Genomic DNA, 57,671 nt, shown 5'->3' with positions numbered 1-57,671 from the left:
GTCTTCATCTTTGGCTATTGAAAGTACTAGCGTAATAATGCCCTCCTGACGATGCTGGTTGAGCCAGGCGTTAAAATCGTCGGCTTTAACGAATTTATCCTGCACATCAGGATAGCTAAGACCATACCTGAGTTCGCCCGCGTGTCCGTAGAGCATAATATCGTCTCGTTTCAGACTCCAGGCCAGCCCGGCGGCGACGCCGACGTTGTCGGCAAGAATATAGCGGCTTGATGCCAAAGGCGCCTGGGTCATTTCGACAAAAAACTGTGGCTGTTTGGACTCCATCACCCTGTCGGGGATGGAAAAGCCGAACAGCAGCGCCAGTCCCAGCGGACAAAACGCGGGTAATAGGTATTTTGGGCTATGACAGAGGCTATACCAGCCCACAAACGCCCAAACAGTAAAGACGCCCCAGACGCAAAACACTTTATAGGTTTCGATATGCGTCCACACCGGCGATTTCAGCGGGCCCCATGAGGAGACGACAAACGCTGCGACGATCCCGACTAACCCGAACACCAGGTTGATCCCGCCGTTGACACGCAGCGCGGCGACGCCTTCTTTTATGTTATGCAGGACGAAGCGCGCCATGAGTATCGCTATCGGTGCGAAACAGGAAAGAACATAGGTGGGCAGTTTCCCTTTCGCAATGCTGAAAAAGAGAAGCGGCATGATCGTCCATCCGAGCAAATAGAATGCGCCGTTTCGCTCGCGCCAGCCCAGTTTAAGCGCGCCAGGCAGTAACCCCAGCCACGGTAAACTTCCCGCGAGCAGTACCGGCAGATAGTACCAGAAAGGGGCTTTATGCTGGGCATCGCTCATGGCGAATCGCTGGATATGCTCCACCCAGAAAAAGTAATGCCAGAAATCGGCTTCGCGTCGCGCAATGGCGATCGCCCAGGGAAGGACAACCACAAAGCAGCTCAAGACCGCCAGCCAGCCGTATAGCAAAAAGTCCTTCCAGCGTTTCTGAACAATAACCCACGGCAGCACGCTCACCACCGGTACGGCCAGGGCGAGGAACCCTTTAGTTAATACACCCAGACCGCAGGTTGCGCCCAGTAGCAAAAACATCCCAATCTTGCCCATTCGGGTCGTGGCCTGCATCCCCTGCCAGAAACAACACATCCCGGCCGTAAGCCAAAGCGCGATCATCGGGTCGAGTACCGCATACGTCCCGATACTGTAAACGGCAAAGAGGGAGAGAAAGATAACGGAGGCAAGCAACGCGGTACGTTTATCCCGCCATAAGCGGAACGTCAGCCACGCCACCAGCGCTGCGGCCAGCAATGTCGTTAAAATAGCGCCAGCCCGCACGCCAAAATTGGTAGCGCCAAAAAGCCACTGACCCAGACTGTTTATCCAGTAACCGGCTATCGGTTTTTCAAAATAACGTAATCCCAGAAAATGCGGCACGATCCAGTCGCCAGACGCCAGCATCTCCCGACTTATTTCGGCATAGCGCGTTTCATCCGGCTGCCAGAGCAGGCGGCTATTGACAGGAATAACATAGTAGAGCGCGATAAATGCGGCGAAAGCCAGATAATAGCGTATCGATTTCATCATGAGGCGCTCGCTGCCTGTTGGCACCCCAGCCAACCTTCACGGCCAGGGATGTGTCCACGTACAATTTGCCCCAACGGCAGAGACTCAGGCGATGTCGGCAGCAGTTCGCCCAGAGGACAAAAGGTGATCCCCGCGTCGCGTGCACGAACGAGCAAATCTTCAAACAGCGGCTGATGGACAATACCTTCGACTTCCGCATGGATGGTATATACCGGCGTGCCTTTGTCCTGCAACATACGGGAGATAATCCAGGTATTGAACGACTGCGCCTGAACGGCGGGGCCGATAACCTCATCCCATGTGGGTAAGGTGACGGGGATTTGCGGCGTCCCTGTCTGGCCCGGCATCAGTAGCGGACGGAATAAGGTGGTTCCACGGCAATCGCTGTTATACCGCAGGTTGAACGGCTCTTTCGCACGAACAACGCGCCCATCCGCTCGCCAGCCGGCCGCGGCTGAGCAGGTGACGGGTTTTCCGATAATGGCCTCAAGCGCCGTTATGCCGCGCGCGATATCTTCTTCAAGCTGGCGGATACTCCAGTGGCCGCTGTGAGTCTGCCACGCATGGTGATCCCAGGCATGTAGTCCCGTCTCATGGTATGTTGCCGTTTCACGAATAATCCCGGCATTGGCGTTGCCGATATTTTTTCCCGGCCAGGCGGTACCGGCCAGCAGGATATCCCAGCCGTAGAGCGAGGCGGCGTTTGAACGTAGCATTTTCCATAAAAATCGCGGTTTTATCAGACGCCAAAGATGGCGTCCCATATTGTCCGGCCCGACGCTGAAGAAAAAGCTGGCCTGAACGCCGTGGCGATGCAATGTCGCCAGCAGCCGGGGAACACCTTCACGCGTTCCTCGCAAGGTATCAACATCAATGCGTAAACCGACTTTCGTCATGATGCGCGTTCCGCGACATCTACGCTGCGCAGGAAGAAGTCCAGCGTTTCTTCAACCGTATCACGCATCGCAATAGACGGTTCCCAGCCCAGACAGCGCCTGGCATTGTCGATACTGGGTTTCCGGTGTGCGACATCCTGATAACCCTTGCCGTAATAACTACGGCTTTCGACGACCTGGAAACCGGCAAACGGTGGGAAATGGCAGCGCAGCGGATGCTTATCAAAACTGTCGAGCAACAGCGTCGCCAGTTCCTGAATACTGGCTTCGTTGTCAGGATTGCCGATATTAATGATTTTGCCATCGCACCGATCGCCATCATTCACAATAATGCGGAATAATGCTTCGATCCCATCGCGAATATCGGTGAAACAGCGCTTCTGCTGACCACCGTCGATAAGCTTGATCGGCGTCCCTTCTACCAGGTTCAGAATCAACTGCGTTATCGCGCGTGAACTGCCGATACGCGCCGCGTTCAGGCTATCCAGCCGCGGCCCCATCCAGTTAAAGGGACGGAAAAGCGTGAAGCGCAATCCCTCTTTTTCGCCATAAGCCCAAATCACCCGGTCGAGAAGCTGTTTGGAAACGGAATAAATCCAGCGCGGCTTATTCACCGGCCCGACGATCAGATTCGATTTGTCCTCGTCAAAAGAGGCGTCCGTACACATGCCGTACACTTCAGAGGTAGACGGAAAAACCACGCGTTTACGGTATTTTACGCAATAACGGATAATCCGCAGGTTTTCTTCAAAATCAAGTTCAAAGACGCGCAGCGGGTTGCGGGTGTATTCAATCGGGGTAGCAATTGCTACCAGCGGCAGTACGACATCGCATTTTTTGACATGATATTCGATCCATTCTGAGTGGATGCTGATATCTCCCTCCACGAAATGAAAGCGAGGGTGGAGCAGGAATCGGCTAATGGCGTTGCTGCCGATATCCATACCGTAGACCTCGTAATTCTCTTCATTCAGTAACCGTTCGGTCAAATGATTGCCGATAAAACCGTTGACGCCGAGGATGAGAACGCGAATGCGACGTTTACCGCTGGTCGCTGGTGGACGGTTCAAACGCGCGCCCGCCACCAGACCAAGCGTCTGTGCAAGCTGCGAGCCCTGTACAGTAATACCGTCTCCGGCCTGGCCGGTAATAATCTCCAGCGCGCCATCGGCGCAGGCGACCCGCAGCGGAGAGACCGAAATTACCGAGCCGGGAAGCGCGCCTTGCGCATCCGGACAAATTCGGGAAGACCAGATAGTGAATTTTTGCGAGCCGTTATAGCTGAACGCGCCGGGCCAGGGGGCGGCTACCGCCCGCACCAGGTTATGCACCGTGGAAACCGGTTTGTGCCAGTCGATAAGGCCATCTTCCGGCCTGCGGCGACCATAATATGTAGCGTCAGACTCACGCTGGGGAACAGAAGGTATATCGCCGCATTTCATGGTGGGCAGGATGCTATTAAGCAACTGGCGCGCGGCCTGACATAGCTTATGATGCAGGGTAAGCGCAACATCGTCCTGCGCAATAGCGACGCGTTGACTGGCGACAATCTCTCCGGCGTCGGCACGTTTGACCATACGATGCAGCGTTACGCCCGTTTCGCTTTCGCCGTTAACCAGAACCCAGTTTAGCGGCGCACGGCCACGATAGGCAGGCAATAGAGAACCGTGCAGATTGAACGCGCCAGCCGGGGCGAGGTGCAGAATTTCTTCGCTTAACAGGTTGCGGTAATAGAACGAAAAAATAATATCCGGCGCAAGCTCAGCGATGCGGTCGACCCAGATAGGATGGTTTACGTTATCCGGCGCATAAACCGGAATCCCTAATTCTGCCGCCAGCCGGGAGACGGAGCCAAAAAAGGTGTTTTCCGCAGGATTGTCGGCATGAGTGAAAATCGCGGCAATCTCATACCCGGCATCCAGTACGGCCTGCACGCCCTGACATCCCATATCGTGATAGGCAAAAATAACGGCTTTCATTGGTGACTTTCCTCAGTAAACGGCGTGCTTTCCGGGTAGATAACTTGTTGAACAAAATAGCGGGGGCGGGCGCGGACATCGTTATAAATGCGACCGATGTATTCGCCCAGCAGTCCCATACCGATGAATTGCGCGCCGATGAAGGTAAACAGGACGGCAAAGAGCATAAATACGCCTTCCGCCGCCCACTGCGGCCCCAGCGCCAGGCGAAGTACAATAAGCAATACCGACAGGCTAAACCCGCCGATGGCGATAACGCTGCCCAGCAGACTCAACAGGCGCAGCGGCGTCGTCGTCAGGCAGGTCACCAGGTCATACATCAGGTTAATGAGACGCATAAAACTGTATTTAGAGTCGCCAAATTCACGTTCAGCGTGATGCACCGGGATCTCGGTAGCCCGACGAGCGAAAATGTTGGCCAGAATAGGGATAAAGGTGCTGCGTTCATGGCAGCGCAACATGGTATCGATAATAGGGCGGCGATAGGCGCGTAACATGCAGCCGTAATCGCCCATCGCTTTGCCCGTTGTGCGCTGGATCAGTAGATTAATGATTTTTGACGCCGATTTGCGAAACAGGCTGTCCTGTCGGTTCTGGCGCACAGTGCCTACCACATCGAACCCTTCATCGGCTTTCGCCACCAGACGTGGGATCTCTTCCGGCGGGTTTTGCAGATCGGCATCCAGCGTAATGATAAGATCGCCGCTTACATGGCTAAACCCCGCCATAATTGCTGCATGTTGACCGTAGTTACGGTTGAGTAAAATAGAGATGATATGGCTATCGGCCTCCTGGGACGCCTTAACCATCAGCTCCGCCGAGCTATCGCTGCTACCATCATCTATCAATAAAATCTCCCACGCTTTGCCCAGACTCTCGCAGGCGGTGGTGGTGCGTCTTATCAATTCCGGCAGGCTTTCCTGTTCGTTATAGACAGGAATAACCACCGAGACTTTTTTTATGGGGGCGGCGTCAAACATGCTTATTGTCCTGCTATCTGATGAAGGGCGGTAATGACCCGATCAAAGTCACTCTCGGTCATGTCCGGGAAGAGCGGCAGTGAGCAGATCCGCTCGCTGTTCCACTCGGTGTCAGGCAGCGTGAGCGTTGGGAAACGTTCGCGATAATATTTTTGCGTATGCGCGGCGCGGAAATGCAGCCCTGTGCCGATGCCTTTCGTTTTCAGCGATGCCATCAGAGCATCCCGGGTAATACCGCAGCGGGCTTCATCGACCCGGATAATGAATAAATGCCAGGCGTGAATATGTTCCCACGACGGAAGGCTCAGAGGCTGAAAAGGCAGGTCTGCCATTGCCTGGTGGTACTGCGCTGCGATGGCGGCGCGGCGAGCGTTAAGCGCATCCAGTTTCTGTAACTGAGCAAGCGCGATAGCGGCGTTGAGGTCAGGCAAATTATATTTGTAGCCCGGCGCCAGGACTTCCGCTTGTGGCGCGCGTCCTCCGCTCTGTCGATCCCAGGCATCAACGCCAAGCCCGTGAAACTTGAGGCTGCGCAGTTTATCGGCGAATTGCGGGTTATCCGTGACGACGATACCGCCTTCAGCGCAGGTGATGTTCTTAATGGCGTGGAAGGAGAAAATCGCGGTGCCCCGGGCGCCAATGTGGCGACCTTTGTAGCTGGTTCCTGTCGCGTGCGCCGCGTCTTCAATCACCGGAATTCCATAACGCTCGCCAAGAGCGTAAATAGCGTCCAGATCGGCGGGCGCGCCAGCGTAGTGGACGGGGATAATTGCTTTGGTTTGTGGCGTAATCGCGGCTTCGATATGTTCAGGCGTGACCATCAGCGTATCGCGATCGACATCGACCATGACGGGGTTCGCGCCGAGTAAAACGATCATATTTAGCGTAGAAACCCACGTCATTGACGGTGTAATGACCTCGTCGCCTTCACCAATGCCCAGCGCCATCAACGCGATGTGCATACCGGCAGTGGCTGAACTGACGGCAACGGCATATTGATTGCCTGTTAGCCGACAAAACGCCGCTTCCAGTTCCTGATTTTTCGGGCCGGTTGTTATCCAACCTGAGTCCAGTACGGTCTTAACGGCAGCAAGCTCTTCCGCGCCCATCGCCGGACGGGAGAAAGGCAAAAAGTCCGACATCATTTTTCCTTCAGCCATTGAAAGCCGCTTTTCAAATATTTCGGCAATAGAAAAGGGCTTATTTTTTAACGCATTTAGCTGAACCCTACTGGATGAATATTAAATTAACATTAAGAAATTAAGGTGAAGTAAAAAGATAATTTTTAACGGAATTATGCTTTGCTTTCGCCGAAAGTTTAAGGCATTTTATGCATGCCCAAAAGCTGTTTTTATGTTTCTGGCCTGGTCTTCCGTTGCGGAATTTCATTTTAATCGTATTGCTATTAAGTTAGCTGCACTGTCTGCCTGAGAGGTTAATGTGCTGGCATTTACCCTACGCTTTATTAAAAACAAACGCTATCTCGCGACTCTGGCGGGGGCGTTGGTTATTATCGCCGGGTTGACCTCACAACATGCCTGGAGTGGTAACGGTCTACCGCAGATTAACGGTAAAGCGCTGGCGGCGCTGGCGAAGCAGCATCCGGTAGTCGTGTTATTCCGCCATGCCGAGCGGTGCGATCGTTCCGATAATACCTGCCTGTCAGACAGCACGGGGATTACGGTCAACGGTGCGCAAGATGCCAGAGCGCTGGGTAAAGCCTTTAGTGCCGATATACAAAATTACAATCTCTATTCCAGTAATACGGTGCGCACCATCCAGTCGGCAACCTGGTTTTCTGCGGGCAGGTCGCTTACGGTGGATAAAAAAATGATGGATTGCGGCAGCGGTATTTATGCTTCAATCAATACGTTACTGAAAAAGTCGCAGAATAAAAATATAGTCATTTTTACCCATAATCATTGTTTAACGTATATTGCAAAAAATAAGCGCGGCGTAAAGTTTGATCCGGACTATCTTAATGCGCTCGTTATGCATGCGGAAAACGGAAAACTCTTTTTAGATGGTGAATTTGTTCCCGGCTAGCCGCATGTTAAAAGCGTAAAGACAGCCTGAAGCGGCTGTCGTCATTATAATAACCCTTTCAATGCTAATGTGTGGCGTGTCGCTACATTCAAATCATACAGCGCCAGTTCTTCTGGCTTGACCCAGGCGTAGTCCTGAAATTCGTCGTTAATACATATATCGCGATTAGCGGAAACACAGTCGAAGATGAGATAAATCATATAAATCTCTTCTTGTCTGCCATCAGCGTAGGTTTTAACGCGGATATCGTCGCGGAAGGTCCACGGCGTAATATCGCTCAGAATCAGTTGTTCGCCGAGTTCTTCCCGAACCTCCCGACGCAGCGCCTCTTCAATGCGTTCGCCCGGCTCGACCCCGCCGCCCGACAGCGCCCACTGACCGGGAAAGACGCCGCGGTTGTCGGCCATTTTGCACAGCAGATAACAGCCATCATTTTGAATTAATGGGCAAACTATAGTTCGTTGACGCATAAGTCGCTTCCTTAAACCACCAGGTCGTCAGCTTAACAAATCATTCTGCGAAATTCTTTGTGAAAAATGGAAGCGATAACGCAGACTGCGTTTTTTGTTAATCCTGTTGATGCAGGCGTCACCATGTGATGGCGCAATGATGCGGCATGGCGAAAGTAGTATTTCGTTACAATATGTTTTTGGAATGGTTTCTTAGTGCATTGATTCCTCAGCGTCTGGCAGTACAATTCTGCCGTTTTGGGGAGTTTTTCTTTATGTGCTTGCTGGAAAGGGTAAAAATGAAAAAAAGCATATTATTAGGTTTTGCCGGAATGCTGTTCGTTTCTGCATCGGCGCAGGCCATCAGTATTAGCGGCCAGGCGGGCGAAGATTACACCAACATTGGCGTGGGTTTTGGTACGGAATCGACGGGACTGGCGCTAAGCGGCAACTGGATGCACAACGATGATGATGGCGATGCTGCGGGCGTGGGTCTGGGGCTGAACATTCCGGTGGGACCGCTGCTGGCGACGGTAGGCGGTAAAGGTATTTATACCAATCCGAAAGACAGCGATGAAGGCTATGCGGCGGCTGTCGGCGGTGGGCTACAATGGAAAATCGGCAACAGCTTCCGTCTGTTCGGCGAGTATTATTATTCACCAGATTCGCTGTCCAGCGGCATCGACAGTTATGAAGAAGCGAACGCAGGCGCGCGTTTCACCATTATGCGCCCGCTGAGCATTGAAGCCGGTTATCGTTACCTGAACCTGGCGGGTAAAGACGGCAACCGCGATAATGCGATTGCTGACGGCCCTTATGTTGGCGTAAACGCCAGCTTTTGATGCTAACGGCGCGGCAATCGTCGCGCCATATTCCTCCTTTTCCCGTCATTCTTCTTTCCACGTCCTATTCCTCTTTGCGTTATAGTGTTTTCATCATAAGAGCAGGAGAACACAATGCTAAATGTGGAAATGCTATCCACCGGGGATGAGGTGTTGCACGGACAAATCGTTGACACCAATGCCGCCTGGCTGGCTGATTTTTTCTTTCATCAGGGCGTTCCGTTATCACGGCGAAATACGGTAGGCGATAATCTGGACAGTCTGGTCGCTATCTTGCGTGAACGCAGTCAACATGCTGATGTTTTGATTGTTAATGGCGGGTTAGGGCCGACCAGCGATGATTTAAGCGCGCTCGCCGCGGCAACGGCAAAAGGCGAAGGATTAGTACTGCACCAGGCGTGGCTGACCGAAATGGAACGCTACTTTCAGCAGCGTGGTCGCGTGATGGCGCCGAGCAACCGTAAACAGGCGGAACTGCCTGCCAGCGCGGAGTTTATTAATAATCCGGTCGGCACTGCCTGTGGATTTGCGCTCCAGCTCAACCGCTGCCTGATGTTTTTCACCCCCGGCGTACCGTCGGAATTTAAGGTTATGGTGGAGAAGGAAATCTTACCGCGGTTACGCGCGCGTTTTTCACTGCCGGAGCCGCCGCTTTGCCTGCGGTTAACGACTTTTGGACGTTCAGAAAGCGACCTCGCGCAGCGTCTCGATTCACTGCCGTTGCCGCCCGGCGTGACGATGGGGTATCGCTCATCAATGCCGATCATTGAACTGAAGTTGACCGGCCCGGCGACGCAACGGGAGGCGATGCTGGCGTTATGGCCAGAGGTCAAACGGGTTGCCGGGCAGAACCTGATTTTTGAAGGTACGGAAAACCTGCCGGCGCAAATAGCCCGCCGCCTGCAGGAAAGGCAGTTGAGTCTGACGTTGAGCGAGCAATACACCAGCGGCTTACTGGCGCTACAGCTTTCTCGCGCCGGGGCGCCTGTTCTTGCCAGCGAAGTCGTTCCTTCTCAGGAAGAGACGCTGGCGCAAACGGCGCACTGGACGACAGAACGGCGCAGCAATCATTATGCCGGTCTGGCGCTGGCCGTGTCGGGGCTGGAAAACGAACATCTTAATTTCGCGCTGGCGACGCCGGATGGCACGTATGCCTTACGCGTGCGTTTTAGCGCCAATCGGTATAGTCTGGCAATACGTCAGGAGGTCTGCGCGATGATGGCGCTAAATATGCTGCGCCGTTGGCTTAATGGCGAGGACATTACCAGCGAGCATGGCTGGATAGACGTGGTTGAATCATTGACATCATAATCCCTTTCTCTTATCTGCGATGGGAACGACATCGTGAGCCGGATAAGGCCGCTATGCCATTATCCGGCAATATTATCTGCTTTTTTGTCCAGCCAATTGTACTGAATACAAAGTAATACGTGCGTTAATTCACATTTATATGGTTAACCCTTCCACTCCGTTGGAAGGCGGATAAGCTTTGACGCGCTTCACAATTTTTTCCCTGCTGACCTTTCACACTGATTCCAGTGTCTCAGACTGGAGTCCAATATGTTGGAATCAAGTAAAGTCCCGGCTCTTACTCGCGCAATCGACATCCTCAATTTGATCGCGCGTATTGGCCCATGCAGCGCGGCAATCATTATTGAAACGCTGCGTATTCCAAAAAGCACCGCGTACCTGCTGTTGAATGAATTAAAACGTCAGCGATTTATTAGCCTCGATCATCAGGAGAACTACTGCCTGTGGACTAAGCTCGTTGAATTGTCGGGTCATGCGCTCAGCAAGATGGATCTGCGGGAGCTGGCGCGTCCTCGTCTAACACAACTGATGGATGAAACCGGGCTGCTGTGTCACTTGGGGATCATCGACCACGAAAATGCGTATTACATACTGAAAGTGGAATCCTCATCCACTATCAGCGTGCGCTCGCATGAGGGGAAAAGCCTCTCTCTTTATCGTTCCGGCATCGGCAAATGCCTGCTGGCATGGCAGCCGGCCGCCGTACGCAAAGCCATTATTGAAAAAATGGTATGGGAGCGAGCCACGCTGACCACCATCACCGAGCCGCAACAATTGAATGATGAGCTGGAACGCATTCGCCAGCGTGGATGGAGCTTTGATAACGGGGAGGATTATCCGGATGTCCGCTGCGTTGCCGCACCGGTATTTAATGCCAGAAACGAACTGACCGCGGCAATTTCAGTGGTCGGCACACGCCTGCAAATCAACGAAGAGAATCTTGATTATTTGGCCGGTAAAGCTATTGCCTGTGCCAAAGATATTTCACGCCTGTTGGGATGGAAAAGTCCCTTCGACTCACTCGCATCTTAAAATGGAGAATATTATGACTCTTCCTAAAATTAAACACGTTCGAGCCTGGTTTATTGGGGGCGCTACCGCAGAGAAAGGGGCTGGCGGCGGGGATTATCACGACCAGGGAGGAAATCACTGGATTGATGACCATATCGCCACTCCCATGAGCAAATATCGCGACTATGAGCAGTCTCGTCAGTCTTTTGGGATCAACGTGTTAGGGACACTTATTGTCGAAGTAGAGGCGGAAAATGGACAGACGGGGTTCGCCGTTTCGACAGCAGGGGAGATGGGCTGTTTTATCGTAGAAAAACATCTTAACCGGTTTATTGAAGGCAAATGCGTAAGCGATATCAAACTTATTCACGATCAGATGCTCGGCGCGACCATGTACTACTCCGGTTCTGGCGGTCTGGTGATGAACACGATTTCCTGTGTGGATCTGGCGCTGTGGGATCTGTTTGGCAAGGTGGTTGGGCTGCCGGTTTATAAATTGCTGGGCGGAGCGGTGCGCGATGAAATTCAGTTTTACGCCACCGGCGCACGCCCGGATCTGGCTAAAGAAATGGGCTTTATCGGCGGTAAAATGCCGACTCACTGGGGACCGCACGATGGTGATGCGGGGATCCGTAAAGATGCCGCGATGGTGGCGGATATGCGTGAAAAGTGCGGGCCGGATTTCTGGCTGATGCTCGACTGCTGGATGAGTCAGGATGTGAACTATGCGACTAAACTGGCTCACGCCTGTGCGCCATTTAATCTCAAATGGATTGAAGAGTGTCTGCCGCCGCAGCAGTATGAAGGCTATCGCGAATTAAAACGCAACGCGCCTGCAGGGATGATGGTTACCAGCGGCGAACACCATGGTACGCTGCAATCCTTCCGCACTCTGGCAGAAACCGGCATTGATATTATGCAGCCGGATGTTGGCTGGTGCGGCGGATTAACCACGCTGGTTGAGATCGCCGCGCTTGCCAAATCGCGCGGGCAACTGGTGGTGCCGCACGGTTCGTCTGTCTATTCGCACCATGCAGTTATTACTTTCACTAATACCCCTTTCAGCGAGTTCCTGATGACCAGCCCGGACTGCTCCACCCTGCGTCCGCAATTTGACCCGATTCTCCTGGATGAGCCGGTGCCGGTGAATGGACGCATCCATAAATCAGTGCTGGATAAGCCGGGCTTCGGCGTCGAGCTTAACCGTGACTGTCACTTGAAACGCCCTTATAGCCACTAATAACTCGTGCGTTGCCTTTGTACGGCAACGCCCTCATCCTGTTGAGGATATTGCTATGAGCATCACTTTACTTGACGGCGTAGTGAAGAAAAACCGCGCACGTTTAATTCCTTTTATGTTGGCGCTGTATGTACTGGCGTTTCTGGATCGTTCAAATATTGGTTTTGCCAAAGAGACCTATCAGATAGATACCGGGCTAAGTAATGAAGCCTACGCGCTAGGGGCCGGTATTTTCTTTGTGGTTTACGCTTTCCTTGGCGTACCGGCTAACCTGCTGATGCGCAAATTTGGCGCAAGAACCTGGATCGGCACGACTACCCTGCTGTGGGGCTTTCTCTCTGCTGCGATGGCCTGGGCGGATAGTGAAGCAAAATTTCTGATAATCCGCACGCTATTGGGCGCGGCGGAGGCTGGATTTTTCCCCGGCATGATCTATCTAACTTCACAATGGTTCCCGCAGCGTAACCGTGCCAGCATTATGGGGCTATTTTATATGGGCGCGCCGCTGGCGTTAACGTTGGGTTCGCCGCTCTCCGGCGCTCTGCTGGAGATGCATGGTTTTATGGGGCACCCGGGATGGTTCTGGATGTTCGTTATCGAAGGCCTACTGGCGATTGGCGCAGGGATATTCACCTTTTTCTGGCTTGATGACACTCCGCAGCAGGCGCGTTTTCTTAGCCTGGAAGAAAAGAACGCGCTTATCAGGCAACTGGCGAGCGAAGAAGAGAAAAAGGTCACGTCAAGGCTTGCGGATGCGCTGCGTAATGGACGCGTCTGGCAACTGGCTATTATTTATCTGACGATTCAGGTGGCGGTATACGGACTCATCTTTTTCCTGCCGACCCAGGTTGCCGCGCTATTGGGCACTAAAGTGGGCTTTACCGCTTCGGTGGTAACAGCGGTTCCCTGGGTGGCGGCTTTGCTTGGCACATGGCTTATTCCTCGCTACTCCGACCGTACCGGCGATCGCCGTAACGTTGCGGCAGTGACGTTACTGGCTGCGGGTATTGGCATTGGCCTGTCAGGTCTGGTTTCTCCGGTGCTCGCTATTCTGGCGCTCTGTGTTGCAGCAGTAGGATTTATTGCCGTTCAGCCCGTATTCTGGACCATGCCGACGCAGCTACTTTCCGGTACGGCTCTGGCGACAGGAATTGGTTTCGTTAATCTGTTTGGCGCTGTGGGCGGTTTTATTGCCCCAATTCTGCGCGTAAAAGCGGAAACGTTGTTTGCCAGCGATGCGGCGGGCCTGCTGACGCTGGCCGGAGTCGCCATCATTGGCTCATTAATTATCTTCACGCTGAGCGTTAATCGTCCGGTGGCGCAATCCGGCGCTGCGCATCATTAATCTTATCTACGTTGTAAGGATCGCTATGAACGCATTGTTATCAAATCCTTTTAAAGAAGGATTACGTAAAGGGGATACGCAAATTGGTTTGTGGCTCAGTTCAACCACCTCTTATATGGCGGAGATTGCGGCGACGTCGGGTTATGACTGGTTGTTAATAGATGGCGAGCACGCGCCTAATACGGTGCAGGACTTGTATCATCAGTTACAGGCCATCGCCCCATACGCCAGCCAGCCGGTGATTCGCCCGATCGAGGGAAGTAAAGCGCTCATTAAACAGGTACTGGACATCGGGGCGCAAACGCTACTGATCCCGATGGTTGACACCGCAGAACAGGCGCGCCAGGTCGTTTCCGCTACCCGATACCCGCCGTTGGGGCAACGAGGCGTTGGCGCGAGTGTGGCGCGTGCGGCGCGCTGGGGGAGAATCGACAACTATATGGCACAGGCCAATGAGTCGCTCTGCCTGTTGGTGCAGGTTGAAAGCAAAATGGCGCTGGAAAACCTTGACGCGATTCTGGAGGTTGAAGGCATTGATGGCGTCTTTATCGGTCCGGCAGATCTCTCTGCTTCATTGGGTTACCCCGATAATGCCGGACACCCGGAAGTGCAGCGGATCATTGAAGCGTGTATTTATCGTATTCGCGCCGCCGGAAAAGCGGCGGGTTTTTTGGCGGTCGATCCGGCAATGGCGCAGAAATGTCTGGCGTGGGGCGCGAATTTTGTCGCGGTCGGGGTAGATACGATGCTCTACACCGAGGCGCTGGACAGCAGGTTGGCGATGTTTAAATCTGTTCAGTCAGTAAGCACGGCAAAACGTAGTTATTGAGAAAAATGCCGGATGGCACGTATGCCTTACGCATGCGTTTTAGCGCCTATCGGTATAGTCTGGCAATACGTCAGGAGGTCTGTGCGGTGATGGCGCTAAATATGCTGCGCCGTTGGCTTAATGGCGAGGACATTATCAGCGAGCATGGCTGGATAGACGTGGTTGAATCATTGACGGCATAGAACTTTTAGTGGGAAGGCCTGGCCTTCCCACCCTTATATACTTATAAATTCTTCGCAGAGCATCATTTCAGGATAAGAGCCTATCCCACCAGGCGTAATTGTTGAAGCCAGTTTGGGGCCGGCCAGCGCGCAGAAACCGGAGCGTACACGTAGTACGTGAGGATTTTGAGCACTGCCCGGTCCCAAAATGGCGAATAAAATAGCCTAATGGGATAGGCTCTAAGTACTCACCATTACTGGAGACTGTATTCATATATTTGTCGCCGGGTTTGGGTGTTAAATAGTGTTTGTTCCTCTACTGAAAGCGTTAAGAAATTTTCCGCAAATTCTCGTAGTGTGGTAGCAGGATCGTTTTGCCCGGCATTCAATAAGAGTTGAATTGTATGGTAACAAAATAGACCACAGCCGTTGGGTACATTATTCTGTAAATTAATTTCGATAAAATTAACCTCATCGCTTTCTGATATACCTGCAATCTTTGCTGCTTCTATAATCTCTTGCTTAGTATTTTCATTTAAATCATGATAACTGTTAAATATGAGACATTTTATTTTTTCTGCAAGTTTATAAAATAAACAGAGAAGCCAGTGATCTCCTGTATTTATCAGAAAGATTTCATTTTCACATAATCCTGATTGAGCAATCTTTTCAAGTAGCTGAGTGCTTAATATATTTTCTTTGGTGGTAGGATGAATAAGCCCAATGGGATAGTTTACCGAGAGAAAAGGTGATTCTTGAACCAGACCTTGCGTTGCAGCTGCCAGCTCATCTGACGACATCATTCGCACACCACACCAAAGATTTTCAACTCCAACCTGTTCTTTATCTGTCTGAGCGAACTGGTTGCCCATAATTTTATGTGCTATTTCTATTTTTTTAGAAAGGTCGGTTGTCGCGGAACCGGCCATATAAAGTAATCTGGAAGGGGCATGTAGCTTTTTCCACTCAGTATTATTTTTTGTTATATCGTTATTGGCAATTTGATGTAATACAAGGCAAGCCTGATTGATTTTTTTATCTATATCTGGTGAGCCCGATCTTTTTCCGCTAAAGAATTCAAAAAGAAATTTCTCAACTCTATGTCCCAGGTCATCGTTGCGTAACGCAAGATTGCATAACAGATCAATACAATTCTGATCACCGTTCTCTACTGAGCTAAGCAACAACGCAAGCGTCTCATCGCTCACCTCTCCTGCATATAGGCTGTGAAATTGCGATATGCTCAATCGGTAAAGTGAATTTACACATATATTCATTTTGCTCTGTTTCCTGATAGGTGAAAGTAGCGAATATGATGTCATGTATAATTATTTGTAAAAATATTATTATTAGTGGGGGATATATTAAATCAGGCATAGACCTGATTTTATTATTATTCACATAACACTCAATTATTATTGGAGATATTCAGTTATCCCCCTCTTTAAAGGAGGCTGGTAACGCGTCGATACAAGAGATATTGCTCTATAAACAGTAACGTCGTTATCTGTCATGCCACCATGGGTTAGCGGTCATGGTTAACCAAATAGGGCAGGTTATTGCAAAGAGACATCCGCGTTTATACCCAAAATAATCCGTAGCCAACACATAAGCAACTTGAAGTATGAAGGATATATGTCTGATGGAAAATCGTCCCTGGTGAGTAGGGTAATAGCGCCGGAGGGGCTCCGGCGCTTTTTACTTAGCCGAGCGCCTGGGCCAGTAGCGTAATGGGGTGTTCGCAGCGTTTGCTTGTAGACATCTCAATTTGCCACTTACAGGTTTCACAATCGGTGACGACAATGTCGGCGCCGCTCTCTTCAATCTGGCGGAACAGCGGCGCGCCGATGGACTGTGATGTCGGATAGTTTTCCTTTTTAAATCCATACGTACCGGCAATGCCGCAGCACTGTGAATCAAGTACCGTCAATTCAAGCCCCGGAATTTGCCGCAATAATTCAAGCGTGTAAAGCGTCCAGCCCATTTTTTCCATATGACACGGCGTATGGTAGACCACTTTCAGCGGCAAAGGATTAAGCGGCAGCGTTTTCCCGGCATCCAGTTTGCGCCATAGCCAGCGGGTGGCCAGCTCGATATGTTCGCGCAGCCCGGCGTTGTCCACGTCCAGCACTTCAGGATATTCATCGCGCAACGCAAACGTACAGGTGGATGACGTGGCGATGACCGGAATACCTTTGACGGCAATCGCCTCGCGTAGCGACTCCACATTGCTGATAGCCTGTTTGCGAGCTTTATCCGTAAAACCGTTAGCGATCAGCGGTACGCCGCAACACTTCTCTTTACTCAGCAGCTGTACGCCGGTACCCATTGCGTTCAGCACCTTAATCAGATCTTTTCCGAGCTGCGGATGGTTGTAATTCACAAAACAGCCATGGAAAAAGGCGACCTGATCTTTGTATTTAGCCTGCTGCTGCGCCACGCTACGATACCAGCGGCGGAAGGTGCCGAAAGAGTATTTTGGTAAGGTGCGGCGATGATCGATTTTGAGCGCATAATCAAGCAACTGGCGCACTGGCTTTAATGCGGTGGCGGTATTGACCACCGGCGCGAACGGCGTTGAAACGCTGCCCATCAGATCGGTATGGCTGAGAATAAAGTTACGCAATGACGGGCGCGTCGTATCGTATTTCGCGCGGGCGCGCTGGATGATATCGCCAATCTTCACGTCCGACGGACAGGCGACCTCACACCGTTTGCAGTTAATGCAATATTTCAGCGCCTCATCATACAGCGCGCCGTCTTTCAGACGCAGGCGTTCGCCATCCGGTCCGGCCTGTTTAGGGCCAGGGTAGCCAGGATTAACGCGGCTGACCGGGCACGCGGTGGTGCACACCGTACATTTAATACAACTTTCAAAACGTGTGTCGCTCATTGCTGTTCTCCTGCACGCTCAGCGATATGGTGCGCGGCCTGGAGGGCGCTGACTGCGCAGACGCCGCCGCCGCATCCCTCAGCTATAGGATCGAATCCCGCCAGCACAGAACCTATTGCATACAGATTTTCTACCGTGTTGCCCGCAAGGGAGGGGCGGAAAGCGTCATCCGTCACGACGCCAAACTGCTGCCAGGGCTGTGGGTCGAAGAAATGTTGTTGATACCATTCGGCGCGGGTGGCCGTTTGCTGTACGTCGAGCCCTAAAATAGGTTCGCGGATCCCTTTGCGCTCGGCAACCAGACCGCTACTAAAGAAGCTACCGCTGGCAAGTACGGCAAAACGCGGGCGCAGTGGGATATCAGCATGGTTGCGGGTCCATATTTCGCTCACGGTACCGCGACGGCAGGTGACTTTCTTCACTTCATCGCCCGGCATCCAGATGCCGCCCTGACGGACAAACTGGCGCTGGAGCTGATTGTGCAGACGAATACCGAGCACCGATGGCGGCAGCGTCGGCAGCAGCGTGAGCGCGCAGGGCAGACGTTCGTTAAGCCAGCGCCACAGCGTATCGTTCGCCAGCCCGAAACAGGCGGGCATGATGATCATGTCGCAGTTTGTCGCTATTGGCGACAGCGCGTCGTACAGCAGTGGCCATTTTTCTTCGTTATCAAGCAGACGCGCAATATTGACCGCGCGAAATTCCGTCGGGTTATCACGCAGTACGTCCAGTTCCGGAAGGTCGATTTCTGCGGTTTCCACGTTGAGATCGCGTTGACGCAGCGACGCTGCCGCAAGGTGCGCCTGGAAATCCAGTAATCCGCTAACGCCGACGACGCAAATTCGCTGTGCGGATAACGGCCAGACCGGTACTTCCGGCGAGCTAAGCCAGGTTGAACGCAATGTGCCAAGCGGCGTGACACGCTGGTGCGCCTGCTGTACGTCGCCGTATAACTGCGCGCCGCTGGCGTTAAGTAGCGTTTGCGCCTGTTGCGCCAGCGTAAGGACTTTTTGCGCGCCTAAACGCGAATAAGGATGTTCAGGCGCCTGGCGGCACAGCGCATCAAGCCCGGCGGTAATGTCGGTTACCGGTTGGCCGTCGGGCAGGGTGCTGAGCAGATCCAGCGAGCCGGAGGAAAAATGCAGCGCGCTTTGTCCGCGGGTGACGATGGCGCAGCGTAATCCATGCTGCTGGAGTTGCAGTCCGCACAGCAAACCGGCGAGACCGCCGCCCATAATAACCGTATCAAATTTCATCCTGGTGCTCCTTCTCCAGACCGCATAATCCCTGATAAACCCAGCGCGTGAATTCGCTTTCGCGCAGCGCGTCTCCCCAGGCGACAGGTTGTACGCCTTTCCAGCGCTCATTCAGAAATTCAGAGAGTTGCGTAATAGATTGCGCCGCGGTCGTCACATTAAAACGCTGCAATAGCCCGGCCGCGCGGCAGGCGCATAGCTCGCCCTGGCAAGTGCCCATCCCTACGCGGGTGCGACGACGCAGATCCAGCAGGCTATTCACGGTTAAGTTTTCGACGGCATACTGCACTTCTCCCGCCGTGACGGCCTCGCATTCACAGACCAGGCTACGGTGTTGGCGGCCTTCGCTCAGCCACCCCGGCGTGCGATCGCCATGCCGATAAACCGCCGATCCGCGTAGCGGCGCGGGAAGCGAGATAATGCGTTTCAGCGTATGTTCCGTAGACTCTTTTGAGCCAGGCAACGGCGTATCCGCCGTGATGCAGGGGCGAGTATTACCCAACTTGCGGCACACGGCGTCGGTTGCCCATTCCGCCATCAGGCGGTAAGTCATTAGCTTCCCGCCGGTAATGGTAATGAAGCCATCAAGCCCGTCGCGTTCGGCGTGGTCGAACAACACAATACCGCGGCTGACGTTACGACCGCTGGGATCGTCATCGCTGGCCACCAGCGGGCGGACGCCGGAATACGCGCGCAGAATACGCGTCTTCGCCATGACAGGGGCCAGTTTTTCCCCTTCACGCAGCAGGATATCGACTTCATCTGCGGTGACGCGGTTGCTGTCTATCTCATTGTAATCAATATGGGTAGAGGTGGTGCCGATCAGTGAAATCGTATCGCCAGGTACCAGAATGTCGGCATCCGATGGTTTCCGGCAGCGGTTAATGACATGCTGGTTGATCCGATGGTCCATGATCAACAGCGAGCCTTTCGCCGGGAACATGCGAATACTCAGGTCGGCGTATTCGGCGATCCGTTGCCCCCAGATACCTGCCGCATTGACCACCACCGGCGCGTGAAGCGTCTGGGTTTCGCCAGTGAGATGGTTGCGCACATGGACGCCGCAGACCGTTGCGCCTTCACGAATGAGCCCGGTCACTTCATGCGCCGTTAACACGATTGCGCCATGTTCTCTGGCATCCAGCATATTGGCGGCGGTAAGGCGGAAAGGGTCCACGGTGCCATCCGGCACTTTTACCGCACCGATGAGCGCAGGGTTAACGGAAGGTTCGATGATGCGAGCCTGCTGCGGATCGATGGCTTCAGCGCGAATGCCTGCCGCTTCACAGGCGCGAATAAAGGTGGCCTGAAACGCAAGATCATCTTCCGGCAACGTAATAAACAGACCATCCGTCGGTTCGACGCAATGGCGGGCGATCCGTTTTAAAATCTGGTTTTCACTAATGCACTCGCGCGCGGATTCCGCGTCGGTAACCGCATAACGAGCGCCGCTGTGCAGCAGCCCGTGGTTACGCCCGGTTGCGCCAGTCGCTATATCATGCCGCTCCACCAGAATGACACGTAAACCGCGCAGCGCGCAGTCGCGGGCGATCCCTGCGCCTGTTGCTCCACCGCCAATGATAATCACGTCACTTGCTTGCGAGTCGCGAGTTTTCATTGTTTTTCCTCACAGTTCGTTTTTTATCATTTAGCCATACAAATCATATGGAATGTTTGATTTCGCGCATAATCGCTCACTATTCGAAAATGAAACGTGATTTCGTGCGCCTTTCTGAACATTAGTCATAAAACTGTAACAATATGTGCTGTAATTCACATTAACGTGACGTATCTTTACTTAACATCGCGGCCACACTGGGAGCAGCGGGGTTGTTTGAACAAACTGCGGTGTTTACCTCTAAATAAAATACGGGCCACGGAGGCTACAATATGTTGAGTATTTTTAAACCAGCGCCGCATAAAGCGCGCTTGCCAGCGGCGGAGATTGATCCGACCTATCGCCGATTACGCTGGCAGATTTTCCTGGGGATATTCTTTGGCTATGCCGCGTATTATCTGGTGCGCAAGAACTTTGCCCTCGCGATGCCCTACCTGGTAGAACAGGGTTTTTCACGCGGCGATCTGGGCTTTGCTCTGTCCGGGATTTCCATCGCTTATGGTTTTTCGAAATTTATAATGGGTTCGGTGTCCGATCGCTCGAATCCGCGCGTTTTTCTGCCGGCAGGGTTGATTCTGGCCGCAGCAGTCATGTTGTTTATGGGCTTTGTACCGTGGGCGACATCCAGCATCGCCGTGATGTTTGTACTGTTGTTCCTTTGCGGCTGGTTCCAGGGGATGGGGTGGCCGCCGTGCGGACGTACGATGGTTCACTGGTGGTCGCAGAAAGAACGCGGCGGCATTGTGTCGGTCTGGAACTGTGCGCATAACGTCGGCGGCGGGATCCCGCCACTGCTGTTCCTGCTGGGGATGGCGTGGTTTAACGACTGGAAAGCGGCGCTCTATATGCCAGCCTTTGGCGCGATTGTGGTGGCGCTGTTCGCTTTCGCAATGATGCGCGATACGCCGCAATCCTGCGGTCTGCCACCTATCGAAGAGTATAAAAACGACTATCCGGACGACTACAACGAAAAAGCGGAAGAAGAGCTGACTGCGAAGCAGATCTTCATGCAGTACGTACTGCCAAACAAACTGTTGTGGTACATCGCTATCGCCAACGTGTTTGTTTATCTGCTGCGCTACGGCATCCTCGACTGGTCGCCGACCTACCTGAAAGAAGTGAAGCATTTCGCACTGGATAAATCCTCCTGGGCCTACTTCCTGTATGAATACGCGGGTATTCCGGGCACGCTGCTGTGTGGCTGGATGTCGGATAAAGTCTTCCGTGGCAACCGCGGTGCGACGGGCGTGTTCTTTATGACCCTGGTGACTATCGCGACCATCGTTTACTGGATGAACCCGGCAGGAAACCCGAACGTTGATATGGCTTGTATGATTATCATCGGCTTCCTGATCTACGGCCCGGTAATGTTGATCGGTCTGCACGCGCTGGAACTGGCGCCGAAAAAAGCGGCGGGTACGGCGGCGGGCTTTACCGGTCTGTTTGGTTACCTGGGCGGTTCTGTCGCTGCAAGTGCCATTGTGGGTTATACCGTTGACTTCTTCGGTTGGGATGGCGGCTTTATGGTGATGATTGGCGGCAGCATTCTGGCGGTAATCCTGCTGGTGGTCGTGATGATTGGTGAAAAACGCCATCATGATGAGCTGCAGTTAAAACGCAACGGAGGCTAATAACATGAAAACCACACTGAAAAACCTTAGCGTGGCGTTAATGTTGGCAGGAATGACCATCGGAAGCGGCGCCGTGGCGGCTGAAAAAGTCGTTATCGCCCACCGTGGCGCCAGCGGTTATCTGCCGGAGCATACGCTACCGGCGAAAGCGATGGCGTATGCGCAAGGGGCAGATTATCTGGAACAAGATTTAGTGATGACAAAGGACGACCATCTGGTCGTCCTCCATGACCACTACCTTGACCGGGTAACTGACGTCGCTGATCGTTTTCCGGACCGGGCGCGTAAAGATGGGCGCTATTACGCTATCGATTTTACGCTGGATGAAATTAAATCCCTGAAGTTTACCGAAGGGTTTGATATTGAAAACGGCAAAAAAGTACAAACTTATCCGGGCCGTTTCCCGATGGGAAAATCTGATTTCCGCATTCATACCTTTGAAGAGGAAATTGAATTCGTTCAGGGATTAAATCACTCTACCGGTAAAAATATCGGTATTTATCCGGAAATTAAAGCGCCGTGGTTCCATCATCAGGAAGGGAAAGATATTGCCGCGAAAACGCTGGAAGTGCTGAAGAAGTATGGTTACACCGGCAAGCAGGACAATGTCTATTTGCAGTGTTTTGATGTCGCTGAGCTGAAACGTATTAAGAATGAACTGGAACCCAAAATGGGGATGGATCTCAATCTGGTTCAACTTATTGCGTATACCGACTGGAATGAAACACAGCAGAAACAGCCGGACGGTCGTTGGGTAAATTACAACTACGACTGGATGTTTAAGCCGGGCGCCATGAAGCAGGTGGCGGAATATGCGGACGGTATTGGTCCGGATTACCATATGCTGGTCGCGGAAGGCTCAACGAAAGGGAATATCAAGCTGACTGGAATGGTGCAAGACGCGCATCAGAATAAGATGGTAGTGCATCCTTACACTGTGCGTGCCGATCAATTGCCGGACTATGCCACAGACGTCAATCAGTTGTACGACATCCTGTATAACAAGGCGGGCGTCGACGGGCTGTTCACTGACTTCCCGGATAAGGCGGTCATGTTCCTGCAAAAAAATGACTAAAGGTTTGCCATAGTAGAAGTGACGCGCCGGATGAGGGCATAAACGCCTCATCCGGCCTGGCGCAACGTTTGCCAGCGTAAGTCTGGTAAACGCAATACCATCAGGCGGGGTTGTTTTATAGCAACCCCTCATCGGTCAGTGTTTCCATACATTTTTGTAATAAAAATAGCGGACTTCCTTCTACCGGCGGTTCTTTTGCTAACAGGGAAATTTGTCGATAAAAGGTGGGTTCCAGCGCCACGGAGCATAATTTTCCTGCCGTGGCTTTTAAGGTTAATTCTGGCAATAAGGCGATACCTAATCCCTGGCGAATAAAATTCAGCGCAGTATCGGGATGGTTAAATTCATATTTAAATATCGGCTCAATACCCTTTTCTTTAAACAACGCCATAATGCTTAATTCATAACGACCTTTACTGACAATAAGTGGTTCGTCCATCAGTTCTTCAACCGTTACTGTACTATTGGCCGCCAGGGGATGATTTTCAGGCACCACTACGGTGAATTTATCCCGGTAAATGGGGACGCAATACATACCGTTGACCGGAAAAGGAACGAAACCGGCATCAATACTTCCGTCCTGCAGCGAATCAATAATAGCCGTACTGTTCTCTTCATAGGGGATAATTTTTACATTTGGATGATGGCTTTCAAAATAGCGAATGACGCCGGGTAAAATGCAGGCGCAGGCGCTGGGAAAACAGCCAATCCGTAGCGTACGGGCCGGGTTCTTTTTTTCTTGTTCGGCAATCTCTTTTACCGCGTTGACGTCGCGCTGGATCGCGCGTAAGTGCCTGACGATGCGGCTACCGGCGGCGGTAAGCTCAATCTCTTTACGACGCTCACGAATCAATATGTCAACGCCGAGCTCCTCCTCAAGCGCGGAGATGGCCTGGCTGACGGCGGATTGCGTCATGTATAGCCGTTTGCTGGCTTCGGTAAATCCGCCGTACTCCAGTACGGCAAGCAGGGCGTGGATTTGGGTTAGCGTCATTAGTAAAACCTAATCAATATAATTAAAACGATTAATTTTTCTAATAGAGTGCACTTGTTTATACTGCGATTCTATCGAATACATCACATTTTGACGCACCTGATAGGTGTTCAGTTGAGCTGAGCGTTGCCTGCGTGCGCCATCTGAACGGGTCGTTAAGAATGAAAGAAAAATTATGGACGAAGGATTTTTGGGCAATCACCATAGTAAGTTTTATTATCTTTTTTGTTTTTTATGTACTGCTAACTTTATTACCCATTTATATCGCTGACCGCCTGCATGCTTCTGCAGATAAGGCCGGGCTGTTAGTGACATGTTTCCTGGCCGCGGCAATTGTTATTCGGCCGTTTGCCGGGCAGTGGGTGGGAAAATATTCGAATAAAAAGATTCTGGTGCTCTCTTCTCTGGCTTTTTTGGTGATTACCGCGCTGTATCCGGTTTGCCATTCTATCGAGTCGCTGCTCTTTATCCGCGTACTTCATGGGATTACGTTTGGTGTTATTACCACGGTAAAAGGAACTATTTCAGCGCGGTTAATTCCGGCCTCCCGACGTGGAGAGGGCATCAGCTTTTTCTCTTTAGCGATGGGCCTTGCGATGGTCGTAGGACCGTGGATCGGTTTGAATATGGCCCGCTGGAACGCGTTCACTGCCGCATTCTGGCTTTGTTCCGCTGTAGCGGCGTTAGGGATTGTGCTTTCCCTGATTGTGACGGTTCCTCCGGTAATTCGTCATGCCGATGGTTCGAAACCGAATCTGGGTTTTTCCGCGATGTTTGACCGCGCCGCCTTGCCTTTTGCGCTGGTCACCTTTTTTATGACTTTCTCCTATGCCGGCGTATCGGCTTTCCTGGCGCTGTATGCGCGTGAGCTGGATTTAATGGCGGCGGCCAGTAATTTCCTGCTGTGCTACGCGATTTTACTGATGATATGCCGTACCTTCACCGGGAATATTTGTGATAAAAAAGGGCCGAAATATGTTGTTTATCCATGTCTGTTGGCTTTTACCATCGGTCTGGTAGCGCTGGGCTACACCAATGGCAGCATCATGATGATTATTTCCGGTGGTCTCATCGGTATCGGCTACGGTTCGGTCACGCCGGTCTTCCAGACGCAAATTATCAGCTCGGTTGAACCGCATAAAATCGGTGTGGCGAATTCACTGTTCTTTAACGCGATGGACGCCGGAATGGCGATTGGCGCCTTTATCATGGGAATGATGGTTGAGTCGGTTGGCTATCGTATGATTTATGTCGCTGGCGCGGTGTTGGTGGTACTCGCTGGCGCACTGTATGCCGTGCAGATGAAAAAACGTGGCGTGATGCCGTTGGTTTCCACCAGCGAGTTGCACTGAGTTACATCTCGATTTCGATATCGCCTTTTGCCCTGCAGCAGCAGGGCAAAATCTCTCCCGGCTGGATAAACGCTAAAGGTTCTGTAATCCAGTCAACCTGACCGGCAACCAGCCGGGTACGACAGGAGCCGCAATATCCTTCGCGGCACTGATACTCCACCTCAACGTTATGCGATTCCAGCGCGGCCAACAGAGAAGGATGTTCATCCTGGCACAGCAGCTGTGTGCCAGTGATACGCAGCGTGACGCGTCCCATCAGAGCTGGAAATTACTCAGATCGTCGGTATCGACTTCCGAATCGATTTGTCCGACCAGATAAGAGCTAACTTCCACTTCCTGTGGCGCGACCTGAACGTTATCGGACACCAGCCAGGTATTGATCCACGGGATTGGGTTGGAGCGGGTCTGGAACGGCAGATCCAGCCCCACCGCCTGCATACGAATATTCGTAATATATTCAACGTATTGACACAGGATATCTTTATTCAGGCCGATCATCGAACCGTCGCGGAACAGATAGTCCGCCCACTCTTTTTCCTGCTGCGCCGCCTGCACGAACAGGTCATAGCATTCCTGTTTACACTCTTCGGCGATTTCCGCCATCTCCGGGTCGTCCACGCCGCTACGCAACAGGTTCAGCATATGTTGCGTGCCGGTCAGATGCAGAGCTTCGTCACGGGCGATCAGACGGATAATTTTGGCGTTGCCTTCCATCAGTTCACGCTCGGCAAATGCGAAAGAGCAGGCGAAGCTGACGTAGAAGCGGATGGCTTCCAGCGCGTTCACGCTCATCAGGCACAGATACAGTTTTTTCTTCAGCTCACGCAGATTCACGACAACCGTTTTGCCATTAACGGTATGGGTGCCTTCACCGAGCAGGTGCCAGTAACTGGTCATCTCAATAAGTTCGTCGTAGTAGGCGGAGATCCCTTCGGCGCGCTTCTGAATTTGCTCATTGGTCACGATATCGTCAAACACGACCGCCGGATCGTTGACGATGTTACGAATAATGTGGGTGTAGGATCGTGAGTGAATCGTCTCAGAAAACGCCCAGGTCTCTACCCACGTCTCCAGCTCCGGGATGGAAATGAGCGGCAGCAGGGCGACGTTCGGGCTACGTCCCTGAATGGAATCCAGCAGCGTCTGGTATTTGAGGTTGCTGATGAAGATATGTTTTTCGTGCTCCGGCAACGCCTGATAGTCGATACGATCGCGGGAGACGTCGACCTCTTCCGGACGCCAGAAGAAAGAGAGCTGTTTTTCGATCAGTTTTTCGAAGATGTCATATTTCTGCTGGTCATAGCGTGCAACGTTGACCGGCTGGCCAAAGAACATGGGTTCCTTGAGCTGATCGTTTTTCGTCTGTGAAAAAGTGGTGTATGCCATTGAAGTGAATCCTTTATGGGATGAGCGCCGGATGGCGGCGCAAGCGCCTTATCCGGCCTACAAACCGTACAATCGTAGGCCGGGTAAGCATAGCGCTACCCGGCACTATTCATCAGATCTTACAAGCGCCGCTTTCGCAGCCATCGTCCTGAATAGAAGGCGCCAAATCGTCCTGCGCATCTTCCGCGCCGTCGCGGGTATTTTGATAGTACAGAGTTTTCACGCCAAACTTATACGCGGTGAGCAAATCTTTCAGCAGTTGCTGCATCGGCACTTTTCCTGACGGGAAACGTGACGGATCGTAGTTGGTATTGGCGGAAATCGACTGATCGATAAACTTCTGCATGATACCCACCAGTTGCAGATAACCGTCGTTGTTCGGCATCTCCCACAACAGTTCGTAAGCGTCTTTCAGATGCTCATAATCCGGCACGACCTGACGCAAAATACCGTCTTTCGAGGCCTTGATGCTGACGTAGCCGCGCGGCGGCTCAATGCCGTTGGTGGCGTTGGAGATCTGGGACGACGTTTCCGACGGCATTAGCGCCGATAGCGTGGAGTTACGCAGACCGTGGGTTTTGATCGACTCACGCAGCTGTTCCCAGTCGTAGTGCAGCGGTTCGTTGACGATCGCATCCAGATCTTTTTTGTAGGTGTCGATCGGCAGAATGCCTTTTGCATAGGTGGTTTCGTTGAACCAGGGGCAGGCGCCTTGCTCTTTCGCCAGTTCGTTGGACGCTTTAAGCAGATAGTATTGAATGGCTTCGAAGGTTTTATGCGTCAGATTATTGGCGCTGCCGTCGGAATAACGCTTACCGTTTTTCGCCAGCCAGTAGGCGAAGTTAATCACGCCAATGCCCAGCGTACGACGGCCCATTGCGCCGCGTTTGGCAGCCGGAATCGGGTAATCCTGATAATCGAGCAGAGCATCCAAAGCGCGTACTGCCAGAATAGCCAGTTCTTCCAGCTCGTCCAGAGTTTTAATGGCGCCCAGGTTGAATGCAGACAGCGTACACAACGCAATTTCGCCGTTTTCATCGTTGACATCGTTCAGCGGTTTGGTCGGCAGGGCAATCTCCAGACACAGGTTAGACTGGCGTACCGGGGCGACAACCGGATCGAACGGACTGTGAGTATTGCAGTGGTCAACGTTCTGGATATAGATACGACCGGTAGAGGCGCGTTCCTGCATCATCAGCGAGAACAGTTCGACCGCTTTCACACGCTGTTTGCGGATGCTGTCGTCGTTTTCATATTTCACGTACAGGCGTTCGAATTCGTCCTGGTCGGCGAAGAACGCATCGTATAGCCCGGGTACATCGGACGGACTGAACAGCGTAATGTCGCCGCCCTTCAGCAGGCGGGTATACATCAGTTTGTTGATCTGTACGCCGTAGTCCATGTGACGTACGCGGTTGCCTTCCACGCCACGGTTGTTTTTCAGCACCAGCAGGCTTTCCACTTCCAGGTGCCACATCGGATAGAACAGTGTCGCCGCGCCGCCGCGCACGCCGCCCTGCGAGCAGGATTTCACCGCGGTCTGGAAGTGCTTGTAGAACGGAATACAGCCAGTGTGGAACGCTTCGCCGCCGCGAATCGGGCTGCCCAGCGCACGAATGCGTCCCGCGTTGATACCGATACCGGCGCGCTGAGAAACGTATTTCACAATCGCGCTGGAGGTGGCGTTGATGGAATCCAGACTGTCGCCACACTCGATCAGTACGCAGGAGCTGAACTGACGGGTTGGGGTACGCACGCCGGACATAATCGGCGTCGGCAGCGAGATTTTGAACGTAGAGACCGCATCGTAAAAACGTTTTACATAGTCAAGACGCGTTTCACGCGGGTAGTTCGAGAACAGGCAGGCCGCTACCAGAATGTAGAGGAACTGTGCGCTTTCATAGATTTCGCCGGTCACGCGGTTTTGCACCAGATATTTCCCTTCCAGCTGCTTAACGGCAGCGTAGGAGAAGGTCATATCGCGATCGTGAACGATAAACGAATCCATCTGCTTGAACTCTTCTTCCGTGTAGTCTTCCAGCAGATGATTGTCGTATTTGCCAAGCTCAACCATTTTTACCACATGGTGGTAAAGTGCGGGCGGCTCAAACTGGCCGAAGGCTTTCTTACGCAGGTGGAAAATCGCCAGACGCGCAGCCAGGTATTGATAATCCGGCGCATCGCGAGAGATCAGGTCTGCGGCGGCCTTAATGATAGTTTCATGGATATCGGAGGTCTTAATCCCATCATAAAACTGAATATGCGAGCGTAGCTCGACCTGAGAAACCGATACGTTATTCAGTCCTTCTGCCGCCCAATCAAGCACGCGATGAATTTTGTCGAGATTGATGCGCTCAGTACGGCCGTCACGCTTTGTCACCAGCAGACTCTGATTCATGTGGTTTTCTACCTGTTTACCTGTCCGTGAAAGAAAAATATCCCCCCGCTTATCCACAACGCCACGTTGTGACTAACTCTGTGGATAAATACTATATATAGGGGGTGATCGATAAGTGAAACGCTATATGGTGAGTATTCTAGTAGGGATTCTTTTGAGTACAAGAGTTGATTTTGGCGTTAAATTGCGGTTGCAAAAGCGTAAGAATCGCTAAATGCGCGTCTGATAAGGCCTGGAGAGGATGTCAACAATTCATAAAAAAAAATCAAAATTTGATCGAATGCTGATTTCTTCATCGAAGAGAAAGGTTGCGCCCGATGATCTAACGCAACCCTTATAGGAAAATTCTTTGATGTCAGGATTTTTTAGCGCGGGTATGCAACATGTAGTTAACGTCTACTCCGGGACCGAGTTTGAAAGTATTGGTTATCGGGTTGTAGTGCAGCCCGGTGATATGTTGCTCTTTCAGGACGGTTTCATCTACCCAGCTTAACAGTTCAGCAGGCTTAATGAATTTCTTCACGTCGTGCGTGCCTTTTGGCACCATGCGCAGAATATACTCAGCGCCGACGACCGCCATCAGCCAGGATTTTCCATTGCGGTTCAACGTTGAGAAGAACACCTCGCCGCCGGGTTTAACCAGTTGGGCGCAGGCGTGGACGACCGATTGCGGATCGGGAACATGCTCCAGCATTTCCATACAGGTGACGACGTCGTATTGCTGGGCGTGTTTTGCCGCATGTTCCTCAACCGTCTCCTGCACGTACTCTACCTCGATGCCGCTTTCCAGCGCATGCAGTTTGGCGACCTGCAAAGGCTCAAAGCCCATATCCAACCCGGTGACGGTTGCGCCTTCGCGTGCCATACTTTCCGCCAGAATGCCTCCGCCGCAGCCGACGTCGAGTACCTTTTTACCAAACAGGCCGCCTGAGCGCTCAGTAATGTAGCCAAGGCGTAGAGGGTTGATGCGATGCAATGGCTTGAATTCGCCCTCCAGATCCCACCAGCGCGACGCGACGGCTTCGAATTTGGCGATTTCATTATGGTCAACGTTGTGAGCTACCGACGGTTTTTCAGTGTTCATGAGTACATGAGATTCCGCTATTGATCTATCGGGGCAGTATAGCAGGTGCAAAGTCGCTGCGTTATATCTACTGCCGTCTTTATTACGCTTTCAGCGCAAGAAGTTTTCTTGCGCGTTCTGTAAAACCGCTACCGATGTGGTGCGTGATAAAATTACAGACGCCCTCGACGTTGTTGTTTTTTAACATATCCAAAATAGTGGCATGTCCACGGTTAGAGCTGGTGATATATTCAGCGGTAAAATCCAGTCTGTAGCGAATTGCCAATAAACGTGCTGAGATCAACAGGTGTGCTTGTGAAATGTATTTATTATCGGCATATTTCACAAAAACATAATGAAAATCATGATCCAGTTTGAGGTAAGCTTGCGTATCTCGCTCTGCATTAATTTTTGCTGACTTCGATAAAATATTGCTTAATTCGACTATGACATTGTTAGCATTTTTCTCCATCGCTTCACGAATTGCGCCCTGTTCAAGGATAACCCTCATTTTGATGAGATCATTGATATCCTCGTCGGTGACAGAAAAAACAAATGTCCCACTGCGGGGAATGATGTTGACCAAGTTTTCATTATAGCTCAGCCAAATAAAAGCTTCACGAATTGGTGTTTTACTTACCATCAGAATATTTGATAGTTCATTTTCACTGATCGCTTGCCCAAGATCGAAATCGCCATGGATAATCATCTCCCTTATTTTCTCTTTAATCACCTGGGTGATAGATTTGGGTATTTCAATTGATATGTGACTAAAATCACGCTTTAATCTATTTTTCATTTTCTTCTCCTCCATGGTTAAACCCGGCTCCATTGTAATTAATTTATTCAAAATTAACGGATCTAATATATCAGATATAAGAAAATTTACATACTTTATTGTTGTTATTGTATATTTCATTAAGTTTGCTTACTGATATATCAGATATGACACATTAGCTTTTGAATTGTATTGTTTTTTACGTAACATCGATTCCGGTCAATACCCTTATTCATTGAATCATAAAAGGTGATGCAAAATGAGTAGTCCACAAGAAAATTTATACGATGCAATTCGTATTGTAAAAAGGAAAATCATTCCTTTGGCCTTTATTCTTTACTTTTTAACTATATGGATCGTGTCAATATTGGGTTTGCTGCATTACGCATGAATGAATCTCTCGGTATTACGCCTGAGGATTTCGCTAATATTTCTTCTATATTCTTCATATCATATTTAATCTTTCAAATTCCGAGTAGCATTGGCTTGCAAAAGCTTGGTGCAAGAAAATGGATTAGTTCCATTATTATCGGCTGGGGAGCGGTAACTGGGCTGATTTTTTTTGCTAAAGATACTCAACATATTTTGCTGGCTCGCATTTTTTTGGGGGTATTTGAAGCTGGCTTTTTCCCGGGCATGGTTTATTATCTTGCATGCTGGTTCCCGGCTCGTGAACGCGGAAAAGTCAATAGTTTCTTCATGTTATCTATTGCTGTTGCATCGGTATTGGCTGCGCCGATGTCTGGTTGGATCATCGAGCATTTGAATACCCCGGATTATGAAGGCTGGCGCTGGCTTTTTGCTATTGAAGGTATCCCTACCGTATTCCTTGGCATCCTGACATTTTATTTACTGCCTGACAGTCCAGAAAAGGCTAAATGGCTTACGCCACAGCAGATATCGGCCTTAGTTAATAAATTACGCACTGACAATGAAACCGCAGCTGCATTAAATAAAAATACCAACTCATCCTTTCTTTCCGTAATCAAAAATCCAGTTTTGCTTCAGCTTTCTTTCGCCTACATGTTGATTCAGGCGGCTGCTCTGGCGGCAAACTACTGGTTGCCGGGGTTGGTGAAGGGATTTTCAGCTGATTTTACGGATACTGACGTTGGTTTAATCATGAGTATTCCGTTTATTTTCGCTATGTTCAGCATGCCCTGGTGGGGCTGGCATTCCGATAAAAAGAATGAACGAAAATGGCATGCTGCATTACCCATGTTTCTGGCAGGCTGTGGTTTTCTGATGATTGCTCTTGTCCCCTCAATGTCGCTGAGAATGCTGGGGCTAACGTTCTATGGTGTTGGGATCCTCAGCTATTACGGACCTTACTGGGCGCTGCCTTCTGCATTATTGTCGCCGTCAGGGTTGGCTATCAGCATTGCGTTTATTAACTCATGTTCAAGTCTTGGCGGATTCCTGATTAATAAATCACTGGGATTCGTTTCTACTCATTATGGTGCGACAGGAATATTTATTGTAGAGGCAATACTTTGCTTCGCTGCGGTAGCCGTTTTGGCGTTAATGAAAATTGATGTGAAAAAAGAAAAAAGCCAACAAACAAATGTTGTATCACGAACCTGATAAATGGAGAAATTATGAAAATTACGTCTATTGAAGTTTTTGACTGTGAATTAAAAAAAAGAGATCAAACGATGTCATCCTATAATCCAGTACTTATCCGGGTGAATACCGACTCAGGATTAAGTGGTATTGGCGAAGTAGGACTGGCCTATGGCGCAGGCGCTAAAGCTGGCGTAGGGATCATCAGAGATCTGGCGCCATTGATTGTGGGTGAAGATCCACTAAATATCGAAAAAATTTGGGAGTTCTTTTTCAGAAAGACTTTTTGGGGGATGGGGGGCGGGAACGTTTTTTATGCCGGAATGAGCGCTATTGATATTGCTCTTTGGGATATCAAAGGTAAATATTTAGGTGTACCTGTTTATCAGCTCCTTGGTGGGAAAACTAATGAAAAATTAAGAACCTATGCTAGCCAGTTACAATTTGGTTGGGGGGATAAACGCCAGATATTAGTGACACCTGATGAATATGCTGAGGCGGCGCGTGCGGCTCTTGACGATGGATATGATGCGATTAAAGTGGATCCACTCGAAATCGATCGTAATGGTGATGACTGTGTTTTTCAGAATAAAAATCGTAACTATTCAGGATTGTTACTGGCCGATCAATTAAAAATGGGGGAAGCGCGAATTGCCGCTATGCGTGAAGCAATGGGGGATGATGCTGATATTATCGTGGAAATCCATTCTCTTCTCGGTACAAACTCAGCTATTCAATTTGCGAAGGCGATAGAAAAGTATCGTATCTTTCTTTATGAAGAACCGATTCATCCATTAAATTCTGATAATATGCAGAAAGTTTCCCGTTCAACAACGATTCCAATCGCCACTGTCGAGCGTTCCTACACAAGATGGGGATACAGGGAATTACTGGAGAAGCAGTCTATTGCCGTAGCGCAACCTGATTTGTGTCTCTGCGGCGGAATTACCGAAGGAAAGAAAATCTGTGACTATGCTAATATTTATGACACCACTGTACAGGTGCATGTTTGCGGCGGTCCTGTTTCCACGGCAGCCGCGCTGCATATGGAAACAGCAATTCCCAACTTTATTATTCATGAGCATCATACCAATGCGATGAAAGCATCTATTCGGGAACTTTGTACCCACGATTATCAACCGGAAAATGGCTATTATGTCGCGCCGGAACAGCCCGGATTGGGTCAGGAATTAAACGATGAGGTAGTGAAAGAATACCTGGCCTATGTGATTAAATAGCATCTGGTGATACTGATTATGGTTTATGCCTCCCGGCATATCCCCTAAATAATTCGAGTTGCAGGATAAAATGGTTAACCGTCTTGAACAGCGCTTGCGCTAACCCCGACGGGGCGAGGCCCAGGGATGGGCCGAGTAACTTGCCGCCAACGCACATGAAACTTGAAGTATGACGGGTATACGCGGGAGGTATTGATTTTCCAGCCTCTTCCTGGCCAGACCCCGATCTCCCCTGTGTCGCCTCTGAAACCGATCGCCGATAAACGCCGAGACCACGCTTATAAATGAAGAGAGCATGCGGCACCCGAATAAAGCATTGTCTGGCTGCATTCCGTTTACCAGTACGTGGGCGAATGTGTTATAATTTGCGACCTTTGAATCCGGGATACAGTAGAGGGATAGCGGTTAGATGAGCGACCTTGCGAGAGAAATTACACCGGTCAACATTGAGGAAGAGCTGAAGAGCTCCTATCTGGATTATGCGATGTCGGTCATTGTTGGCCGTGCGCTGCCGGATGTCCGAGATGGCCTGAAGCCGGTACACCGTCGCGTACTTTACGCCATGAACGTATTGGGCAATGACTGGAACAAAGCCTATAAAAAATCTGCCCGTGTCGTTGGTGACGTAATCGGTAAATACCATCCCCACGGCGATTCCGCAGTGTATGACACCATCGTTCGTATGGCGCAGCCATTCTCGCTGCGTTACATGCTGGTGGATGGTCAGGGTAACTTCGGTTCTATTGACGGCGACTCCGCGGCGGCAATGCGTTATACGGAGATCCGTCTGGCGAAAATCGCCCACGAACTGATGGCCGATCTCGAAAAAGAGACGGTGGATTTCGTGGATAACTATGACGGTACGGAAAAAATTCCGGACGTCATGCCGACCAAAATTCCGAATCTGCTGGTGAACGGTTCTTCCGGTATCGCAGTAGGTATGGCGACGAATATCCCGCCGCACAACCTGACGGAAGTGATTAACGGCTGCCTGGCGTATATCGACAACGAAGACATCAGCATTGAAGGGCTGATGGAACATATTCCGGGTCCGGACTTCCCGACCGCCGCGATCATCAACGGTCGTCGTGGTATCGAAGAAGCCTACCGCACCGGTCGTGGCAAAGTGTACATTCGCGCCCGCGCGGAAGTTGAAGCTGACGCGAAAACGGGCCGTGAAACCATCATCGTCCATGAAATTCCCTATCAGGTGAACAAAGCGCGCCTGATCGAGAAAATCGCCGAGCTGGTGAAAGATAAACGCGTGGAAGGCATCAGCGCGCTGCGTGACGAATCCGATAAAGACGGGATGCGCATCGTGATTGAAGTGAAACGCGATGCGGTGGGCGAGGTGGTGCTTAATAATCTCTACTCCCAGACCCAGCTACAGGTTTCCTTCGGTATTAACATGGTGGCGCTGCATCACGGCCAGCCGAAGATCATGAACCTGAAAGACATCATTTCAGCGTTCGTGCGCCACCGCCGTGAAGTGGTGACGCGTCGGACTATTTTTGAACTGCGTAAAGCCCGTGACCGCGCGCATATCCTTGAAGCTCTGGCGATTGCGCTGGCCAACATCGACCCGATTATCGAACTGATTCGCCGCGCGCCAACGCCGGCGGAAGCAAAAGCGGCGCTGATTTCGCGTCCGTGGGACCTGGGCAACGTTGCTGCGATGCTGGAGCGCGCCGGTGATGACGCCGCGCGTCCGGAATGGCTGGAGCCAGAATTTGGCGTGCGTGACGGTCAGTACTACCTGACTGAACAGCAGGCGCAGGCGATTCTGGATCTGCGTTTGCAGAAACTGACCGGCCTGGAGCATGAAAAACTGCTCGACGAATACAAAGAGTTGCTGGAGCAGATTGCTGAACTGCTGCACATTCTGGGCAGCGCCGATCGCCTGATGGAAGTGATCCGCGAAGAGATGGAGTTAATTCGCGATCAGTTCGGCGATGAGCGTCGTACCGAAATCACCGCCAACAGCGCCGATATTAATATCGAAGATCTGATTAGCCAGGAAGATGTTGTCGTGACGCTGTCTCACCAGGGTTACGTCAAATATCAACCGCTGACGGATTACGAAGCGCAACGTCGTGGTGGGAAAGGTAAATCTGCCGCGCGTATTAAAGAAGAAGACTTTATCGACCGCCTGCTGGTGGCTAACACCCATGACACCATCCTCTGCTTCTCCAGCCGGGGCCGTCTGTACTGGATGAAGGTCTATCAGCTGCCGGAAGCCAGCCGCGGCGCGCGCGGTCGTCCGATCGTCAACCTGCTGCCGCTGGAAGCCAACGAACGTATCACCGCGATTCTGCCGGTTCGTGAGTACGAAGAAGGCGTCAACGTCTTTATGGCGACCGCCAGCGGTACCGTGAAGAAAACGGCGCTGACCGAATTCAGCCGTCCGCGTTCCGCCGGTATTATCGCGGTGAACCTCAACGACGGCGACGAGCTGATTGGCGTTGACCTGACTTCTGGTTCTGACGAAGTCATGCTGTTCTCGGCCGCGGGTAAAGTGGTGCGCTTCAAAGAAGACGCCGTCCGTGCGATGGGGCGTACCGCGACCGGTGTGCGCGGTATTAAGCTGGCGGGAGACGATAAAGTAGTCTCTCTGATCATCCCACGCGGCGAAGGCGCTATTCTGACCGTAACGCAAAACGGCTACGGGAAGCGTACCGCAGCGGACGAGTACCCGACCAAGTCTCGTGCGACGCAGGGCGTTATCTCTATCAAAGTGACCGAGCGCAACGGTTCCGTTGTCGGTGCGGTACAGGTAGACGATTGCGACCAGATCATGATGATCACGGATGCCGGTACTCTGGTGCGTACCCGAGTGTCTGAGATCAGCGTAGTGGGACGTAATACCCAGGGCGTTATCCTTATCCGCACGGCGGAAGATGAAAACGTGGTGGGTCTGCAACGCGTTGCTGAACCGGTAGATGACGAAGAACTCGACGCTATCGACGGCAGCGTGGCGGAAGGGGATGAGGATATCGCCCCGGAAGCGGAAAGCGATGACGACGTTGCGGATGACGCTGACGAGTAATGTTATTGCTGTGCGAGGGCCGGATATCCGGCCCTTTTTCTTTGCCGTTGCGGGCTACGTCATTTACCGCTACCTTAGTCACACTCTATTTACATCCTGAGGCGGAGCTTCGCCCCTTTGAAATACCTTGCTTCCTTTCGAACTACGCTGAAAGTCTCGCGCTACTTATTCAGAGCGTTAGCGTTACTCATTTGGCTCTTAATCGCCTTTGTTTCGGTGTTTTACATCGTCAATGCCCTGCACCAGCGGGAGTCTGAAATTCGTCAGGAGTTCAACCTTAGCTCCGATCAGGCGCAGCGTTTTATCCAGCGCACGTCGGATGTGATGAAAGAGCTCAAATATATCGCCGAGAACCGTTTAACGGCGGAAAACGGCGTCATGTCGTCGCGTGCGCGTGATGACAAAATGGTGGTGCCGGACTTTGAACCGCTATTCGCCGACTCAGACTGTGCGGCGATGGGCTCCGCCTGGCGCGGATCGCTGGAGTCGCTGGCCTGGTTTATGCGTTACTGGCGCGACAACTTTTCAGCGGCGTATGATCTTAACCGCGTTTTCCTGATTGGCAGCGATAACCTCTGTATGGCGAATTTCGGCCTGCGTGAAATGCCCGTGGAGCGCGATGATGCGTTAAAAGCGTTACATGAGCGGATTATGAAATACCGCAACGCGCCGCAGGAAGAAAGTGGGAATAACCTTTTCTGGATAAGCCAGGGCGCGCGTCAGGGCGTGGGCTACTTTTATGCGCTGACGCCGGTGTATCTGGCCAACCGTCTGCAGGCGCTGCTGGGCGTCGAGCAGTCCATCCGTATGGAAAATTTTTTCACGCCCGGCAGTTTGCCGATGGGCGTCACTATTATTGATGAGAACGGCCATTCGCTGATTTCGTTGACCGGTCCTGACGGCAATATTAAAGCGGAGCCGCGCTGGATGCAGGAGCGCTCCTGGTTTGGTTATACGCCAGGTTTTCGCGAACTGGTACTCAAAAAAAGCCTGCCGCCATCCTCGCTCAGTATTGTCTATTCTGTGCCTGTAGATTTAGTCCTGGAGCGTATTCGTATTCTTATCCTGAATGCTATCCTGCTGAACGTGCTGGTGGGCGCAGGGCTGTTTACGCTTGCGCGGATGTATGAGCGGCGAATTTTTATTCCGGCGGAGAGCGATGCTCAGCGTCTGGAAGAACATGAACAGTTCAACCGTAAAATCGTTGCCTCCGCGCCGGTGGGGATCTGTATTCTGCGCACTATTGATGGTGTCAATATTCTGAGTAACGAACTGGCGCACACCTACCTGAACATGCTCACGCATGAAGACAGACAGCGCCTGACGCAAATTATTTGCGGCCAGCAGGTCAACTTCGTTGATGTATTGACCAGTAATAATACCAATTTGCAAATTAGCTTCGTCCATTCCCGCTATCGTAATGAAAACGTCGCGATTTGCGTGTTGGTAGATGTGAGTACGCGCGTCAAAATGGAAGAGTCGCTGCAGGAGATGGCGCAGGCGGCGGAGCAGGCAAGCCAGTCTAAATCCATGTTCCTTGCAACGGTCAGCCATGAATTGCGCACACCGCTGTACGGTATCATTGGCAATCTCGATCTGCTGCAAACCAAAGAGCTGCCAAAAGGCGTGGATCGTCTGGTCACGGCGATGAATAACTCCTCCAGTCTGTTGCTGAAAATTATCAGCGACATTCTCGACTTCTCGAAAATTGAGTCGGAACAGCTAAAGATTGAGCCGCGCGAATTTTCACCGCGAGAGGTGATGAACCATATCACCGCCAATTATCTGCCGCTGGTGGTGCGTAAGCAGCTCGGCCTGTATTGTTTTATTGAGCCTGACGTGCCGGTATCGCTGAACGGCGACCCGATGCGTTTACAGCAGGTCATTTCAAACCTGTTGAGCAACGCCATTAAGTTTACCGATATTGGCTGCATCGTGCTGCATGTGCGCTGTGATGGGGATTATCTCAGCATTCGCGTGCGGGATACCGGCGTCGGTATTCCGGCAAAAGAGGTGGTTCGCCTGTTCGATCCCTTCTTCCAGGTGGGAACCGGCGTACAGCGTAACTTTCAGGGGACCGGTCTGGGGCTGGCGATTTGCGAAAAATTGATCAGCATGATGGACGGCGATATTTCCGTCGATTCGGAGCCGGGCATGGGAAGCCAGTTTACGCTGCGCATCCCGCTTTATGGCGCGCAATACCCTGTGAAAAAGAGCGTGGAAGGACTCGCCGGAACCTGCTGTTGGCTGGCGGTGCGCAATACTTCTTTGTGCCAGTTTATTGAGACCAGTCTGGCGCGTAGCGGCGTTCATACGCAGCGTTATGAAGGGCAAGAACCCGCCGCAGACGATATTTTGATTGTCGATGACGCGCTGGAGCATACCTGGCAGGGGAGGGCGGCGGTCGTCTTTTGCCGCCGTCATATCGGGATTCCATTGGAAAGAGCGCCTGGCGAGTGGGTGCATAGTGTGGCGTCGGTGCATGAGTTGCCCGCGCTGTTGGCGCGTATCTATAGTATTGAGCTGGATAGTGAAGCGCTTTCCAGCGCATTGCCGACGACGGATAAAACCGCAGATTCAAATGACGACATGATGATTCTGGTCGTTGACGATCATCCGATCAATCGCCGCTTGCTGGCCGATCAACTGGGATCGCTGGGGTATCAGTGTAAGACAGCCAATGATGGCGTGGACGCTCTGAATGTGCTGAGTAAAAATGCTATCGATATTGTTCTGAGCGATGTGAACATGCCGAACATGGACGGCTATCGCCTGACGCAGCGTATCCGTCAGCTTGGGCTGACGCTGCCGGTCGTCGGCGTGACGGCGAACGCGCTGGCGGAAGAGAAACAACGTTGCCTGGAGTCCGGTATGGACAGCTGTTTGTCGAAACCTGTGACGCTGGATGTGTTGAAACAGACGCTGGCGGTGTATGCCGAGCGGGTACGTAAAACGCGGGCATAAAAAATGCCGGATGGCGGCGTCGCCTGTCCGGCCTGCAAAAGATGAGTCGACTGGTAGGCCTGATAAGCGTAGCGCCATCAGGCTGGGTAACATAAAAGCGATTTATTCTTTGTCTGTCGGACTCAGGGTGACGGAAGAGAGATAGTTGAGCAGCGCGATATCATTCTCTACGCCCAGTTTCATCATCGCCGATTTCTTCTGGCTGCTGATGGTCTTAATGCTGCGGTTGAGCTTCTTGGCGATTTCGGTGACCAGGAAACCCTCGGCGAACAGGCGTAATACTTCGCTCTCTTTTGGCGACAGGCGCTTATCGCCGTAACCGCCTGCGCTGATTTTCTCCAGCAGACGAGAAACGCTTTCCGGGGTGAATTTTTTGCCTTTTTGCAGCGCGGCCAGCGCCTTAGGCAGATCGGTTGGCGCACCCTGTTTGAGTACGATCCCTTCAATATCAAGATCCAACACGGCGCTCAGGATCGCCGGATTGTTGTTCATGGTCAGAACGATAATAGACAGGCTCGGAAAATGACGCTTGATGTACTTGATCAAGGTGATCCCATCGCCGTATTTATCTCCCGGCATGGAGAGGTCAGTGATCAACACATGCGCATCTAATTTCGGCAGGTTGTTGATCAATGCTGTGGAATCTTCAAATTCGCCGACAACATTCACCCACTCGATTTGTTCAAGTGATTTGCGAATACCGAACAGTACAATCGGGTGGTCATCGGCAATAATTACGTTCATATTGTTCATGTATTGGGCTACCTTGCTACAGCAAGCTTTTGACGTAGGCGTCAATGTCGCTGATATATTTTTCTATACCTGGAGCATCTTTCTCACGAATCAGATGTTCCAGCGTTTCACATAACTGCTTGCCGGGTACCAGATTAAGCATGGCAAACACCCCTTTCAGGCGGTGGGCCGTTTGGGCCAGCGCAGCGAAATCGCTGGTTGCCGCCTCAGTATACAACCTCTTAACATCATCCGGTACTGTGTCTACAAATAGCGCATAATAGCCGCTGGCATGAAGCTCGGCATTTTCATCTCCGCCGAGCGGGGAGGCGGGAATCTCTTCCTGCGCCAGCTGCTCTTCGATAAGTTGTAGTACAGCTTCCTGCATAGCATTGCTCATATTAAAGTTGACGCGCAACTGACCCGGGCCAATTTTCCGCACGCCTGACTCATCATCGCTTAAAAGCAAGCCCGAGGCAGTAAGATTAGACGGATTATCCGTTAAAAAGAGATCATATTCTTGACTTATCTGCCTTTCATCCGGCGTGATGCAGGTGGCGCCCCAGTTTTCTAACTGACGCAGCACAATCGCGCGAACCTCGTTGGACGTCACATCGACCATCACGCTCACGTCGTCCAGCAGGCGCTCTTCGACCTGAGTATGCTGATCGTGAGGAAGCATTTTGACATGAACGGTATAGCGCGTGCCCAGCGTTTCTCGCGCTTTAATGTTGAGATGACCGCCCAGTTTGCGCGCCAGTTGATTGCACAGCCAGAAGGTGAGCGGATTCGCTTTGCCGTAACGATCGCCCTGCGTTTCATTCATATACGGGAAATGCAGATTATCAATCTCGTTTAACGTTACACCTTCGCCCGTATCCAGAATACGGAAAGTCAGACGCTCCGCGATAGATTCATCCTGCTCGACTTCAAGCGTAATTTTACCCATAGCAGTCGTCGTGACGGCATACTGAATCAACAGCAGCAAAATCCGGCGCAGGGCGTCGCGATCGCCCCAGCGTTCATCGTTGCCGCTAAGATGGTTATTAATCAGCAGTTGCAGCCCTTTACGCTTAATGGCGGGCAGCACTTCCGGCACGACTTCGTCAATAAGATCCTGCAGGGAGAACAGCGTTGCTTCGCTCTTCCATGCGTCATTTTCCAGCATATTCGCCAGTTGGATTTCATCGATCATACGTACCAATACATCCGCCTGATCCGCCAGTTTCAGGCTTTCCGGCGTGGTGACTGCCGCGGCGTTAACCGCCAGTTGGCGTACGGGCTCTTTAAGCGTGTTGCTGATATTTTGCATAAAGGCGGCGCGGCCCTGCTGATTCTTCTCATACAAACGCTGCGCCTGTTTAAGCTTCTTATTCACCAGCACTTCCCGGTCCTGATCGCGAATAATAAAGATCTGCGTGCGGGGGGCGATCTGGCTGCGAAACAGACGGATCTCATACAGTTCGTTGTTAATTGTCGCCTGAATCACGCCCTGATGCTGTTCCGCCATGCTGGTAATATTTTGCAGGTTAAGATGCGGCAACAGATGATCGGCGATTTTATTGCTGATCACGGTGCGGTTTCCTTCCTGATCGTAGACCAGCAGACCCAGCGGCAGCAGAGAAACGATCTCTTCATTAATGGCGCGTAAGACGCGAAGCTCATTATTCGCCGCGTTGCCGGATGTCGATTCCGTCGACCGTCCCGGCTGATGACGGAACGTGGCGTAGCCAAATAACGCCAACGCCAGCAGCCCGATGTTCAGCAGTAAAGGCAGCAGAATATTTTGCAACGTATCAAGCAAAAGCGTACCGAACGGTACCTGCCAGATCAGGCGCATTCCGGTAGAGTTAAGCGCTGAGGAGATCTCAATTTTTGAACCGTTAAAGCTAATCGTGACGCTATCTGGCGCTTCTTTTTCACTGCTTCGCCCCGTCGCCTGGGTCGCGTCAGGCTCTATCCGAAAACTGTCCAGCGGCATTCCCGGCGGGATTAAATCATTAATGGGCAGATCAAACGCCACCACGGTTGCCAGATGTCCTGGCTGATTGAAGGTCGTGCGCAGCGTAAAATAGTGACCGTTTTGCCAGGCCAGTTTTCGCAATGAGGAGAAACTTTCGCGCTCATCCAGCGCATTCGCCTGCTGCAACATCTCTGCCCGGCGGGAATCGACGATATTGCCAATAGTGGACTCTTTAAAGCCGGAAGAGAGATCTTTCAACGGTAGGGTAGAGATAAGAATCAGGCTGTTATCCTGTCCGTTGAGGTAATACATTGACCACGGCACGTTTTCCGCGCCCCACAGCGTATCCAGATAAGTTGACATACGCTGCGTCATTTCCAGCGTGGCGCTGTCATGGGAACCGAAAATCAGCGCTTCAGTTTTACGTCGCGGCTTTTCAAGATAATACACATCCTGCTTCAGACGCGTTTCCTGAAGTCCTTCACCTGTCGATGGCGTAGTGGTCGCGGCGATGTTGTCATAAATTTGCCAGGTAACATACCGCCAGGTATCCACGCGTTTATGAATAGCGTGGGTGATATCGACAATTTGATAGCTTTTGTCTTTCAACCAGGCGTTGACGGCGCTCTGTACCATAACGCCCATCGTTACCAGCAGCACAATGATCAGCAATAAGAAGAAACGGGTAATGCTTCCCGGTAGAAGGGAGAATCGGGTAGAGACCGTTGTGTCAGACTGACTCATTTATGTTTACGACCTGTAAAAGCAACGCTGAAGGTGAAGGGCAGTATAAAGGGTAATGAATGAATTTCCAGACTCTTACGTCATGCCAGGCAACTTAACACGCGCTCCGTCGGCGGGACGGGAAAAGCGTACAACCTTCGCAGAACGGTACAAATATAAAGACTACTTATAAATGTTTAGCACTAAATATCAAGAAATTATTTGCTAATGTCTTACGAACGGTCGAGCAGGGGAGTGTAGTGAATAACCGTGATAGTTTTAGGCAGGTAGCATAAATCAGCCGGGTGTGTCTGAAAAAGGCTAAAAAAAACCGAATGCGAAGCATCCGGTTGAAATAGGGGTAAACAGACATTCAGAAGTGAATGACGGTAATAAATAAAGTTAATGATGATAGCGGTCACTATTTTAGTTGCGAATGAAGATTCTGTTTTATCATTCAGTGCTATGAATTTCATCAATTTAACCCGTTGATTTTAAAAGTTTCGTGAATATATTTTGTCTATTTGTGCTTATTTTTACTTGATTTTTGCTTTAAAAAAGTTCCGTAAAATTAATATTTTGAAACATCTATGTAGATAACTGTAACATCTTAAAAGTTTTAGTATCATATTCATGTTGGATTATTCTGTATTTTTGCGGAGAATGGACTTGCCGACTGGTTAATGAGGGTTAACCAGTAAGCAGTGGCATAAAAAAGCAATAAAGGCATATAACAGAGGGTTAATAACATGAAAGTTAAAGTACTGTCCCTCCTGGTACCAGCTCTGCTGGTGGCGGGCGCAGCGAATGCGGCTGAAATTTATAATAAAGACGGCAACAAATTAGACCTGTTTGGTAAAGTTGATGGCCTGCACTACTTCTCTGACGACAAAGGCAGCGACGGCGACCAGACCTACATGCGTATCGGCTTCAAAGGCGAAACGCAGGTTAACGATCAGCTGACCGGTTATGGCCAGTGGGAATATCAGATTCAGGGCAACCAGACTGAAGGCAGCAACGACTCCTGGACGCGTGTGGCGTTTGCGGGTCTGAAATTCGCTGACGCAGGTTCCTTCGATTATGGTCGTAACTACGGCGTAACCTATGATGTGACCTCCTGGACCGACGTTCTGCCGGAGTTTGGCGGCGACACCTACGGCGCTGACAACTTTATGCAGCAGCGTGGTAACGGCTATGCCACTTACCGTAACACCGACTTCTTCGGCCTGGTGGATGGTCTGGACTTCGCGTTACAGTATCAGGGCAAAAACGGCAGCGTGAGCGGTGAAAACACCAACGGTCGCAGCCTGCTGAACCAGAACGGCGACGGTTACGGCGGATCGCTGACTTATGCAATCGGCGAAGGCTTCTCTGTCGGTGGCGCTATCACCACGTCTAAACGTACTGCCGATCAGAACAACACTGCTAACGATCGCCTGTATGGTAACGGCGATCGCGCCACGGTCTACACCGGCGGCCTGAAATACGATGCGAACAACATCTATCTGGCAGCGCAGTATTCTCAGACCTATAACGCAACCCGTTTTGGTACCTCTAACGGCAACAATAAGTCCGACTCTTACGGTTTTGCCAACAAAGCGCAGAACTTTGAAGTGGTTGCTCAGTACCAGTTCGACTTTGGTCTGCGTCCGTCTGTGGCTTACCTGCAGTCTAAAGGTAAGGACATCAGCAACGGCTACGGCGCCAGCTATGGCGACCAGGACATCGTAAAATACGTTGATGTCGGCGCGACTTACTACTTCAACAAAAACATGTCCACCTATGTTGATTACAAAATCAACCTGCTGGATAAAAACGACTTTACCCGCGATGCGGGCATCAACACCGACGACATCGTAGCGCTGGGTCTGGTTTACCAGTTCTAATCAGCAAAAGATGTTGCTAAAGGGCCTGCGGGCCCTTTTTTCATGCCTTATTCCGGCGTACAAATACGACGTTTTGATATACGCTTGCGTCCATTCGAATGAGGATAAACAGCGATGAAAATGACTTTTTGCCGGGCCGTGTGTCTGGCGGCGGCTTTTTTACTTATGGGCTGCGATGAGGCTCCCGAAACGACAACAGCGTCACCTGCCGCTCAGGTGCTGGAAGGTAAAACGATGGGGACCCTCTGGCGGGTGAGCGTGGTTGGTATCGATGCGAAACGCGCCGCAGAGTTACAGACTAAAATCCAGACTCAGCTTGATGCTGATGATTGGTTGCTTTCTACCTATAAAAATGACTCCGCGCTGATGCGTTTTAACCATTCACGCAGTCTTGCGCCCTGGCCGGTCAGCGAAGCCATGGCGGATATCGTGACCTCGGCGCTACGTATTGGCGCGAAGACGGATGGCGCGATGGATATCACCGTGGGCCCGCTGGTCAATCTGTGGGGGTTTGGGCCGGATCGGCAGCCGCTGCATATCCCAACACCAGCACAAATCGATGCGGCAAAAGCGAAAACAGGCCTGCAACATTTGCAGGTTATCGACAGGGCTGGACATCAGTTTTTGCAAAAAGATCTGCCGGATCTTTATGTTGATCTCTCCACGGTCGGGGAGGGTTATGCGGCGGATCACCTGGCGCGTCTGATGGAGCAGGAGGGCATTGCGCGTTATCTGGTCTCGGTGGGCGGCGCATTAAGCAGTCGCGGGATGAATGCGCAGGGGCTGCCGTGGCGCGTCGCGATTCAGAAGCCGACCGACCGGGAAAACGCGGTGCAGGCGATTGTGGATATCAACGGGCATGGCATCAGCACCTCCGGCAGCTACCGTAACTATTATGAGCTGGATGGCAAGCGTGTCTCGCACGTTATCGATCCGCAAACGGGGCGCCCCATTGAACACAATCTGGTATCGGTTACGGTCATCGCGCCAACGGCGCTGGAAGCGGACGGCTGGGACACCGGCCTGATGGTGCTTGGTACGCAAAAGGCGCAAGAGGTCGTGCGGCGGGAAGGGCTGGCGGTCTTTATGATCATGAAAGAAGGTGAAGGCTTTAAAACCTGGATGTCGCCGCAGTTCAAAACGTTCCTGGTGAGCGATAAGAATTAAAACGCAAGATTACGGGTTTTTGTGGGCGGATTTACGGACACACTGCATGTAAGCAAGCACTATGCTTAATGAAGGAGTCTATGATGAAAAAAGCGTTACTTACCGATGATGAATGCTGGCTGCGGGTGCAGGCGCGCGATGCCAGCGCGGATGGGCGTTTCGTTTTTGCGGTGCGAACCACCGGCGTTTTTTGCCGCCCTTCTTGTCGCTCGAAGCGGGCGTTACGTAAAAATGTTCGCTTTTTTGCCAACGCGCAGCAGGCGCTGGACGCCGGTTTTCGCCCCTGCAAGCGCTGTCAGCCGGATAATGCGCGCGCGCAGCAACGGCGGTTGGATAAGATTGCCTGCGCCTGCCGTTTGCTTGAGCAGGAGACGCCGGTAACGCTGGCGTCTCTGGCGCAGGCGGTGGCGATGAGCCCGTTTCATCTGCACCGTCTGTTTAAAGCGAGCACCGGAATGACGCCGAAAGGGTGGCAGCAGGCGTGGCGCGCCCGGCGGCTGCGTGAGGCGTTGGCGAAAGGAGAGCCGATCACGGCGGCTATTTACCGCGCCGGCTTCCCGGATAGCAGTAGCTACTACCGTCATGCCGACCAGACGCTGGGCATGACGGCAAAACAGTTTCGCAAAGGCGGCGATAATGTCTCCGTTCGCTATGCGCTGACGGACTGGGTTTACGGACGGTGCCTGGTGGCGGAGAGCGAGCGGGGGATTTGCGCGATTCTCCCCGGTGATAGCGACGAGGCGCTACTGGCTGAATTACACACCCTGTTCCCGGCGGCCCGCCACGAACCTGCTGACGCGCCTTTTCAGCAACGGGTGCGGCAGGTTGTCGCGGCTATCAACACACGCGAGGTGCTGCTCTCGTTGCCGCTGGATATCCAGGGAACCGCGTTTCAACAGCAGGTCTGGCAGGCGTTATGCGCAATTCCCTGCGGAGAAACCGTAAGCTATCAACAGCTTGCCGCGACTATCGGCAAACCCACGGCAGTACGCGCGGTCGCCAGCGCGTGCGGCGCGAATAAACTGGCGATGGTGATCCCGTGTCATCGGGTCGTGCGTCGCGATGGCGCGCTCTCCGGTTATCGTTGGGGCGTGCGTCGAAAAGCGCAGCTATTAAAGCGAGAAGCACAAAAAGAGGAGTAGCAATGCTGGATCTATTTGCTGATGAAGCGCCCTGGCAAGAGCCCCTGGCGCCTGGCGCGGTGGTGTTGCGCCGCTTTGCGTTTCGCGCGGCGCAGTCGCTATTAGACGATATCGGGTTTGTCGCCAGTCAGTCTCCGTTTCGTCAGATGGTGACGCCGGGCGGCTACACCATGTCGGTGGCGATGACCAACTGCGGCGCGTTAGGGTGGACCACCGATCGTCACGGTTATTGTTATGCCGTGCGCGATCCGTTGACCGATAAACCCTGGCCTGCGCTGCCGTTATCGTTTGCCAGCGTATGTCGTCAGGCGGCAATCGCGGCAGGGTATGCGAGCTTCCAACCGGACGCCTGCCTGATCAATCGCTACGCGCCTGGCGCAAAACTGTCGCTGCATCAGGATAAAGACGAGCCGGATCTGCGCGCGCCTATTGTCTCAGTTTCGTTGGGGGTGCCGGCGGTTTTTCAGTTTGGCGGCCTGCGTCGCAGCGATCCGCTCCAGCGGATCTTACTGGAGCATGGCGATATCGTGGTCTGGGGCGGCGAGTCCCGGCTGTTTTATCATGGTATCCAGCCGCTTAAAGCGGGCTTTCATCCCATGACCGGTGAATTTCGTTACAATCTCACCTTCCGTCAGGCGGCTGAAAAAGAATAAAAATAAGAATTATTATTGCTGTGCAGGTGGAGTTAGTTAAACTGCGGGCTGTTATTATCGGTCCGGGTTGTATGCATGGAACTTCTTATTCTTGTCTGGCGGCAGTACCGCTGGCCATTTATTAGCGTGATGGCGCTGAGCCTCGCCAGCGCGGCGCTGGGGATTGGCCTGATCGCGTTTATCAATCAGCGCCTGATTGAAACGGTGGACACCACCGTCATGGTGCTGCCGGAATTTCTCGGTCTGCTCCTGTTGCTAATGGTCGTCACATTAGGTTCCCAACTGGCGCTCACCACTCTGGGACACCATTTCGTTTACCGCCTGCGCAGCGAATTTATCAAGCGCATTCTGGATACGCACGTTGAACGCATTGAGCAACTGGGCAGCGCCTCTTTACTGGCCGGTCTGACCAGCGATATTCGCAATATTACTATCGCCTTTGTGCGTCTGCCTGAGCTGGTGCAGGGCATTATCCTCACCGTCGGCTCGGCGGCGTATCTGGCGATGCTATCGACAAAAATGCTGCTGGTTACGGCTATCTGGATGGCGGTCACTATCTGGGGCGGATTCGTGCTGGTGGCGCGGGTTTACCAGCATATGGCGACCCTGCGCGAGACCGAAGATAAGCTGTACAACGACTATCAGACGGTGCTGGAAGGACGCAAAGAGCTGACGCTAAACCGCGAGCGTGCGGAGCAGATTTTTCAGCAATGCTATATCCCGGACGCCAAAGAGTATCGTCATCACATTATCCGTGCCGATACTTTTCATCTGAGTGCCGTCAACTGGTCGAATATCATGATGCTGGGGGCGATAGGCCTGGTCTTCTGGATGGCGAATAGTCTCGGCTGGGCGGATACCAACGTCGCGGCGACCTATTCACTGACGTTGCTGTTCCTGCGCACGCCGCTGCTGTCTGCGGTGGGGGCGTTACCAACGCTACTGACCGCCCAGGTGGCGTTTAATAAACTGAATAAATTCGCGCTCGCCCCGTATAAGCCTGATTTTCCGCAGCCGAAAGCCTTTCCCGACTGGAAGACGCTGGAGCTGCGCAACGTGGTTTTTCACTATCAGGATAACGCGTTTTCCGTGGGGCCCATCAACCTGACGATTCACCGCGGCGAACTGCTGTTTTTAATTGGCGGCAACGGTAGCGGGAAATCGACGCTGGCCATGTTATTGACCGGTTTATACCAGCCGCAATCGGGAACGATTTTACTTGACGGTCAACCTATTGCCGCCGGGCAGCCGGAAGATTATCGCAAACTGTTTTCTGCGGTGTTCACCGATGTGTGGTTATTCGACCGCCTGCTGGGGCCGCAGGGGAAACCCGCCAATCCCGCGCTGGTCGAAAAGTGGCTTGAGCACCTGAAAATGACGCACAAGCTGGAGCTAAACGATGGGCGCATTTTGAATCTTAAACTGTCGAAAGGGCAAAAAAAGCGCATTGCGCTGCTGCTGGCGCTGGCGGAAGAGCGCGATATTATTTTGCTGGATGAGTGGGCCGCCGATCAGGACCCGCATTTCCGCCGGGAATTTTATCAGGTACTGTTGCCGTTAATGCAGGAAATGGGCAAAACCATCTTCGCCATCAGCCATGATGATCACTATTTTATTCACGCCGATCGTCTGCTTGAAATGCGCAACGGACAGCTAACCGAACTCACCGGCGACGAACGTGATGCCGCCTCGCGTGATGCGGTTGCGCGTACTGCGTAATGGCCGGATGAACCGCCTGATGGCAGCCCTACGTCCGCACGCGGGTAGGCCTGATAAGATGCCACGCGTCGCCACCAGGCATCGGGGTATTTTTTGCGGCGGACGAGCGGGGCTCCAGACGTGTTTTAAAAAGAACCCCGGAGCGCTGCGTGAGCCGGCGTGTTCAGATGCCCGGTAAGTGTGACCGGGCAGCGTAACATTATCGCGCGACGGCGTTCTGTACGTTAGCGTCCGCTTTCCAGATGCGGTATTTCACGTCCACATTCGCCGGGGTATACACCACGATCGGCAGCTTGCTGTTGTAGCGCAGCATCCCGTCTTCACCCAGCCAGGCGGTGACGAATTTTTGCTCTTTCTTACCTTCAGGGCAGGCCATCATGGTTGATACCGGAGAGGTGACGTTATCAAAGACATAATAGTCATAGCCCCAGCCTTCCAGCGTTTTTGTTTCCAGCGTGCCGCCGAGGCGATGCTGGTTACAATCCACATTCAGCGTTTGGCCAATCAACAGTTCCACTTTGAGGGTAGATTCATCCTGCTGAGGGGCAAGGGTTATCACTTGCCGCTTCATTCCTTTTTCCGCCTGCGGATAGGGGGCGATTTTCTCCAGCGGCTGGGCGGTATCGCTATTGTTAGCCCAGGCAGAGGCGCTGGCGAGGGCGGCGAAGACGACGGCAGGGACAAACATCTTCATTTGATTGTTCACAGTATTTCCTTTCTGCTGTTTTCGGTATGCACGGGCAACAGATTAACACATTCATATTATCTATTAATCTGTATTTACTCATATTTTCAAGATTATTAATAAAATAGCGTCTTTTTATATAGTGGAATATTCTGATATTGATAATGTAAATGAAATTATCAGCTATTAGTGGTTTTCGTTATATAAATATCTATATAACTCATTGAAATGTGAGAAAAAGCACGTTTACGGGTCTTTACCCGGCACTCTTTTGATCCGGCAACAGCATTTACCTCTATCGGGGTATGCATCTCTTACACATCCTGAAATATCTTATTTACAAAAACAACTACTCATAAATTGTACGGTTTTTATTGGTATTCACTCCCTATGGAAGCGTGTCGTTATGGAAGGGCGATATCATGGTTGATTTATCCCGTCGAAGCATGTTGACCGGCAGTTGGCGCAACGCCAGCAATGGGATTCTTCCGCCGTGGGCCAGAGAAACACCCTATTTTCTCGCACATTGTCTGCGTTGCGACGCCTGCATCCAGGCGTGTGAGGCCGACATCCTGCAGCGAGGGGCGGGGGGATATCCGAGCGTAGATTTCAAACGGGGCGAGTGCAGCTTTTGTTATGCCTGTGCGCAGGCCTGTACTGAATCGCTTTTTCTTCCGCGCCACACCAGGGCCTGGGATCTGATTTTTACGCTCACGGAAAACTGCCTCGCCAGGCAATCGGTTGAATGCCATCGCTGCCAGGACAGTTGTGAACCTATGGCCATTACCTTTCGTCCCACGCTATCCGGCATTTACCAGCCGCAGCTTGACTCGCAGGCCTGTAACGGATGCGGGGCGTGTGTGGCTATCTGCCCCGTGTCAGCCATCAAAGCGGAGAACCACCATGCGCACTAACTGGCAGGTCTGTAGCCTGGTCGTGCAGGCCAAAAGTCAGAACATCGCCGCCATTGGCACACAGTTGAACACGTTGCCGGGTTGCGAAGTCGCGTTAAGCGACGTTGAAAGCGGGCAACTGATCGTGGTGGCGGAAGCAGATCAGAGTGAAACGCTGATGCAAACAATTGAGTCAGTACGCAATGTCGAGGGCGTACTGGCGGTGTCGCTGGTTTATCACCAGCAGGATGAGCAAGGTGAGGAAACACCATGAAACTCAGTCGTCGTAGCTTTATGAAAGCTAACGCCGTTGCGGCCGCTGCGGCGGCTGCCGGTCTGAGCGTGCCGGGCGTCGCCCGCGCCGTTGTCGGGCAGCAGGAAGCCATCAAATGGGATAAAGCGCCGTGCCGTTTTTGCGGAACGGGTTGCGGTGTGTTAGTGGGCACGCAGCAGGGCCGTGTGGTCGCCTGCCAGGGCGACCCCGACGCGCCGGTCAACCGTGGTCTGAACTGCATTAAAGGCTACTTCCTGCCCAAAATCATGTACGGCAAAGATCGTCTGACGCAGCCGATGCTGCGCATGAAAGACGGCAGCTATCACAAAGACGGCGAGTTTACGCCGGTGAGCTGGGAACAGGCCTTCGATGTGATGGAAGAGAAGTTTAAAACCTCCCTGAAAGAGAAAGGACCAGAAGCGATCGGCATGTTTGGGTCGGGTCAATGGACCATCTGGGAAGGCTATGCCGCCGCGAAACTGTTCAAGGCTGGTTTCCGCTCTAACAACATTGACCCGAACGCGCGTCACTGCATGGCCTCGGCGGTGGTGGGCTTTATGCGTACCTTTGGCATGGATGAACCGATGGGCTGCTACGACGATATTGAGCAGGCCGATGCGTTTGTGCTGTGGGGTTCCAACATGGCGGAGATGCACCCGATTTTATGGTCGCGCATCACTAACCGCCGTTTGTCCGACCCGAATGTGAAAGTCGCTGTCCTCTCCACCTTCCAGCACCGTAGCTTTGAGCTGGCGGACAACGGTATTGTCTTTACCCCGCAAAGCGATCTGGTGATCCTTAACTATATCGCGAATTACATTATTCAGAACAACGCGGTAAATCAGGATTTCTTCACAAAGCATGTGAACCTGCGTAAAGGGGCGACGGATATCGGCTACGGCTTACGCCCGACGCACCCGCTGGAAAAAGCGGCGAAGAATCCGGGCTCCGATGCTTCCGAGCCGATGAGCTTCGACGAGTATAAAGCCTTCGTGGCGGAATATACGCTGGACAAGACCGCTGAAATGACCGGCGTGCCGAAAGATCAGCTGGAACAGTTGGCGCAGCTCTACGCCGATCCGAATAAGCGCGTGATCTCTTACTGGACGATGGGTTTTAACCAGCATACCCGCGGCGTGTGGGCGAATAACCTGGTTTATAACCTCCATCTGCTGACCGGAAAAATCTCCCAGCCTGGCTGCGGTCCTTTCTCGCTGACCGGCCAGCCTTCCGCCTGCGGTACGGCGCGTGAAGTGGGAACCTTCTCACACCGTCTGCCCGCAGACATGGTCGTGACGAACGAAAAACACCGTGATATCTGCGAAAAACACTGGCAGATCCCCGCTGGCACTATTCCGGCAAAAGTGGGTTTACACGCGGTGGCGCAGGATCGCGCGTTGAAAGACGGCAAGCTGAACGTCTACTGGGTAATGTGTAATAACAATATGCAGGCCGGGCCGAACATCAATGAAGATCGGATGCCGGGCTGGCGCGATCCGCGTAACTTTATCATTGTCTCCGATCCTTACCCGACGGTGAGCGCGCTGTCTGCGGATCTGATCCTGCCGACCGCCATGTGGGTTGAGAAAGAAGGCGCTTACGGCAACGCCGAACGCCGCACGCAGTTCTGGCGTCAGCAAATTAAAGCGCCGGGCGAAGCTAAATCCGACCTCTGGCAACTGGTGCAGTTCTCCCGTCGTTTTAAAACCGAGGAGGTCTGGCCGGAGGCGTTGCTGGCCCAGAAGCCGGAGCTGCGCGGTAAAACGCTGTATGACGTTCTGTTCGCCACGCCGGCGGTCAGCAAATTCCCGCTGAGCGAGCTGAAAGAGGATCAGTTAAACGATGAGTCTCGTGAGCTGGGCTTCTATCTGCAAAAAGGACTGTTTGAAGAATACGCCTGGTTTGGACGTGGCCACGGGCACGATCTGGCGCCGTTCGACGATTACCACAACGCGCGCGGTCTGCGCTGGCCGGTCGTCGAAGGCAAAGAGACGCAATGGCGTTACAGCGAAGGCAACGACCCGTATGTAAAAGCGGGGGAAGGGTACAAATTCTACGGTAAACCGGATGGCAAAGCGGTGATCTTCGCGCTGCCATTTGAACCTGCGGCGGAGTCGCCGGACAACGAGTACGATCTGTGGCTTTCCACCGGTCGCGTGCTGGAACACTGGCATACCGGCAGTATGACGCGCCGCGTGCCTGAATTGCATCGCGCCTTCCCGGAAGCGGTGGTCTTTATTCACCCGCTGGATGCGAAAGCGCGCGATCTGCGTCGTGGGGATAAGGTTAAAGTGTCATCCCGCCGCGGCGAAGTGATTTCGATTGTCGAAACGCGTGGACGTAACCGTCCGCCGCAGGGACTGGTGTATATGCCGTTCTTCGATGCCGCTCAGCTAGTGAACAACCTGACGCTGGATGCGACGGACCCGCTCTCTAAAGAGACGGACTTCAAGAAGTGCGCCGTTAAGCTGGCGAAGGTGTAACGCGTTATGTCCCGTACAGCGAAACCCCAAAATGGCCGCCGCCGCTTCCTGCGTGATGTTGTGCGCACTGCGGGCGGGCTGGCGGCGGTTGGCGTGGCGCTGGGCTTGCAACAGCAAACCGCGCGCGCAACGGGCGTGCGGCTGCGTCCGCCTGGCGCGCTGAATGAAAATGTCTTCGCCAGCGCCTGTGTGCGCTGCGGGCAGTGCGTTCAGGCGTGTCCATACGACACGCTAAAACTGGCGACGCTGGCCTCCGGGCTATCGGCGGGCACGCCCTATTTCGTCGCTCGCGACATCCCCTGCGAAATGTGTGAAGACATTCCGTGCGCCAAAGTCTGCCCCAGCGGGGCGCTGAATAAAGATATCGCCTCCATTGATGACTCGCGTATGGGGCTGGCGGTGCTGCTGGATCAGGAAAACTGCCTCAACTTTCAGGGGCTGCGCTGCGACGTTTGCTACCGCGAATGCCCGAAAATCGATGAGGCCATCACGCTGGAGCTGGATCGCAACATGCGCACCGGCAAACATGCGCGCTTTCTGCCCACCGTACACAGCGACGCCTGTACCGGCTGCGGCAAATGCGAAAAAGTCTGCGTACTGGAGCAACCAGCGATAAAAGTGTTGCCGTTGTCATTGGCGAAAGGGGAGTTAGGACACCATTACCGCTTCGGCTGGCTGGAGGGGAAAGATGGCAAATCGTAAACGCGACGCCGGGCGAGAAGCGCGGGCGAAAAAAGGCTGGTGGCGTAGCCACCGTTGGCTGGTGTTACGCCGTATCAGCCAGTTTATGGTGCTGGGGATGTTTCTCAGCGGCCCGTGGCTGGGCTTTTGGGTTTTGCATGGCAACTACAGCAGTAGTTTGCTGTTCGATACCCTCCCGTTGACCGATCCGCTGATTACCCTGGAAAGTCTCGCCAGTGGACATCTTCCCGCTACCGTGGCGCTGACGGGAGCAGTGATTATCGCTGTGCTGTATGCGCTGGCGGGAAAGCGATTATTTTGCAGTTGGGTTTGCCCGCTAAACCCCGTTACCGATTTGGCTAACTGGATGCGCAGGAAATTTGACCTGAACCAGTCTGCGACGATTCCACGCCATATACGGTACGTCCTTCTGGTGGTGGTGTTAATCGGTTCGGCGTTGACCGGCACGCTGCTGTGGGAATGGATTAATCCCGTGTCGCTGTTAGGTCGTAGTCTGATTATGGGATTTAGTAGCGGCGCGTTGCTGATTATTGCTTTGTTTTTATTTGATTTATTAGTCGTTGAGCACGGTTGGTGCGGGCATATTTGCCCGATGGGCGCGCTGTATGGCGTGCTGGGCAGTAAAGGCGTAGTGACCGTGACGGCCAAAAAACGTGAGAAATGTAATCGCTGTATGGATTGTTTTCATGTTTGCCCGGAACCGCATGTGCTACGTGCGCCGGTGCTGGATGAGCAAAGCCCGGCGCAGGTCACTCACCGCGACTGCATGACCTGCGGTCGCTGCGTGGATGTCTGTTCTGAGGATGTTTTTACAATAACGATACGCAACATCATTCGGGATGCATCGCGGCGGTAAGCGAGGAAATCCCCGGGAGCATAGATAACGATGTGACTGGGATTTTCGAGCGCAGCCAACAAAGAGGCAGCTCGAAGGATGAAGTGTAAATGCGATGGAGTTCGGGAGCGAAACAATGAAAAGCCATGACCTGATGAAAGCGCTGTGTCAATGGATGGCCACGCTTGCCCTGGTGGTAAGTGGTGCGGTTTGGGCGGCAAACGGAGTGGATCTGAGCCAGTCGCCGGAAGTATCCGGGACGCAGGAAGGGGCGATTCGTATGCCGAAAGAGCAGGAACGTATGCCGCTAAATTACGTCAACCAGCCGCCGATGATCCCGCACAGCGTCGAGGGCTACCAGGTGACGACCAATACCAACCGCTGTCTGCAATGCCACGGCGTGGAAAGTTATCGTACGACGGGCGCGCCGCGTATCAGTCCGACGCACTTTATGGACAGCGACGGTAAAGTGTCGGGCAACGTCGCGCCGCGTCGTTATTTCTGCCTGCAGTGCCACGTACCGCAGTCTGATACCGCGCCGATTATCGACAATACCTTTACCCCCTCGCAAGGTTACGGGAAATAAGAGGTCATTATGGAAAATTCTAACCGTAAACCTGGCTGGATAAAGCGCGTCTGGCGATGGTGGCGCAGCCCCAGCCGCCTGGCGTTGGGGACGCTGCTGTTAATCGGTTTTATCGGCGGCATCATCTTCTGGGGCGGCTTCAATACCGGAATGGAAAAGGCTAACACCGAAGAGTTTTGTATTAGCTGCCATGAAATGCGCAACACGGTGTATGAGGAGTATATGGAAACCGTCCACTACAACAACCGTAGCGGCGTTCGTGCCACCTGTCCTGACTGCCATGTGCCGCATGAGTGGGGGCCGAAGATGATCCGTAAGATCAAAGCCAGTAAAGAACTGTACGCGAAGGTATTTGGGCTGATAGATACACCGCAGAAATTTGAAGCTCATCGCCTGACAATGGCACAAAATGAGTGGCGGCGCATGAAAGACAACAACTCGCAGGAATGCCGTAACTGCCACAATTTCGACTTTATGGATCTGACCGCGCAAAAAGGCGTCGCGGCGAAAATGCACGATCAGGCGGTAAAAGATGGACAGACCTGTATCGATTGCCACAAAGGGATCGCGCATAAACTGCCGGATATGCGTGATGTTAAACCAGGTTTCTGACAGGACGTTGATGAGTGGGAATGCTTGAAGCCAGAGATCTGTACTGCGAGCGGGACGAGAGGACGCTGTTTCGCGGGCTGTCGTTCACCGTGGAGGCCGGGGAGTGGGTGCAGGTCACCGGCGGCAACGGCGCCGGAAAAACCACCCTGCTGCGCCTGCTGACCGGGCTGGCGCGCCCGGACGGCGGGGAGGTGTACTGGCAGGGCGAGCCCCTGCGCCGCGTGCGCGACAGCTTCCATCGCAGTCTGCTGTGGATAGGGCACCAGCCGGGGATTAAATCCCGCCTGACGGCGCGGGAGAACCTGCACTTCTTCCACCCCGGTGACGGCGCGCGCCTCCCGGAGGCGCTGGCGCAGGCCGGGCTGGCGGGATTTGAGGACGTGCCGGTCGCCCGGCTCTCGGCCGGGCAGCAGCGCCGGGTGGCGCTGGCCCGCCTGTGGCTGACCCGCGCCGCGCTGTGGGTGCTCGACGAGCCGTTCACCGCCATTGACGTTAACGGCGTGGCGCGCCTCACCCGGCGGATGGCGGCACACACGGCGCAGGGCGGGATGGTCATTCTCACCACCCACCAGCCGCTGCCGGGGACCGCGGACACCGTCCGCCGCCTGGCGCTGACCGGCGGGGGGGCCGGGCTGTGATGTGGCGTGTCTTCTGTCTCGAGCTGCGCGTGGCGTTCCGCCACGGCGCGGACATCGCCGGCCCGCTG

The 57,671-nt window shown here is 52.5% G+C and carries 46 protein-coding genes and 2 pseudogenes (1 of these 48 running past the window's edge); 29 read left to right on the top strand and 19 right to left on the bottom strand.

The genetic code is table 11. The features are described 5' to 3' along the window. The 5 genes in view from arnT to arnB are tightly spaced (at most 2 nt apart) and all read right to left on the bottom strand, a layout consistent with a single transcriptional unit that may run on beyond the window. Positions 1-1,566 carry the 5' portion of a lipid IV(A) 4-amino-4-deoxy-L-arabinosyltransferase gene (arnT, locus tag ACLJQD_RS15685; protein ID WP_017442115.1) on the bottom strand. Its footprint begins 81 nt before the window's first position, so 1,566 of the gene's 1,647 nt are visible here — the first part of the coding sequence; the start codon lies at positions 1,564-1,566; its stop codon lies beyond the left edge, outside the window. After that, positions 1,563-2,462 carry a 4-deoxy-4-formamido-L-arabinose-phosphoundecaprenol deformylase gene (arnD, locus tag ACLJQD_RS15680; RefSeq protein ID WP_000169760.1) on the bottom strand — a complete coding sequence of 300 codons (900 nt, stop codon included), beginning with the start codon at positions 2,460-2,462 and terminating at the stop codon, positions 1,563-1,565. Before arnD ends, arnT begins: the two co-directional genes overlap by 4 nt. Beyond that, complete coding sequence (gene arnA, locus ACLJQD_RS15675) at positions 2,459-4,441, bottom strand: bifunctional UDP-4-amino-4-deoxy-L-arabinose formyltransferase/UDP-glucuronic acid oxidase ArnA (protein WP_000648764.1); 1,983 nt, start codon at positions 4,439-4,441, stop codon at positions 2,459-2,461. Before arnA ends, arnD begins: the two co-directional genes overlap by 4 nt. Then, the gene (arnC, locus tag ACLJQD_RS15670) at positions 4,438-5,421 is read right to left on the bottom strand and encodes an undecaprenyl-phosphate 4-deoxy-4-formamido-L-arabinose transferase (RefSeq protein WP_000458893.1); all 984 of its coding nucleotides are present in this window, start codon (positions 5,419-5,421) and stop codon (positions 4,438-4,440) included. The genes arnA and arnC overlap by 4 nt, the downstream gene beginning before the upstream one ends. Positions 5,422-5,423: 2 nt before the next feature. Continuing rightward, positions 5,424-6,563, bottom strand: coding sequence for a UDP-4-amino-4-deoxy-L-arabinose aminotransferase (arnB, locus tag ACLJQD_RS15665; protein ID WP_001279284.1), 1,140 nt, complete (start codon positions 6,561-6,563; stop codon positions 5,424-5,426). Between the two features lie 298 nt (positions 6,564-6,861). Between arnB and pmrG the strand changes: the two genes are divergently transcribed. Further along, positions 6,862-7,467 (top strand): lipopolysaccharide core heptose(II)-phosphate phosphatase PmrG, encoded by a 606-nt coding sequence (pmrG, locus tag ACLJQD_RS15660; protein ID WP_000879258.1) that lies wholly within the window; start codon positions 6,862-6,864, stop codon positions 7,465-7,467. Positions 7,468-7,511: 44 nt separating this feature from the next. On the opposite strand, the gene nudI is transcribed toward pmrG, so the two are convergent. Continuing rightward, positions 7,512-7,937: a nucleoside triphosphatase NudI gene (nudI, locus tag ACLJQD_RS15655; RefSeq protein WP_001249905.1), complete on the bottom strand. Its 426-nt coding sequence runs from the start codon at positions 7,935-7,937 to the stop codon at positions 7,512-7,514. A 278-nt stretch (positions 7,938-8,215) separates the two neighbouring features. On the opposite strand from nudI, the gene ACLJQD_RS15650 reads away from it, so the two are divergent. The 7 genes from ACLJQD_RS15650 (at position 8,216) to ACLJQD_RS15620 (ending at position 14,676) form a co-directional block, all read left to right on the top strand. Continuing rightward, positions 8,216-8,758 carry a YfaZ family protein gene (locus ACLJQD_RS15650; protein ID WP_001670658.1) on the top strand — a complete coding sequence of 181 codons (543 nt, stop codon included), beginning with the start codon at positions 8,216-8,218 and terminating at the stop codon, positions 8,756-8,758. 114 nt (positions 8,759-8,872) lie between these two features. Continuing rightward, complete coding sequence (locus ACLJQD_RS15645; protein ID WP_000935685.1) at positions 8,873-10,069, top strand: nicotinamide mononucleotide deamidase-related protein YfaY; 1,197 nt, start codon at positions 8,873-8,875, stop codon at positions 10,067-10,069. A 249-nt stretch (positions 10,070-10,318) separates the two neighbouring features. Then, positions 10,319-11,101 carry an IclR family transcriptional regulator gene (locus ACLJQD_RS15640; RefSeq protein ID WP_000894173.1) on the top strand — a complete coding sequence of 261 codons (783 nt, stop codon included), beginning with the start codon at positions 10,319-10,321 and terminating at the stop codon, positions 11,099-11,101. Positions 11,102-11,114: 13 nt separating this feature from the next. Continuing rightward, positions 11,115-12,320 carry an L-rhamnonate dehydratase gene (gene rhmD, locus ACLJQD_RS15635; RefSeq protein WP_001530644.1) on the top strand — a complete coding sequence of 402 codons (1,206 nt, stop codon included), beginning with the start codon at positions 11,115-11,117 and terminating at the stop codon, positions 12,318-12,320. 55 nt (positions 12,321-12,375) lie between these two features. After that, positions 12,376-13,665: an MFS transporter gene (locus ACLJQD_RS15630; protein WP_017442116.1), complete on the top strand. Its 1,290-nt coding sequence runs from the start codon at positions 12,376-12,378 to the stop codon at positions 13,663-13,665. Between the two features lie 25 nt (positions 13,666-13,690). Next, the gene (gene yfaU / locus ACLJQD_RS15625; protein ID WP_000992939.1) at positions 13,691-14,494 is read left to right on the top strand and encodes a 2-keto-3-deoxy-L-rhamnonate aldolase; all 804 of its coding nucleotides are present in this window, start codon (positions 13,691-13,693) and stop codon (positions 14,492-14,494) included. A 5-nt stretch (positions 14,495-14,499) separates the two neighbouring features. Further along, positions 14,500-14,676 carry a hypothetical protein gene (locus ACLJQD_RS15620; RefSeq protein WP_017442117.1) on the top strand — a complete coding sequence of 59 codons (177 nt, stop codon included), beginning with the start codon at positions 14,500-14,502 and terminating at the stop codon, positions 14,674-14,676. Between the two features lie 233 nt (positions 14,677-14,909). On the opposite strand, the gene sseL is transcribed toward ACLJQD_RS15620, so the two are convergent. The 4 genes from sseL to glpA all read right to left on the bottom strand — a co-directional run bounded on the left by sseL (position 14,910) and on the right by glpA (position 20,422). Then, on the bottom strand, positions 14,910-15,932 hold the full coding sequence (gene sseL / locus ACLJQD_RS15615; protein ID WP_017442118.1) for an SPI-2 type III secretion system effector deubiquitinase SseL: 1,023 nt from the start codon (positions 15,930-15,932) through the stop codon (positions 14,910-14,912). Positions 15,933-16,357: 425 nt separating this feature from the next. Continuing rightward, the gene (glpC, locus tag ACLJQD_RS15610) at positions 16,358-17,548 is read right to left on the bottom strand and encodes an anaerobic glycerol-3-phosphate dehydrogenase subunit GlpC (RefSeq protein WP_001285736.1); all 1,191 of its coding nucleotides are present in this window, start codon (positions 17,546-17,548) and stop codon (positions 16,358-16,360) included. Further along, a complete protein-coding gene (glpB, locus tag ACLJQD_RS15605) occupies positions 17,545-18,804 on the bottom strand; it encodes a glycerol-3-phosphate dehydrogenase subunit GlpB (RefSeq protein WP_017442119.1) in 1,260 nt (419 codons plus the stop codon). The genes glpC and glpB overlap by 4 nt, the downstream gene beginning before the upstream one ends. Then, positions 18,794-20,422, bottom strand: coding sequence for an anaerobic glycerol-3-phosphate dehydrogenase subunit A (glpA, locus tag ACLJQD_RS15600; protein ID WP_000857205.1), 1,629 nt, complete (start codon positions 20,420-20,422; stop codon positions 18,794-18,796). The genes glpB and glpA overlap by 11 nt, the downstream gene beginning before the upstream one ends. A 272-nt stretch (positions 20,423-20,694) precedes the next feature. Here glpA and glpT point away from each other — a divergent pair, with 272 nt between their 5' ends. Both glpT and glpQ read left to right on the top strand, forming a co-directional pair. Further along, complete coding sequence (gene glpT, locus ACLJQD_RS15595) at positions 20,695-22,053, top strand: glycerol-3-phosphate transporter (protein WP_000948739.1); 1,359 nt, start codon at positions 20,695-20,697, stop codon at positions 22,051-22,053. A 4-nt stretch (positions 22,054-22,057) separates the two neighbouring features. Next, a complete protein-coding gene (gene glpQ / locus ACLJQD_RS15590; RefSeq protein ID WP_000858952.1) occupies positions 22,058-23,128 on the top strand; it encodes a glycerophosphodiester phosphodiesterase in 1,071 nt (356 codons plus the stop codon). 115 nt (positions 23,129-23,243) lie between these two features. Here the strand turns inward: glpQ and ACLJQD_RS15585 are convergent, their stop codons facing one another. Beyond that, positions 23,244-24,122 (bottom strand): LysR family transcriptional regulator, encoded by an 879-nt coding sequence (locus ACLJQD_RS15585; protein ID WP_000176718.1) that lies wholly within the window; start codon positions 24,120-24,122, stop codon positions 23,244-23,246. Between the two features lie 161 nt (positions 24,123-24,283). Here ACLJQD_RS15585 and ACLJQD_RS15580 point away from each other — a divergent pair, with 161 nt between their 5' ends. After that, on the top strand, positions 24,284-25,474 hold the full coding sequence (locus tag ACLJQD_RS15580) for an MFS transporter (protein WP_017442120.1): 1,191 nt from the start codon (positions 24,284-24,286) through the stop codon (positions 25,472-25,474). Between the two features lies 1 nt (position 25,475). Here the strand turns inward: ACLJQD_RS15580 and yfaE are convergent, their stop codons facing one another. From yfaE to ACLJQD_RS15555, 5 genes are all read right to left on the bottom strand, one after another. Beyond that, positions 25,476-25,730 carry a ferredoxin-like diferric-tyrosyl radical cofactor maintenance protein YfaE gene (yfaE, locus tag ACLJQD_RS15575; RefSeq protein ID WP_000533921.1) on the bottom strand — a complete coding sequence of 85 codons (255 nt, stop codon included), beginning with the start codon at positions 25,728-25,730 and terminating at the stop codon, positions 25,476-25,478. Next, a complete protein-coding gene (gene nrdB / locus ACLJQD_RS15570) occupies positions 25,730-26,860 on the bottom strand; it encodes a class Ia ribonucleoside-diphosphate reductase subunit beta (protein ID WP_000332026.1) in 1,131 nt (376 codons plus the stop codon). The genes yfaE and nrdB overlap by 1 nt, the downstream gene beginning before the upstream one ends. 112 nt (positions 26,861-26,972) lie before the next feature. Next, on the bottom strand, positions 26,973-29,258 hold the full coding sequence (gene nrdA, locus ACLJQD_RS15565; RefSeq protein ID WP_001076494.1) for a class 1a ribonucleoside-diphosphate reductase subunit alpha: 2,286 nt from the start codon (positions 29,256-29,258) through the stop codon (positions 26,973-26,975). Positions 29,259-29,613: 355 nt separating this feature from the next. Further along, on the bottom strand, positions 29,614-30,342 hold the full coding sequence (gene ubiG, locus ACLJQD_RS15560) for a bifunctional 2-polyprenyl-6-hydroxyphenol methylase/3-demethylubiquinol 3-O-methyltransferase UbiG (RefSeq protein WP_017442121.1): 729 nt from the start codon (positions 30,340-30,342) through the stop codon (positions 29,614-29,616). 82 nt (positions 30,343-30,424) lie between these two features. Further along, positions 30,425-31,240: a GntR family transcriptional regulator gene (locus tag ACLJQD_RS15555; protein ID WP_001650138.1), complete on the bottom strand. Its 816-nt coding sequence runs from the start codon at positions 31,238-31,240 to the stop codon at positions 30,425-30,427. A gap of 118 nt (positions 31,241-31,358) precedes the next feature. Between ACLJQD_RS15555 and ACLJQD_RS15550 the strand changes: the two are divergent. The 4 genes and pseudogenes from ACLJQD_RS15550 (at position 31,359) to rcsC (ending at position 39,910) form a co-directional block, all read left to right on the top strand. Then, positions 31,359-32,683 (top strand): annotated as a pseudogene (locus ACLJQD_RS15550) (MFS transporter). 14 nt (positions 32,684-32,697) lie between these two features. Continuing rightward, entirely contained in the window at positions 32,698-33,900 is a 1,203-nt protein-coding gene (locus tag ACLJQD_RS15545) for a mandelate racemase/muconate lactonizing enzyme family protein (RefSeq protein WP_410967619.1), read from the top strand. A 409-nt stretch (positions 33,901-34,309) separates the two neighbouring features. Continuing rightward, positions 34,310-36,946 carry a DNA topoisomerase (ATP-hydrolyzing) subunit A gene (gene gyrA, locus ACLJQD_RS15540; protein WP_001281271.1) on the top strand — a complete coding sequence of 879 codons (2,637 nt, stop codon included), beginning with the start codon at positions 34,310-34,312 and terminating at the stop codon, positions 36,944-36,946. Positions 36,947-37,063: 117 nt separating this feature from the next. Beyond that, a complete protein-coding gene (rcsC, locus tag ACLJQD_RS15535; protein ID WP_000876084.1) occupies positions 37,064-39,910 on the top strand; it encodes a two-component system sensor histidine kinase RcsC in 2,847 nt (948 codons plus the stop codon). A gap of 102 nt (positions 39,911-40,012) precedes the next feature. Here rcsC and rcsB read toward each other — a convergent pair whose 3' ends face one another. Together rcsB and rcsD are read right to left on the bottom strand one after the other, a co-directional pair. Continuing rightward, on the bottom strand, positions 40,013-40,663 hold the full coding sequence (gene rcsB / locus ACLJQD_RS15530; RefSeq protein ID WP_001061919.1) for a response regulator transcription factor RcsB: 651 nt from the start codon (positions 40,661-40,663) through the stop codon (positions 40,013-40,015). 16 nt (positions 40,664-40,679) lie between these two features. Then, complete coding sequence (rcsD, locus tag ACLJQD_RS15525; protein WP_000083201.1) at positions 40,680-43,349, bottom strand: phosphotransferase RcsD; 2,670 nt, start codon at positions 43,347-43,349, stop codon at positions 40,680-40,682. 728 nt (positions 43,350-44,077) lie between these two features. Here rcsD and ACLJQD_RS15520 point away from each other — a divergent pair. The 5 genes from ACLJQD_RS15520 to ACLJQD_RS15500 all read left to right on the top strand — a co-directional run bounded on the left by ACLJQD_RS15520 (position 44,078) and on the right by ACLJQD_RS15500 (position 49,895). After that, positions 44,078-45,214: a porin OmpC gene (locus ACLJQD_RS15520; protein WP_017442124.1), complete on the top strand. Its 1,137-nt coding sequence runs from the start codon at positions 44,078-44,080 to the stop codon at positions 45,212-45,214. Between the two features lie 114 nt (positions 45,215-45,328). Continuing rightward, positions 45,329-46,381 carry an FAD:protein FMN transferase ApbE gene (gene apbE / locus ACLJQD_RS15515; protein ID WP_000784304.1) on the top strand — a complete coding sequence of 351 codons (1,053 nt, stop codon included), beginning with the start codon at positions 45,329-45,331 and terminating at the stop codon, positions 46,379-46,381. A gap of 80 nt (positions 46,382-46,461) precedes the next feature. Continuing rightward, a complete protein-coding gene (ada, locus tag ACLJQD_RS15510; RefSeq protein ID WP_017442125.1) occupies positions 46,462-47,523 on the top strand; it encodes a bifunctional DNA-binding transcriptional regulator/O6-methylguanine-DNA methyltransferase Ada in 1,062 nt (353 codons plus the stop codon). 2 nt (positions 47,524-47,525) lie between these two features. Then, a complete protein-coding gene (alkB, locus tag ACLJQD_RS15505) occupies positions 47,526-48,176 on the top strand; it encodes a DNA oxidative demethylase AlkB (protein WP_000884991.1) in 651 nt (216 codons plus the stop codon). A gap of 75 nt (positions 48,177-48,251) precedes the next feature. Beyond that, positions 48,252-49,895, top strand: coding sequence for a multidrug ABC transporter permease/ATP-binding protein (locus ACLJQD_RS15500; RefSeq protein WP_000421584.1), 1,644 nt, complete (start codon positions 48,252-48,254; stop codon positions 49,893-49,895). Between the two features lie 199 nt (positions 49,896-50,094). Here the strand turns inward: ACLJQD_RS15500 and eco are convergent, their stop codons facing one another. Beyond that, positions 50,095-50,589, bottom strand: a complete 495-nt coding sequence (gene eco / locus ACLJQD_RS15495) for a serine protease inhibitor ecotin (protein WP_023195460.1) — start codon at positions 50,587-50,589, stop codon at positions 50,095-50,097. A 413-nt stretch (positions 50,590-51,002) separates the two neighbouring features. Between eco and napF the strand changes: the two genes are divergently transcribed. The 9 genes and pseudogenes from napF to ACLJQD_RS15450 all read left to right on the top strand — a co-directional run. Beyond that, positions 51,003-51,494, top strand: a complete 492-nt coding sequence (gene napF / locus ACLJQD_RS15490) for a ferredoxin-type protein NapF (protein ID WP_023242900.1) — start codon at positions 51,003-51,005, stop codon at positions 51,492-51,494. After that, positions 51,484-51,747 (top strand): chaperone NapD, encoded by a 264-nt coding sequence (gene napD, locus ACLJQD_RS15485; protein WP_001260058.1) that lies wholly within the window; start codon positions 51,484-51,486, stop codon positions 51,745-51,747. Before napF ends, napD begins: the two co-directional genes overlap by 11 nt. Continuing rightward, the gene (napA, locus tag ACLJQD_RS15480) at positions 51,744-54,230 is read left to right on the top strand and encodes a nitrate reductase catalytic subunit NapA (RefSeq protein ID WP_000778097.1); all 2,487 of its coding nucleotides are present in this window, start codon (positions 51,744-51,746) and stop codon (positions 54,228-54,230) included. The genes napD and napA overlap by 4 nt, the downstream gene beginning before the upstream one ends. Before the next feature lie 6 nt (positions 54,231-54,236). Continuing rightward, positions 54,237-54,932, top strand: a complete 696-nt coding sequence (gene napG, locus ACLJQD_RS15475; protein ID WP_000091679.1) for a ferredoxin-type protein NapG — start codon at positions 54,237-54,239, stop codon at positions 54,930-54,932. After that, positions 54,919-55,788: a quinol dehydrogenase ferredoxin subunit NapH gene (napH, locus tag ACLJQD_RS15470; protein WP_000013529.1), complete on the top strand. Its 870-nt coding sequence runs from the start codon at positions 54,919-54,921 to the stop codon at positions 55,786-55,788. The genes napG and napH overlap by 14 nt, the downstream gene beginning before the upstream one ends. 115 nt (positions 55,789-55,903) lie before the next feature. Continuing rightward, positions 55,904-56,353 (top strand): nitrate reductase cytochrome c-type subunit, encoded by a 450-nt coding sequence (napB, locus tag ACLJQD_RS15465; RefSeq protein ID WP_000835182.1) that lies wholly within the window; start codon positions 55,904-55,906, stop codon positions 56,351-56,353. A 9-nt stretch (positions 56,354-56,362) separates the two neighbouring features. After that, on the top strand, positions 56,363-56,965 hold the full coding sequence (gene napC, locus ACLJQD_RS15460; RefSeq protein ID WP_000431778.1) for a cytochrome c-type protein NapC: 603 nt from the start codon (positions 56,363-56,365) through the stop codon (positions 56,963-56,965). Positions 56,966-56,985: 20 nt separating this feature from the next. After that, the gene (gene ccmA, locus ACLJQD_RS15455) at positions 56,986-57,603 is read left to right on the top strand and encodes a cytochrome c biogenesis heme-transporting ATPase CcmA (RefSeq protein WP_046735901.1); all 618 of its coding nucleotides are present in this window, start codon (positions 56,986-56,988) and stop codon (positions 57,601-57,603) included. Further along, positions 57,600-57,671, top strand: a pseudogene (locus ACLJQD_RS15450) (hypothetical protein); the annotation flags it as partial. The gene ccmA and the pseudogene ACLJQD_RS15450, both read left to right, overlap by 4 nt.

Origin of the sequence: Salmonella sp. SAL04214, from assembly GCF_046550615.1 — a bacterium.
Taxonomy (GTDB): Bacteria; Pseudomonadota; Gammaproteobacteria; order Enterobacterales; family Enterobacteriaceae; genus Salmonella; species Salmonella enterica.
Note: the sequence above shows the minus strand (reverse complement) of the source record. Positions and strands in the feature narration are given on the sequence as shown.

Bases quoted from the DNA above. Each gene is read 5' to 3' on its own strand.
- arnA (WP_000648764.1), bottom strand. From the start codon at position 4,441: ATGAAAGCCGTTATTTTTGCCTATCACGATATGGGATGTCAGGGCGTG.
- glpB (WP_017442119.1), bottom strand. From the start codon at position 18,804: ATGAAATTTGATACGGTTATTATGGGCGGCGGTCTCGCCGGTTTGCTG.
- ACLJQD_RS15520 (WP_017442124.1), top strand. From the start codon at position 44,078: ATGAAAGTTAAAGTACTGTCCCTCCTGGTACCAGCTCTGCTGGTGGCG.
- nrdA (WP_001076494.1), bottom strand. From the start codon at position 29,258: ATGAATCAGAGTCTGCTGGTGACAAAGCGTGACGGCCGTACTGAGCGC.
- napD (WP_001260058.1), top strand. From the start codon at position 51,484: ATGCGCACTAACTGGCAGGTCTGTAGCCTGGTCGTGCAGGCCAAAAGT.
- napH (WP_000013529.1), top strand. From the start codon at position 54,919: ATGGCAAATCGTAAACGCGACGCCGGGCGAGAAGCGCGGGCGAAAAAA.
- ACLJQD_RS15545 (WP_410967619.1), top strand. From the start codon at position 32,698: ATGAAAATTACGTCTATTGAAGTTTTTGACTGTGAATTAAAAAAAAGA.
- ubiG (WP_017442121.1), bottom strand. From the start codon at position 30,342: ATGAACACTGAAAAACCGTCGGTAGCTCACAACGTTGACCATAATGAA.
- sseL (WP_017442118.1), bottom strand. From the start codon at position 15,932: ATGAATATATGTGTAAATTCACTTTACCGATTGAGCATATCGCAATTT.
- nrdB (WP_000332026.1), bottom strand. From the start codon at position 26,860: ATGGCATACACCACTTTTTCACAGACGAAAAACGATCAGCTCAAGGAA.
- ACLJQD_RS15580 (WP_017442120.1), top strand. From the start codon at position 24,284: ATGAAAGAAAAATTATGGACGAAGGATTTTTGGGCAATCACCATAGTA.
- napA (WP_000778097.1), top strand. From the start codon at position 51,744: ATGAAACTCAGTCGTCGTAGCTTTATGAAAGCTAACGCCGTTGCGGCC.
- ACLJQD_RS15500 (WP_000421584.1), top strand. From the start codon at position 48,252: ATGGAACTTCTTATTCTTGTCTGGCGGCAGTACCGCTGGCCATTTATT.
- apbE (WP_000784304.1), top strand. From the start codon at position 45,329: ATGAAAATGACTTTTTGCCGGGCCGTGTGTCTGGCGGCGGCTTTTTTA.
- nudI (WP_001249905.1), bottom strand. From the start codon at position 7,937: ATGCGTCAACGAACTATAGTTTGCCCATTAATTCAAAATGATGGCTGT.
- arnB (WP_001279284.1), bottom strand. From the start codon at position 6,563: ATGTCGGACTTTTTGCCTTTCTCCCGTCCGGCGATGGGCGCGGAAGAG.
- ada (WP_017442125.1), top strand. From the start codon at position 46,462: ATGATGAAAAAAGCGTTACTTACCGATGATGAATGCTGGCTGCGGGTG.
- ACLJQD_RS15585 (WP_000176718.1), bottom strand. From the start codon at position 24,122: ATGACGCTAACCCAAATCCACGCCCTGCTTGCCGTACTGGAGTACGGC.
- ACLJQD_RS15555 (WP_001650138.1), bottom strand. From the start codon at position 31,240: ATGAAATATACAATAACAACAATAAAGTATGTAAATTTTCTTATATCT.
- napC (WP_000431778.1), top strand. From the start codon at position 56,363: ATGGAAAATTCTAACCGTAAACCTGGCTGGATAAAGCGCGTCTGGCGA.
- alkB (WP_000884991.1), top strand. From the start codon at position 47,526: ATGCTGGATCTATTTGCTGATGAAGCGCCCTGGCAAGAGCCCCTGGCG.
- ACLJQD_RS15630 (WP_017442116.1), top strand. From the start codon at position 12,376: ATGAGCATCACTTTACTTGACGGCGTAGTGAAGAAAAACCGCGCACGT.
- ACLJQD_RS15640 (WP_000894173.1), top strand. From the start codon at position 10,319: ATGTTGGAATCAAGTAAAGTCCCGGCTCTTACTCGCGCAATCGACATC.
- ACLJQD_RS15620 (WP_017442117.1), top strand. From the start codon at position 14,500: ATGCCGGATGGCACGTATGCCTTACGCATGCGTTTTAGCGCCTATCGG.
- yfaE (WP_000533921.1), bottom strand. From the start codon at position 25,730: ATGGGACGCGTCACGCTGCGTATCACTGGCACACAGCTGCTGTGCCAG.
- eco (WP_023195460.1), bottom strand. From the start codon at position 50,589: ATGAAGATGTTTGTCCCTGCCGTCGTCTTCGCCGCCCTCGCCAGCGCC.
- yfaU (WP_000992939.1), top strand. From the start codon at position 13,691: ATGAACGCATTGTTATCAAATCCTTTTAAAGAAGGATTACGTAAAGGG.
- napG (WP_000091679.1), top strand. From the start codon at position 54,237: ATGTCCCGTACAGCGAAACCCCAAAATGGCCGCCGCCGCTTCCTGCGT.
- gyrA (WP_001281271.1), top strand. From the start codon at position 34,310: ATGAGCGACCTTGCGAGAGAAATTACACCGGTCAACATTGAGGAAGAG.
- arnC (WP_000458893.1), bottom strand. From the start codon at position 5,421: ATGTTTGACGCCGCCCCCATAAAAAAAGTCTCGGTGGTTATTCCTGTC.
- glpC (WP_001285736.1), bottom strand. From the start codon at position 17,548: ATGAGCGACACACGTTTTGAAAGTTGTATTAAATGTACGGTGTGCACC.
- rcsD (WP_000083201.1), bottom strand. From the start codon at position 43,349: ATGAGTCAGTCTGACACAACGGTCTCTACCCGATTCTCCCTTCTACCG.
- ACLJQD_RS15650 (WP_001670658.1), top strand. From the start codon at position 8,216: ATGAAAAAAAGCATATTATTAGGTTTTGCCGGAATGCTGTTCGTTTCT.
- arnD (WP_000169760.1), bottom strand. From the start codon at position 2,462: ATGACGAAAGTCGGTTTACGCATTGATGTTGATACCTTGCGAGGAACG.
- napF (WP_023242900.1), top strand. From the start codon at position 51,003: ATGGTTGATTTATCCCGTCGAAGCATGTTGACCGGCAGTTGGCGCAAC.
- ACLJQD_RS15645 (WP_000935685.1), top strand. From the start codon at position 8,873: ATGCTAAATGTGGAAATGCTATCCACCGGGGATGAGGTGTTGCACGGA.
- glpT (WP_000948739.1), top strand. From the start codon at position 20,695: ATGTTGAGTATTTTTAAACCAGCGCCGCATAAAGCGCGCTTGCCAGCG.
- glpQ (WP_000858952.1), top strand. From the start codon at position 22,058: ATGAAAACCACACTGAAAAACCTTAGCGTGGCGTTAATGTTGGCAGGA.
- rhmD (WP_001530644.1), top strand. From the start codon at position 11,115: ATGACTCTTCCTAAAATTAAACACGTTCGAGCCTGGTTTATTGGGGGC.
- rcsB (WP_001061919.1), bottom strand. From the start codon at position 40,663: ATGAACAATATGAACGTAATTATTGCCGATGACCACCCGATTGTACTG.
- glpA (WP_000857205.1), bottom strand. From the start codon at position 20,422: ATGAAAACTCGCGACTCGCAAGCAAGTGACGTGATTATCATTGGCGGT.
- ccmA (WP_046735901.1), top strand. From the start codon at position 56,986: ATGCTTGAAGCCAGAGATCTGTACTGCGAGCGGGACGAGAGGACGCTG.
- napB (WP_000835182.1), top strand. From the start codon at position 55,904: ATGAAAAGCCATGACCTGATGAAAGCGCTGTGTCAATGGATGGCCACG.